This is a genomic window from Lysinibacillus odysseyi 34hs-1 = NBRC 100172, assembly GCF_001591965.1.
In the GTDB taxonomy this organism is placed as follows: Bacteria; Bacillota; Bacilli; order Bacillales_A; family Planococcaceae; genus Lysinibacillus_B; species Lysinibacillus_B odysseyi.
This window is the reverse complement of sequence record NZ_BCVX01000009.1, coordinates 173,015-227,916: the sequence shown is the minus strand read 5'-3', so window position 1 is coordinate 227,916 and position 54,902 is coordinate 173,015. Positions and strand designations below refer to the sequence as shown.

Here is a 54,902-nt window from a genome sequence, read left to right as displayed (position 1 = left end):
TTTAGTATATCATAGATGAGCATAGTTTCAACTTTTTTCACATATGTTGTAATTCTGTCAGCTTTTCAAGGTGATGGAGAAAGTTAATTACCTCACCATTCATCCCCTGTGCCTTACCGAACATTGCCCCCACATATTCAATATAACTTAGGGCCACATCTTCGTCACTATAATCCAGCCATTCGAAAGGATAAGTAGCAATGGCATGCTTTGCGATTAAATGCTGGACAAGTTCAAGCGTTGATGGCTCCTGTTCCAGTTCCTTCATTACCATTCCCGCTACCGCTTGAAAATGCGGAAGTTTTGTCGGCAGTTCGAGCCGTGCGGGATTAACCGAGAGAGCCCGATCAAATTTTTTAATTTCAATTTCCATCGAAACCTCCTGTTCAACTAATAGAAGCAGTATAAGGCTTTTGACGAATGGGTGTGTCTGTTCATGTTCAATGATTTCCTTAAGAGAGAACGCGATCGGCCGTATATTAGTCATCATTAGTTCATGGACAATAATGAGCTGCTCTTCAGCCTTTTTTTCTAGGAATCCTTCAATCGAAAATTCATTTCCGATTGATTCCTGTATCATCTCTTCATCCTCTTGCGCCCGCTTATTTTCTGCAATATCAGCATTTAAGTTTTTCAGACGTGTAAATTTTTCTATTTGATCCTCAGGAATGACTTCCTCTTCCATCAACGATTCAATGATTTTTTCCACTTGTGTAAACTGGCGAAGCTGCATACAGATTGTTAAGTAGAGCTCCATAGCCTCAAAATACATAGAGGGTCCGATCTCAAGCAGTCGTTCACAAATTTCTTTTGCCTTTTCAAATTCACGTGCTTCATATAGAGAATATGCATAGACGCTCAGTGTAACTTCGTCTCCTGCTGTATATTGCAACGCTTCATTAAATTTTTCATTTGCCCGATCATATTGATAATTCTCTGCATAAGCATGTGCCTGATCCAATAACTTTTCTACAGTTCCCGGAAAAACGACAACATTTTCAAACATGGACAGTTTTTTTTTATTTTTCTTCAAAAGCTTTCACTCCGATCCATCTATCATTTCCATTTTACAGTCGAATGCTTTTGTGAACAATCCCGATTACAATAGACGTTTCTTATTTTGTTATGTTTCCCATCCACCAATGCTTCTTACCTAACGAACCGATATTTTTGTGCTATACTATATGCTACGAAATCAGAAGGAGCATGAGTATGAATTACGGATTTATCGGCCTTGGAAATATGGCAACCGCCATCATTAAAGGCATGGCAGCAAGTAAAAAATTTGATACAAATCATTTATACGGCATGAACCGTTCTTATGAAAAAACAGACGAATTAGTGCAGCAATATGGTATTCAGGGCTGTACAACAATTGAGGAATTGATGAAAAAGGTAGATGTAGTCGTACTGGCTGTAAAACCCCAGGTATTGTCATCAATTCTGCCAACTGTAAAAGCATTTTTACGTAAAAACCAAATTGTCATTTCTATAGCAGCAGGAAAAAGCTTAGCCTATTTACAAGAACAGCTGGATGGACACCCCTCGATTTTCCGTGTTATGCCAAACATCAATGCAATTATCGGCGCTTCCACAAGCTGTTATTCGACGCCCGCCTCCACTTCAAACGCTCATAAGCAGCTGATCGAAGAAATGTTTGAGACCATTGGTACAATCGTTGAGCTGCCGGAAAACTTATTTTCCATTTTCACCACAATCGGATGTGCTTCTCCGGCCTTCACATACCTCTATATCGATTCACTTGCCCGTGCGGCCGTACGTGAAGGCATGCCAAAGGAGATGGCCCTTGAAATTGCAGCGAGTTCTGTATTAGGCAGTGCCAAAATGATATTGGAATCTAAAGAACATCCAATGGCACTAGTAGACCAAGTTTGCTCCCCTGGCGGAACGACAATCCAAGGAGTCACTTCACTGCAGGCGAATCGTTTTGAAGGTGTTATTCATGATGCAGTAATGGCTGTAACGAGAAAAGACCACAGCCTTCAATGATGAAAGGGCGCCTGTCCTAATAAGGACGGCGCCCGTATATTCTTTCGATAGAAGGAATATTCTCTTGGATTGTACCAAATCCAGAAATCTTATATATCGTTCCCCTTTTTCAAAACATGTAAACATCTTTTTTAACCATTTTCTGATAAAAGGTTGGAGTTTCTACCTATTTTAATAAATAAACCGGCCTGTACCAGGCCGGTTTATTTATTCGTATAATGTATCATCTATAAAACCAATGTTTTTCTTAAATTTTTCCCTCGATAAAATCCCCGCATAAAGTGCCAGTAATATACCCATACATAAAAGAGAGCCCAGCTCAAAATAGCCAAGAGCATTTTGCTGTGCAAATACAGCAAGATGCCTTTCCATTTCTCCGGCTGTTCCAATCTGTGGCAATGCATTCATGCAGAAATAAGTAAAAACTTGGACTGTCGAGATAGCAATCAAAAACCCGAATGTGGACAATTTAACGATATATTTCCCTTCTGCAATGACGCGGTAAAGGAAATTAACGGCTAGTCCAATCACAATAAAATGAGCCAATAAACTTGTCAACTGTAACGGTAAATATAATGGACTTACTAATTCAGCAAACCCTTGCAGCGATTGCTTCGGAATGATAGCCCCGGTGCTTACGCTGACTAAAATAAAAAATACGATAAAAATTGTGTAGCTTAAGGGATTTAGCATGCGACTTAAAATAAATCCTAACATAAACACTCTACTTGACATCTCCATCACCTTCTTTTTGGATTTTAGGTTGGATACGAAGCGTACTTGTGGTGTTACGTTACAGCGTGTTACATTGTCTCATACATCTACATACCCGATTAATGGAAAATAAATATTTTACTTACCATATTTACTATCCACCTGTAGCAACGGGAGTTTGGGCTGGAAGAGGCGGAAAAACATATCATGTTCCGGTTGTTGATGAATTACACACCATTCGGCCAATTCCCTGCCTTTATATTTCATTTTATTATTCACGATCTCCTCTTAAAAATACATTCGTTTTATTCACAAAAAAACCATTGATAGCAAGGACCGTATTCTGTATAATCAATCTTGTTTTAATACTGATACACTAGGGAGCGTGACAACAAATTGGGTAAAGCATTGATTATTGGAGCTGGCGGTGTTGCCAGCGTAGTCGTACACAAATGTGTGCAAAACTCAGAAGTATTCGAAGAGATTATGATCGCGAGTCGGACAAAATCAAAATGTGATGCTTTAAAAGAAAAATTAGACGGCGGTAAAACGATCATCCATACAGCACAGGTGGATGCAGACAATACGGAAGAGCTAATTGAATTAATCAATGGATTTAAACCAGATGTGGTAATCAACGTAGCTTTACCATATCAAGATTTAACGATTATGGACGCATGTTTAGCGACAAAGACGCATTATGTAGATACAGCAAACTACGAGCCTCTTGATACAGCTAAATTTGAATATAAATGGCAATGGGCCTACAAAGAGAAATTTGAAGAAGCAGGGATTACTGCCCTTCTAGGCTCTGGTTTTGACCCTGGTGTAACAGGCGTATTCACTGCGCATGCACAAAAACACCACTTTGACGAAATCCATTACATTGATATCGTTGATGCAAACGGCGGCGACCACGGCCTGCCATTCGCAACAAACTTCAACCCGGAAATCAACATTCGCGAAATTACAGCAAATGGCCGTTTCTGGAAAGAAGGCGAATGGGTGGAAACAGCTCCACTTGAGCACAAAATGGTATATAACTTACCGGAAATCGGCGAGAAAGACTGCTACCTTCTTTACCATGAAGAATTAGAATCTTTAGCAAAAAACATTAAAGGCCTTAAACAAATCCGTTTCTGGATGACATTTGGCGAAAAGTATTTAACACATTTACGTGTTTTAGAAAATGTTGGCATGACTTCGATCGAGCCAATCGAATTCCAAGGGCAGATGATCCAGCCAATCCAGTTCTTAAAGGCTGTTTTACCGGATCCGGCAACGCTTGGCCCGCTAACAAAAGGTAAAACTAACATCGGCTGTGTAATCCGCGGAATCAAAGATGGCAAAGAAAAAACGTACTACGTGTATAACGTATGTGATCACCAAGAGTGCTATCGTGAAGTAGGTTCACAAGCAATTTCTTACACTACAGGTGTACCAGCCATGATTGGTGCAATGCTTGTTATGAACGGCGAATGGCAAAAACCTGGTGTATGGAATGTAGAAGACTTTAATCCAGATCCATTTATGGACGCATTAAATAAATGGGGTCTTCCATGGCAAGAAACTGAAAACCCTCAATTAATCGATTTAGACTTTACAACAAAAGAGGCTAAATAAGATGAAGCAGATCGATTGGAAACAAGCGCCCTCACCCAGCTTCGTCGTGGATGAGCGCCTATTAAAACGCAACTTAGAATTACTGAAATCTGTCCAGGACCGCACTGGATGCGATATTTTACTTGCACTGAAAGGTTTTTCCATGTGGTCAACATTCCCGATGGCGCGCGATTACTTGAAGGGGATTACTTCTTCCTCTTTGTTTGAAGCACGCCTTGGCTATGAAGAATTTGGAAAAGAAGTGCATGCTTACGCACCGGCATATGCAGATCATGAAATCGATGAATACCTGAAGTATGTCGATCATATCGTTTTCAATTCATTCGATCAACTCGCTCGTCATAAGGAAAAGGTACAAGCGCTTGATAAGCATGTATCAATTGGCTTGCGTGTAAATCCTGGATATTCTGAGGTAGAGACACCCCTTTATGATCCATGCTATACAAACTCACGTCTTGGCATTCCGTTTGAGTCCTTCAAACCGGAAGAACTTGATGGCGTAGAGGGTATACATTTCCATGCAATGTGCGAACAAAACGCTGACGTGCTGGAACGTATTTTAGTTCATTTTGAAGAAAAATACGGCGAGTATCTGCACCAAATGAAATGGATCAATTTCGGCGGTGGTCATCACATTACACGTGAAGATTATGATGTAGAGCTGTTGATCAAATTAATCAACCGTATTCAGGAAACATATGACGTAAAAGTCATCTTGGAGCCTGGAGAAGCAATCGCCTTAAATACCGGCTATTTAGTGGCGACTGTACTGGATACAATTAAAAACGGTATGGATCTAGCTATTCTGGATACTTCAGCTACTTGTCATATGCCAGATACACTTGAAATGCCGTACCGTCCGATGATTATTGGCTCTGGTATGCCAAATGAGAAGAAGTATACGTATCGTCTTGGCGGCATGACGTGTCTAGCTGGGGACGTCATCGGTGATTACTCATTCGATGAACCATTAAAGGCCGGCGATCGTTTAGTATTTACTGACATGGCGCATTATACAATGGTAAAAACGCATATGTTTAATGGTGTAAACCTGCCAAGCATCTGCTTATACAATGAAGAAGAAGGCGTGAAGGTCGTCCGTACTTTCGGCTATGAAGATTACCGGAACCGTTTATCATAAAGAGAAATAACGGTCAAACAAAAACAGCACCGTACAGGGATTTCCCTCCTCGGTGCTGTTTTTGCTTTATAAATAAATGGTTAGGTAGACAGTAACTTCTTCTTCCCCCTTGACAACCATCTTTTTTTCGTTTCAATGTATTCTCCTATTTATTATCCAATACTTTTTTACTGTGTCGTTTATATTCCTAAAGGCAGCAAAAAGAGACATACTGAATGACTTCAATCATGTCTCTTTAGTTATCCCTGATTGTTTCTGTGAATTCTTTACGTGCTGCGCTTAGCTTTTCAATATATACCTCTATTGAGGAAATCGAATTTTCGTCCAGGGGTACCTGCCCTTCTTTTTCGACTTTTTTCCATTCTTTTACGTTTTGTTTATATGCATAATTCGATAAACGGTAAATATCTATGTTTTCGTCCAGCGCCTTCTTATATGTTGCGCGTATTCTTTTCTCTACTTCTTTTTTTATTGATTCCTTTACCTCCACACTTGATATTTCGGCATGGAAATCACTCGCAATGGCATCCAGTTTTACTGTAATATCAAATGTAAAGGCGCCCTTTTCGTATTTTGGTTTTACATCTACATTAATATTTGCCAACGTAACGGTCACCGGTTTTTCTTTTAATAAATAGGTCAATTGTGTCCGCATCGCTTCATTTGTCATAAACAAGGCTCCACGGATCTCTTCTCCCGTTAGAATTCCTTTTAATTCTGTGCGAGAAAGTAACGCCAGACCTTTATACTCCACTTTTTCCTTCTTCCCCTTTTCCGATTCCCATTCTTTATTTAAGCTAATATAGGGAATGCTTATAATATGGTTCGGCTCATTTAATCCGAGAATAAATTGCCGGAAATTTACCGGGGCAATATATGATTCCTGGTCAAATGAATTGAGGGGACTAGCAAGTGAAGAAATGATAATCGACTTATTCAGAACCGGTGTTACGGTCATAATATCAGATATTTTATCACTTGTGCCATACACCCAAATCCTGTACCTTGTTTCCCGGTAACGGTTAAAGGCGTTAACTACTGTATTAGCCCTTCCATCCTCTAAAGCTGATTTTGATAATACAACAAAGGATAGATGGCCCCAAAATAGCCGCATATCTAAGGAATGATACAAATCAAAGAATGCCTCATACATCGTTTCTCCTGTACCTCTTCCTACCTCTGCCTGTACTGCCTCAGGCTGCGGCTGCTCACTTTTCGCTACATTGGTAAAATCAATGATTTGTACATAGACTTCAAACTTTCCATCTACATAATCTACACCAACTCCATGGGCATAGTACATCCTTTCAGGCTCAGTTGTATCCCAGCACCCCGTCAACATTAGAGCAGAAAGTAAAATCAGCAGCCATTTCTTTATCATTTTTTCTCTCTTCTCGTATCATCTTTCGGTTTTAGCATTTTAGGTCGCTTTTCATACCCATCCCCTTTTAGTCTCAACATTGTTTTTAAAATTGAACTGAAGCTCATATCCGCCGCCACGTTCAGATATGGTACACCAAATACTTTCAGATGGCTTAAATAGGCAATCGTAAAATAAATACAGGCAAAAAAACCAAATAAGCCTACAAAGGAAGTCAAGATCACAAAGAGTATGCGAAGGAGCGTCACAGAACCAACAAGCGATTGATTGACGAGTGTAAAGCCGGCAATAGTGGAAATAGCAATGACGACAACCATCGCCGGGCTTGTGATACCGGCACGAATAGCGGCATCCCCAATAATCAGCCCTCCTACCACACTAATCGTCCCCCCGATGACAGTCGGCAGCCGCATCCCAGCCTCTCTGAACAGCTCGAAGAAAAATATCATAATGAGCATTTCAAGCGCGGATGGCAGGGGCAAACCGGTATTTGCCTGTACTACAGTTGCGAGCAGCTGAACAGGAATCTGATCTTGATGAAAGGTCGTTAGCGCCAGCCAAAATGATGGCAGCAATAACGCCAGTAAAAGACCTATAATGCGTAATATCCGTTGAAATGAACTATAAACAACCGGATATTCATTATCTTCCGCCGATTTCAGCAGCAGGAAGAAATTCGTCGGAAATAAGGTTGCATAAGCAGTTCCATCAACTAATAGAGCAAAACGCCCTCTTACTAAGGCCTGAGTGACAAAATCCGGACGTCCGGTATATTCCGTTCTCGGAAATAGAAAAAAGTCTTTGCTCACATCTTCAAGCAGTACTTCTCCTGATAAAATAATATCTCCTTTTGCTTTTCCGAGCTTCATCTTAACCTCTTTCAATATTTCCTTATCAACTATATCTTCGAAATAGAGAAGAGCTACATCGGTTTTTGACCTTTTCCCCAGCTCCATTTTTTCCACAATGAGTGAATTCGTTGGCAGCCGTTTTCTAATAAGGGCAATATTAATGGAGATATCTTCGATAAAATTATCCCTTGGCCCCTTCACAGCCGCCTCAAGATTTGTATCTTCCGGCTTCCGGTTTGGCTTTTTGGCAATATCCGCTACGAGCAGCATGCGATAATTTATAAAGTAGAGCAAGCATTGGCCGGTAAATAACAGCCGCTCACAGTCCTCTACCTTTTTTATTTCCTTAAGCTGAGGTAGCGCTAAAGAGGCTTCTAATTCTCTTTGGGCCTTCTCTATGTCTTCAGCTGATCGATGCTCAGCTGTTCTGTCCTCCAAGGCTTTTTTCACTTCCGGCAGTATCAGCTCGTACAGGAGAGCCTCATCAACCATTCCTTCACACGTAATAATACAGACCGTTTCCTGCTGAAATGTGAATTGTTGAAATTTTACATCACCATTTTGTTGAAAGGTCTGCTCCAGCTTATTTAATGTGATCGCCTCTGTCCGCATGATGTAACTCCTCCTGCCTCTGCCCTTTTTTCCTCCAGACAAGCAAAGCAATAACAATTCCAAGCACTACTAATAAGCAGCAGCTAAAAATTAAAAAAAGATAATTATTCAGAAATAAATATACTTGCTGATCCACGAGCATCAATGAAAGACAGATGATAGCAAACGGAGGTGCTACATAAGTCCACACTTTTTTCGACTGCTGCTCGATCGATAATATTTCTGTAACTAAAAATAAGTAAAATCCAATCCTTACAAATGCCCCTGTCATCCATTGGTAGATGGAAAGGAAATCGAGATGGTTAATGTATTCGCCAATCGCTACCAATGCCCATTCCTCATATGCCGGATAGCGCTGCTTTGAAGCCTCATCAGGGCCAAATTCCACGATTGCCCCAATCAGCGGCCCCATTGTAAGCCCCAGCAGCAGCAATAGCATTAACGCAAAATGCTTAAACTTTATCCTGTTCTTGACATGATGTTGAATAAAAATTAAAAATCCCAGCTCTAGAAAACCTGACATTGGAAAAACCGTAGCAAGCAGAACAGGTTCCATCCCCTTTTCTAGTATAGGGAGCAACAACGTATAGTCTTTCACTCTCAAATTTGCAATTGCGACAAAAAAGCCAAGAATAATCACGACGAATAGTACGAGAACGTTCGCAATCATAATTGCCTGCAATCCATAAATGGCCAACATCATACAAAGAATAAAATAAAGAACAAACAATACCAGCATCGGAGTAAAAGGTAAAAAGGTAGTATTAACCCATTGGAGCATTTCAATCATTGTGAAAGCTCCGAACAGGAAAAACTCTATTACTACAATAAATTTTATAATCCTGGCAATCGTCTTTCCGTTTTTTTCTTCAATTATTTTGATAAGTGGTTGTCCATCTGTACTTTTCGCAATAAAAGCAAGAAGAAACAGCCACGGAAGGACAATGACCGCTCCAAGCAATACACTTAACCAGCCATCCCTGTGTCCCACCTCTAAAATAGGGGGAAGAATGGTCACATGATTTTTCAATCCAATAACTGTCATACATAATAAAATGACATGGAGAACGCTTATTTTCACTGATTTTCCCATTTTTCTACCTGTATAGTTTTCACCTTAGTATGAACAGGAAAATGCAAAAGTATGCGATATCTGGAAAAGCTTCAGAATGTTCCCCCTCCTAAAGCAGCATTTATTCAGCCGCCCCCGAAAGCTGTGAATCCCTCACAATCCATTGTGCAGCATGATATAGATCTGGAAATACAGCATCTGCAAGAGGATCACTTTTACCTAAAAACACACCCTTTGTTCCTGCTCTTTTTCCTGCCTGGATATCTGTGTCAGTATCGCCTACCATATAACAATGTGCTAGGTCGATATTATATTTTTCCGCTAAACCCTCAATTAACTTGCTGCCGGGCTTTCGGCATTCACAACCTGCTTTTGGCTTGTGTGCACAGTAAACCACCTCATGGATGACAGCACCCTTCTTCTTTAGCTCGGCAATCATATAGTCATGAATCTTCACCAGCTGTTTTTCTGTCATGAATTCAAGTCCGACTCCCCCTTGATTTGTGACAACAAATATATAATCAAAGTGCTCATTCAGGTTTTTAATAGCTTCCGGCACTCCGGGTAAAAAATATAAATCTTTTGGCTTGTTCACAAATTTCACCCGCTTTGTCAGCACTTCGTTAATGACTCCATCCCGGTCAAGAAATACCGCTTTCTTCATTTCTAACACTTCCTTTTACTATAATGAATACTCGTTTTGAAGTATCGCTCGCCTCCAGATACTTTTTTTACCCTCTTCTCTATTGAAAGCCTTGATGTATGATAGACCTCGGTTCTTAGCAATGACTACAAAATGAGTAAACAGCTGCTATTTTCATTCAGCCTCATTACTATCTATTGTCCAAAAGAGACCACATGTCTATTCACAAAACAAAAAATTCATGGAAAAAGTATATTTCTGCTTTTTCTGCAAACGATACAAGAAGGAAAGTGAAAGATAAATTCATAAAAGGAGTGCTATTATGGGAATATTAGGAAGAAATCAAAAAGCAGAACCGCTGAATTACGGAGAGGTTTTTACTATCTGGACAAATATCGGAACAAATCATGGCCTCATAGCGGCTTATCAGACTTTCTATAACCATACAGGCGATGCAGATTTACGCAAGCTCATTGAGGAAGCTATCACAATGATGGAAGAGGAAAATAAGCAGCTGATCCCGGTTTTAAAAACAAATGGAATAGGGCTTCCGCCAGCTCCTCCCGAACGCCCTATTGCTCAGTTGGAACACATTCCTGCGGGAGCGCGGTTCAATGATCCGGAAATTAGCGCTGCGCTTTCTATGGATACTGTAAAAGGATTAATGGCCTGCAGTACAGCAATGGGGCTTTGCACACGCGAGGATATTGCCATGATGTACGGACAGTTCCACTACTCCAAAGCTCAGCTAGGAGCAAAATTATTACGTCTGAATAAAAGCAAAGGCTGGCTTGTTCCTCCTCCGCTTCATACACAGATGAATCTTCAATAACAGATGGAGAAAAAGAGCATACCTAATAAAAATGCCGTTGACCACCAAATATATGGAGAATCAACGGCATTTTTACCCCGTCTTAACAGGCATCTCATCTTTCGTGAAAGCTGAACAGACTATTTCTTCGGTTTTTTTGGTGCCAGTACAACATCTGTTAAAAAGTGAACACGGGATAATGCCCCCATATAAAATGCCACCACATAGCCCGTCAGGAAAAGAGCAGCCAGTTCCACAATATGAAGCTTGAAGCTAAAGAACAGCTGATTTAGCTTTAGGAACTGCTCCGTATTCTGAAACACTTGCTGCGGGAGATTAGTATAGCAAAAGAAACTCAGTATTTGAATAATGGCGGCCGCCAAAACAAAGGAAAATGTTTTTTTGCGGATCATTACGTTTTTATATTGTAGATAGTTAAATAGAAAGCGAATCGTCATAACACAAATAACAAGATTCATTATGATCCCCATATAACGGATTATTACATAATACGGTTTTACAAAAACGGCGATATTGTCCATCCAAGAAGAAGGGAAAACTTCTAAAATGACCAAATAAAAAATCACATAATAGCTTAAGAACACAACAAGTCCCCACCTGTTGAAAATGATGAATAATAGGGTTGACAGTTTTTTCATGCGGTTTTCCTTTCTTCCACAATTACTTACAATGCTTAACCATACTATTATAGCTTGAATATACGATGAAAAAAAGTGACTTTGCCTAAGCATAAGACAACTTTCCTTTTGACCAAAAACCCTTTTGTCTGTCCGTTACTCTTTTAAGAATATTAATAACGGTTCGGTAAAATGATGCTCATCTATTTTATTTCATAGTTAGATAGAGTGAATCGGTATTTAAAAAGCTGCAATTCCTTTACTTAGGTTTTGCTGAATTCCCTCCTTCTTCGGGAAAACCGCTTACATTTTATTATATAAATTAATGAATAAATCAGTAAATTATTTTCCTGATTTTAGGTATAACTGCTTTAATACATTATTTTCTCTCTTAATCAAAAAATATTTTTTTCATTCAAAAATCTTGTTTTACCATAGTAGGAGAAAAACTGTTATATACGCATTATAGTACACGTAAACCTTGATACTACTGTATTAGGACTATTTACACCACTCTGTTATATTACAAAAAAACGTCATTTTTTTCTGTATAGACACCCCTTTTTTCTATTTCACGAAACTATTTTGTGCAAAAAAAACTATTGCACTATTATGTTATGTAATGTTATCTTTTTATCTAGAATTATTCGCGAACAAATTCCACCATAACAAAATAAAGGGGTAGAAGAGAATATATGAAGAAAAACAAATGGTTAATTGCACTTTCCGCTATTGCTATCCATTTATCAATCGGTGGGGCATATGCATACAGTGTATACAAAAATCCTATTACAACTCAAATGGGTTGGAGCATGACAAACGTTACAATCGCTTTCACAATCATGATGGGTCTTGCCGGTTTCTCCGCAGCCTTATTTGGAAGCTTTGTAGAAAAGCAAGGCCCTCGTAAATCGGCCATGCTAGCAGCAGTACTTTTCGGTCTTGGACAAGCAGGTGCCGGAGTAGCAATCGCAATGGACTCTGTTGTTCTATATTGGTGCACATACGGTCTTCTAAGTGGTTTAGGGATGGGGATTGGTTATATCGCTCCAGTATCTACACTTGTTAAATGGTTCCCTGATCGTCGCGGTTTAGCAACAGGGATGGCAGTTCTAGGGTTTGGTGCAGGTTCACTTATTACAGCGCCAGTTGCTACAAACTTAATGGAAGCTGTCGGTATCTCAAATACTTATTTCATCCTTGGTCTTAGTTATTTTGTATTAATGTTCTTAGGTGCTTCATATATCGCCCCTCCAAAAGCAGAGGGTGCATTGAATGTATCAAAATACGATACGACAAGCAAAGCGTTGGCACAAATGTCTGCACGTGAAGCAGTAAAAACAAAGAACTTCTGGATGCTTTGGACTATGCACTTAATCAATGTAACTGCAGGTTTAATGATGATTTCCGTTGCATCACCAATGGCACAGGAAATAGTAGGCTTATCTGTAGCAGGTGCTGCAGCAATGGTTGGACTTATGGGATTATTTAATGGTGGCGGACGCCTGATTTGGGCAGCTGCTTCAGATTATATCGGTCGTCAAAATGTTTTCATTATTTTCTTTGTAATTCAGTTAATAGCTTTTGTTACATTACCGTTCACGACAAATATTATATTATTCCAAGCATTCATTTTCCTAGTAGTTAGCTGCTATGGCGGCGGTTTCTCTAACCTCCCTGCCTTTGCAAGTGACCTGTTCGGTACAAAACAGCTTGGTGTTATCCACGGTTATTTACTAACAACTTGGTCACTTGGCGGAATTTTCGGCCCACTGATTGTATCTAATATCTATAATGCTGCAGGCAGCTACATTCCGGTATTCTATACTTTCTCTGTATTGATTTCCATTTCACTTTGTATTTCTCTATGGATGCGCCATGATGTAGTGAAGAAAAAGAAACGCCAGCAAGCACAAGAATTACAAGAAGTTTCTGCTTCTTAAACAACACTCGCCAAGTACGAGTGGTCGATAGAAAAAGAGGATCATACGCTCATATACTGAGTGTATGTCCTCTTTTTTAATTCCAAATGTGTTTGCACGTAACGGCGGAAACTAAGCAGCCTTAGCAGGGAAGCGCCTGCCGCTTACACTTTTTACCCGGACATTATATACAAGGCAGAACGATCCTATTATTAAGCAGTAAAAAGTCTTGGCACCAGCTCCGCCAAGACTTCAATTATTAAATATATAAATATATACTCATGAACATCGCCATACAGCCCGCCAGGACAAACAAATGCCAAATCGCATGATTGTAAGGGATGCGTTTATTTTTGTAGAAATACGTACCAAATGTATAAAGGATACCACCAGTAAGCAATGTAAGGAAACCCTCTGTGCCAATATGTGCAAGTACTGGTTTATAAGCAAATATAACGAGCCAGCCCATACCGATATAAATGAGAAGCGACAGCGCTTTGAATCGGTAAACAAAAAATTGTTTTAAAATAACCCCGAAAAATGTTAATATCCATTCAATCCAGAAAATAGTCCAACCTAATTTGCCGCCAATTGCAATAAGTGCAATCGGTGTATATGTACCGGCAATCAACAGGAAAATTGCACTATGATCGAGCTTTTTAAAAAAACTTTTATACACTGGAACCGTATGATATAACGTAGAACATAAAAACAGCAGCATCATTGAAATACCAAATATGATATAGCTTGTGAGTTCTATCGTTGAGCCATTCTCGTTTGCTTTATGGACTAATAGGACAAGCCCCGGAATAGCCAGCACACAGCCAAGACCATGCGTGACTGCATTCCAAAATTCTTCTTTTTTACTATAGCCTGATTCCATGACGATTGCTTGTGTCATCAAACTTCACCTCTTTCTTCTATTATGCTACAAAATATGGATTGAGAGTACCGCCACATGTCATAATTATGGAATGACAAATATAATACTTTACACATATTTGTTTAACAAATATATGAATGGGAATTGTGGGCTTCCATTAAAGATTGTTACGATTATTTTGCTTACTGCTACTATTTGTATAGCCATTTTTTCCGGAAAAGAAACGGGGATTTTCACCTTTACCCGCCTTGCTTTCTCTATTGATTGGAGACACATTCTGAGTTATTTGCCCTTGAACAAAAATAACATCAACTTTTCCCCAATTAGAAAAGTTGATGTTTCTTGATTTATAGTGTTGAAAATAGAATGCAGGCATATTTCCTGTTACTGTCTTAATTTTATTTACTAGGCAATCGGAAAAGTTATGATAGCTGCCCCCATACCTACGATGGTTCCGTCCTGTTTTTTTGCTGTAAGCTCCAAAGATGCTCTTTGACTGTTTACCTCTTTTACCTGTGCACCGCATGTCACGGTATCACCAGGGAACGTCATAGCACCAAAGCGCATCGAGAACTGTTTTACCAGTGCCTTATCACCAGCAAGCTGCATAACATACTCCCCTAAGAAACCCATAATGAGCATACCGTGTGCAATCACACCGGGCATACCGATCTCCTTAGCAAACGCATCATCCGTATGGAGAGGGTTGAAGTCTCCTGATGCACCTGCGTATTTAACAAGCTGCACCTTTGTAATAGGAGGTTTTTCATACGTTGGCAGCATCTGTCCTTCCGTTACTTCTCCCCATTGTACAAGCCTCATTTGATTTGTCACTGTCATTTCATCGCCCCCTGCAGCGTACGGTAAATAATATTTGTACGACTCACAACCACCAATTCGTCGTTGTCATCCCGGAACTCCGTATCTAATATGATGAACTTCATTTTTCCGCTTTTCCCTTCCCTCTCATATACATCTGCTACTTTCATCTGCGCTGTATAGGATGTTTCTGAACGCAGTGGCTTATAGTAAATGAATTCCTGCTCCCCATGAAGCATACGGCGGACATCCAGCTTAAGAGGAAAGGTAACTTTTTCATCACTTAAGGCAACCGGAAAGGTCAGAGGGGCGATGAGGCCTCCATACGCGCTTTCAGTAGCTGCCTGTTCATCAAGGAAGAGCGGGTTTGTATCACCGATTGCCTGGCAAAATCGGCGGATGTGACCTTTTTCAATATCTACCTTATATCGTTCTGTTGAAAGACCTATATGTTCCTTTGTTACTTCCATTGCGACTCCCCCTCAGTTTGCTTTTGACGCCTCCAGCTTTTGCAGTGCAATACGTGAAATTTTTCCTGCGGCAGTCATTGGCAATTCAGTAAGCTGTTTAATTTCACGGATTTTTGCATAGTGTACGACACGACTGTTCACGAATTCTTGAATTTCCTCCAGAGAGGCTGTTATCCCCGGCTTCAGTACAACAAATGCTTTTGTTCGCTCTCCTACTGCATCATCAGGCACCCCTATGACTACACAGCTTTGAACTGCCTCATGCTCGTACAATAGCTCTTCCAATTGACGCGGATAAATATTGTAGCCGTTGTAAATGAGCATATCCTTTTTCCGATCGACAATAGTAAGGATGCCCCCCTCACTTCTTACAGCAATATCTCCAGTCCGCAGCCAGCCGTTGCTAAATGTTTCATTAGACGCTTCTTTATCATGTAAATATCCCTTCGCAACTTGTGGACCCCTTATCCAAATCTCTCCTTTTTCACCTGGAGGTACCTCTTCCTCTCCGCTGCCATCGACCGGCACCAGCTTCACTTCCGTATTGTAAATCGGCAAACCAATCGACCCGGGTTCACGAATACCCGATTTGAATGCTACTGTTTGAATGCAGGCACCTGTTGCCTCTGTTAACCCGTAGCCTTCTGAAACAAGCGCATTCGGGAAAACTTTCTGCAATTTGCGCTGCATTTCTGCCGACATCGGGGCTGCTCCTGAGCCTACATTTCTGACGGAAGATAAGTCCGTCGTGTGCAATGAAGGCATCACAAGAAGGGTATTATATAGCTGAGGAGCTCCCGCCAGCTGCGTTACTTTGTATTTCTCAATGTTCTCAATAAATGTTATAGGGTGAAACTGATCAATCAACACTAATGTCGCTCCTTGGACCGTCGCAACGCCGACTGATCCCATTAATCCTGAAATATGATAAAGCGGTGCAGGGCTCATAATTACCCCTGTCCCCGGTAAAACCGCATACTCCTTCAGGAACACTTCGTCTGATGTATAGGCTTTAACCGTAACCCCCCCGTGCTCATCCATATCCGGCAGCATACCCATGCTCGCACTGGAGGCAAGGCAGTTGCTGACAAAATTAAAATGTGTACTAAGCACTCCTTTAGCCTTTCCTGTTGTTCCACCTGTATAAGAAATATGCGCTATATCTTCACAAGGAGCAAAATCAATAGATAGCTCTTTCGCCTCAAAGCGTGATTTTAATTCATTTAAGCTATACCAATCAGCGCTATATTGTTCAGCTGCCGTTCGCCCATTTACGCCGTCTATTTCTTCCACACCTGTTACAATTACATCTTTAAGAGAAAGTGTTGCTGCTTGATCCGCTAAATTTTTTGCACAGGACGTATGTGCGATGATTGCAGCCGTATTTGTATCCTGTATTTGATGGAGCACTTCGCTCACTGGCATGAAAGGGTTAATGGCAGAATAGGTTGCTCCGGATAAGAGAATGCCATAATAAGCGATGACATATTGAATGCTGTTTGGTAAATACGTGGAAAGGACATCGCCTTTTCCATATCCCAGATCCTGCAGGGCGTTGGCCAGTTTCAATGACTCTTTATATAAATCCGTATAGGAAATATTGAAATCATGAAAAATGAGTGCATTCCTATCGCCATACTTTCTCGCCGCACCCTTCAATATGTTTCCGACCGGCACATCCGGCAAATCAATAGTCGCCGGAAGAGCATTATTAAAAAAGCGGGGGTCTCTCCCTGTCATATAATCATCCACTCCATTTTCATTAGAATGTCTTCCAAAACGGGTGAGGCAAAAATGTCTCCCTGCAAATCTACCAGCCCATAACGGCTGCTGCCTTCTCACGTATATCATACTGAGATCCCAGATAATTCTCGTAGACACGGGAACGCTTGACGTATAAGTGGCAATCCAGCTCCTCTGTAAAGCCAATCCCTCCATGAATCTGGATACTTTCAGCTGCTATTTTTATATAGCTATCCGCTAAAAAAGCTTTGGCGCTATACACGGTTTCTGCACAATCTTCGCTTTCATTCTCCACAGTCCAAGCAGCATAATGGCTTAATGCCCTTGCTGTTTCAAGTGTTACCTTTAAATCAGCGAGGCGATGCTTGATCGCCTGGAAACGACCAATCGGCTGTCCAAACTGCTCCCTGATTTTTGCATATTCCGTCGACATATCGACAAGACGGTCCATGCCCCCAATCATCATTGAATTCAGCGATGTCAAAAGTGACAAGCATACCTTTTCAACAGCTGACTCTGCCTCTTCAGCTTTGAGGAGGTACTTTTCAGGAATCATAACGTCACTCAGCACAAGCTTGCTGAACGGCTGTGTCTCATCAAAGCTATACTGCTTTTCTATAAAAGACACCTTCTCTTTGGGCAACAGAAACAGGCACAGCTCTTCATTTTGATCCTTCGCCAATAAGAGAAAGTCTGTTACGTGCGACGTATTACGTACTAATGACTTTGTCCCATTCAATACATAACCTTGTGCTGTTTTTAGAGCTGTTGTACTGATAGTATCAAACGTATACTGCCCGTGCGGCTCCAGCCAGGCAATAGACAGCAGGCAGCTCCCTTCAGCAATAGCTTGCAAATACATCACTTTTTGCCAATCAGTCCCGTATTTTATAAGAAGTGGAACAGCAAATGCCAGTGTCTCTGCATAGACATCCGGTGCCACTGCCCTTCCCAATTCTTCCATGACCGGAATTAAATCGACTGACCCAAGTTCTATCCCGCCATACTGTTCGGGTACAGTGATACCCATTACCCCGAGCTCCGTCAATTTATGATGAACCTTTTCCAGTTCGCTTTCATCTCCTGCGGAAATTTTACGCGCCATATGTGTTTCACTTACCTGGCTTAACACTTTGCGCACGTAGCCGCGAAATTGTTCCTGCTGTTCCGTCAATGAAAAGTCCATTTTGCTCCCCCTTACACCATTTGATTATCTGCCCTTTCCCGACTTATATCCTTTGGCAGACCTAAAATACGTTCTCCAATTGTATTACGCTGAATCTCACTTGTACCTCCACCAATTGTCATTCCAAAGGAGGTCAAATAAAAGTCCTGCCAGTACGTATCATATGGAGCATTCTGCTTCCAAAGGATACCTTCCGGACCTTGCACAGACTGGATGAAGCTAAACAATTCCTTCGTCAATTCAGCTACCATTAATTTATCCATCGAACTTTCCGCTCCGGGATAGCCTTGCTTTAGCTGCTTCGTTAAATTTTTATAATAACCAAATAACGATCCCTTTGTTTTGGCATACAATTCAATTAACTTTTGGCGAGTGATTGGATTGCTGAGTATGTCAGAGTTTGTTTTGGCAACATTCACAAAGTCATCGAACTGCTGCTGCAATGTAAACAGCTGACCACCGATACCAGTACGCTCATGTAATAAAAGCGACATAGTTACACTCCACCCCTCATCTAACGTGCCAACAATCTGATGATCGTAGGCTGCGGCATCTGTAAAGAATACTTCGTTGAAATCATGTTCGCCATTCATGGAAACAATTGGCACAACTTCTACTCCAGGCTGATGCATATCTATTAAAAATACAGTAATTCCTTTATGTTTCTTGCCTGGTACATTGCTTGTGCGGGCAAGAAGGAAGCAATAATCCGCTACATGGCCGAAGCTCGTCCAAATTTTTTGTCCGTTGATCAGCCATTTGTCTCCCTGCTTTACGGCACGTGTCTGAATAGCTGAAAGATCAGACCCGGCCCCCGGTTCAGAATAACCTTGGCACCAAATGGTTTCCCCTGTCAGTATTTTTTCTACATACTCCTGCTTCTGCTGCTCTGTACCAAGCTGAATCAATGTAGGACCAACCATATGGGTGCCGATATAACTGATGATTGGCGGGGCCTTTACCCGTGCCATCTCCTGCTGAAAGACGATCTCCTCCATTAAAGTTGCATTACGTCCACCGTATTTTGTAGGCCAGGCGATGGCTGCATATCCTCCCTCATATAGCTTCCGCTGCCAATCCTTTAGAAACTGAATACGTTCTTCATCTGTCTCCGGGTGATTATACGTGCCGTCGAGCCAGCCATGGGGAAGATTCCCCTCTAACCAGCTGCGTATTTCCAGACGAAACGCCTCTTCCTTTTCAGTAAATGCAAAATCCATCTATTTTCCTCCTCACTTCATCAGTGCCCACTGCGGCAATGCCCGATCTTCTGTTATGTCGATCCACGTCATTTTGACCGCTTTACCGATTGCTACTTCTTCGGGTGCTGCATTGATGAGATTTGCCGTAATCCGTACACCCTCCATTTGATCCACTTCCACCTGTGCAATAATTGTCGGCAGATCATGCTGAAAGCCAGGAAGCATCGGTACATAGGTCATGACAAATGAATAGATGGTACCTGTTACATCACTGCCATAATTAATCCACTCTATAGTTGGCGACCCACAGTGCGGGCAGGCGGGACCTGGTGGATGAATGGCTCTCTTACAATCTTCGCAGCTTTGAATTGCCAGCTCATGCTGGTCGGCGGCATCCCAGTACGGCTTATTATCAATCGTTTTTAACGGAATTGGTTTTTCATATTTACTGCTTGTTTTTTCTATGCTCATCATCCATTCCTCCTTAGTTATTTAAAATCATCGCCCCTGCGGCATCCGGCCCAAGCCAGCCTGTACATAATCCAAGTTCGCATCCTTCCACTTGGCGTTCTGTTCCCTTATATTCATGGCGGAGCTGTCTCGTAATTTCCAATACATTATTCATTCCATGTGTATAGCCTTCTGAAAGCATGCCCCCTGCCGTGTTTGATGGCAGCTTGCCGCCCATTTTAAGATTTCCTTGTGCTACAAAATCCCCAAGTCCTTCACGGGAGGCAATCTTATATGCTTCCAGCTGTCGCAAAACGACCCAGCTGTAGCAATCATAAATAGAAGCGACATCCAGATCTTCAGGCTGAATGCCGGCGTTTTCATAAATACGTTCCCCTACATAATCGGCCGCGACCTGTGATAAATCAGACCAGTAATGTGCATGTGGATGCGCTTCCCTGGCGACAATCCCTTTAATAAAGACAGGACGTGATTTACAATCCTTCGCCCGCTCTGCCGAGGTAACAATAATAGCGTTTGCCTCATCTGTTTCTAAACAGAAATCATGCTTTGTGAACGGATAGCTTAAGTGCGATGTCTTTAAATAATGCTCCATTGATAATGGTTTTCCATGAAGCATCGCTTTTGGGTTTCGCTGTGCATGTTCATAGAAGCTGACACATACATGACCAAGATGCTCTTGTGTGAGATTTGCTTCATACATATGACGGGTTGCGAACATGCCAAACCATTGTGAAGGGCTTGCCATCCCGTATGGAATAATGAAGCTGCCGCCTTCAATAGCTGACTGCAGCAAGTCGGTACTCCAGCCGCCACCACCCATTCTCACTCCTGAGCGGCCATTCATCGACCGGAAAATCAGCACTGCCGTAGCCTGCCCCGATTCAATGAGAGAAACGGCATCCGCAATCAGGAGCTCTGTGCTGCTGCCTCCTCCCATAATATCTTTGACATAACGCGGACGAACACCCAAGTAGGTCGCTAATTGATGCGACGTGCAGGAATCGTGCTCCGAGTAGCTCATAAAAGCGTCAATATCCTTTGCGTTGAGCCCTGCGTCCTCGATTGCATTGCGTGCTGCCTGAAGAGCTAAATGCAGCGGTGTCGTTCCGGAATTTTTGGAGCGCTCGCTTTCTCCCACTCCGACAATGGCGTATTTACCAGATAAATCCCACATACTACCCCTCCTAATGTTCACAATTTAGACATACTTTTCTTTCTCTTGTTATTATATTCAGCGAAATCTTGCATATGAAATACGATAATAGAATATCTGTCTATAAATGGACATATCAGCAAAAGTTGTTTAACTACTAACAAAACTTAGACGTTTAGGAGGTATTTGATGTCGAGAAAACTGATGCAGAAAAAAACCGTAACAAAGTCTCTCATTCGTTCAGCATTCATAACACTATTAAGAAAAAAGGATATTGAGGATATTACTGTTCAGGAGATTGTAGAGGAAGCGATGGTCAGCCGATCAGTCTTTTACCTTCATTACAGGGATAAATACGATTTATACGAAACGATTGCTGCTGACTTATTAAACGAACTGTTTACTTTAATGAAACAAGCTGATCTGTTTCCGTTGGATATTCTGCTGCATGATAACTATGATCAAAATAGACCATTGAATATTACACTGCAGTTTTTGGAGTACATCCATGCTAATGCGGACATCTACACTGTTTTCATTCATCAGAAGGATTTTCAAATTCGATTCGCCAAAGCTCTTTCAAATATCTTGTATACCGGTAATGCCTTGCCACGTATCATTACCAACCATATTGCATATGGCTCCATCGGTACTATCATGGAATGGCTCGCGAAAGAGACACCTTATTCTGTCCATTATGTAGCGAAATTATTGAGCAGCCTCACCGTCTGCGAAATTTTACAATATAAAAATTTACGTATCGAATAAATTCCATCATATTTGCAAATGCTTTACGGGCGGGGAATTTAAAAAAGGCATCCCAACTATATAGTTGAAGCGGTGCCCCTTCATGCGAAAAGAAAATACACCCTTTTTCTTTCCGTTAAAAAAAGATGCAGCCAGTGCTTGGCTGCATCTTTTTATTATGGCTGGATAATTTGGTATAGATAAAACATCTCATCTTTATTAAGAATTTTCGGGACCGGATAGAGGGGATTAGCTTCCTGGAGAGCCCGTTCTACCATAACCGGTATATCACGGTTAATAATACCCTCGATTTTATTTGGGATATTCATGTCCTTGTTTAATTGTTTAACAGCTTCAATAAACTGCTTTGCCTTTTGTTCAACGGATTGCCCTTTTTTACCTACTCCGGCCGCTTCTGCTAGTTCTGATAACGATTTATAAATCGTCTCTCCGTAAAAATCCAATACATACGGCAATATGACGGCATTCGCCAGTCCGTGAGGTACCCCGTAAAATCCGCCAAGTGTGTGGGCAATCGCATGGACATTGCCTACATAGGCCCGTGTAAATGCCATACCTGCCAGGTAGGCAGCTTCTTGCATGTTTTTACGGGCCTCTAAATTTTCACCGTCAGTATAAGCTGTATATAAATTGTTAAAAATCAACTCTACCGCTTTCAGGCTGTACGAACGTGTTTCTTCGGTAGTACTTTTACCAATGTATGCCTCAACTGCATGTGTCAGCGCATCCATTCCTGTCGTGGATGTAATATGAGGGGGAAGCTTAACAGTCAATAAAGGATCCAATACAGCATAGTGCGGAATCAGGACTGGATCATTGATCGCATATTTTTCATGTGTTTTGCTATTTGACACAACAGCTGCAACCGTCGCTTCGCTTCCTGTCCCAGCTGTAGTCGGAATAGCAAAAAAAGGAGGTATTTCCTTCCGTACCTTTAATGTTCCTTTCATTTGCGGCAGCTGCAGGTCAGGGCGGGCTATCCGCGCTGCCACACCCTTTGCACAATCCATCGGTGACCCTCCGCCAAAGGCAATGATTCCTTCACAGCCATGTATTTTATATAATCCATATGCCTCCTCTATATTATCAATCGTCGGGTTCGGCACAGTCCGATCATATACAATATGGTCAATCTGCTGCTTCTCTAGCCCTTCCAGCAGAGGGTCGATTAAGCCAAGAGCTGCAATCCCTTGATCGGTAACAACGAGGATACGCCGGAGCCCTTTCTCTCTTACAAGCTGCGGCAGTTTCAGCAGACTATTTTCTCCTTCCAGCAGCTTTGGAGTACGCCATGTTAAAAATCGAGATGCAAATTTAAATGTTTTTTGATAGGCACGACAATACGTTTTGTACATCCTTAAACCCCATTCCATCTAAAATTAGCTTTCTCCCTCTTTATAGAGTACCAGTTTTCTAAAGTCAAATGTTTCCATCCTTCTATTTCCAAAAAAGGCTGTAGATCGCGGCCATTTTCTACCGTACATCTGCAGCCTTTCTGCTCTTTTATACTATTATAGAAAACAATGGTTATGTTCCGCAATATGTGCGGTATGGACCGCATCCGGCATCCGGCGGCTCCGCATAGCGTTGATTTTCCACTGATAACTCATAAGGTGTTGCGAGTACTTTCAGCAGCTTTTGCATAACCGTATAATTGCCGCTTTTTACAACTGCTTCAAGCGCTTCCTCTACCCTATGGTTCCGCGGGATGACAGCCGGGTTGCTGTGCAGCATTAAATCCGAAACGTCCTTAAAAGCCGATCCCTGTCTCTGTAACCGTTTTTGCCACTTCTCCTCCCACTCCGCAAATGCCTTAGAAGAAAAGAAAGCATCAGCCGGCCGTATGTTTTCTGCTAACGAACGGAAAGTATTCGTATAGTCTGCCCCGTACTTCTCCATCCCTTCCAGCAAGGAATGGATTAACTCCGGGTCATCCTTCTCCTCTGTGATAAGTCCCAGCTTTGCACGCATTCCTTTTAGCCATACCGAATGAAAAATAGCAGGGTATTTTTCAAGCTTATCCTGTGCCATTTCTACTGCCTGTTCCGGGTCCTCATGAATGAGTTCCAACAGACTTTCAGCAAATCGTGCCATATTCCAGCCTGTGATTTGCGGCTGATTGCCATAAGCATATCTGCCTTGTGTATCAATGGAACTAAAGACTGTATCCTGTTTATACGTATCCATAAAAGCACACGGACCGTAATCAATTGTCTCACCGCTGATTGTTACATTATCGGTATTCAGTACACCATGAATAAAGCCGACGAGCTGCCACTTGGCTACTAGAGACGCCTGGCGTTCCATCACTTTTTCAAACAGTGCAAGATAAGGATTTTCCGCTTCGGCAAGCTCCGGATAATGACGGTTGATCGTATAATCCGCCAGTGCCTTTAACTGGTCATATCCGCCGTATTTGGCTGCGTACTGGAATGTGGCAACACGAATATGACTTTGTGCGACCCTTGTGAGAATGGCCCCCTCTAATACAGTCTCCCGATAAACCGGCTCACCTGTTTTTATTACAGCAAGACTGCGGGACGTTGGGATACCTAAAGCATGCATTGCTTCACTAATAATATATTCCCTCAGCATCGGCCCTAATGCTGCCCGCCCATCTCCTTGACGTGAATAAGGTGTTCTTCCGGAGCCTTTCAGCTGCAGATCGAAGCGTTCTCCTTCCGGTGTAATCTGCTCACCAATTAAAAGAGCACGGCCGTCCCCCAGCATATTAAAATAGCCAAACTGATGTCCTGCATAGGCTTGAGCAATTTTAGCCCCGTTTTTTGGCATTTCATTTCCCGCTAGAACCTCCAGCGCTTCCCCGCTGCGTAAAACAGTTGTATCAAGCCCGAGCTTCTGCGCCAATGCATCATTCATAATAACGAGCTCCGGTGTTGAAACTGGGTTTAATTCTATTTCAGAATAGAAAAAAGACGGTAACGTTGTATAGCTGTTGTCTAAGTGCCAACCTGCATCTTCTTTATTTTTTCCTTTCGACATGCCAACCTCTTTTCTGCTAATTGTATTAGCGCTTTTTCCAATGCTTTCTCTACTCAAGTTTACCTGAACCTTTAGGGGAAAACGCAAGTATAATGCTTTTTTCTCCTTTTGCCGAAAAGTCTCCAGCCTCTCCAAATAAAAGCGGACTATTGACTGAATCGCTTTGCTAATCCAGTCACCTTTTTATCAAAAAGAAATTATCCGTTAGTATCTCTTCTCTTCCGCTGCTTCATTCCTGATGATACATTGCATTATTTCTACCCTTTTACAAGGAATTTTATCTTCTAAATGGAATGTATTATATGGACTACAATTTTAGGAGGCGTTGAAGATGAGTAAAAAAGTGTTGATTCTTGCCGGTGATGCAGTAGAGGCATTGGAAATTTATTATCCATATTATCGTTGCCTTGAAGCGGGATATGAGGTAACAATTGCTGCACCATCTGCTAAAAAGCTGCAAACTGTTGTGCATGATTTTGTGGAAGGCATGGATACCTATATTGAGCGCCCTGCTTATGGTCTTGAATCGAATGAAGCCTTCGAGAATATTAAACCGGATAAATACGATGGCCTGATTATCCCAGGCGGCCGCGCACCAGAGTATATCCGTCTAAATGAGCACGTACCAGTGATTGTGAAGCACTTCTTCCAGGAAGGAAAACCAATTGCTGCTGTATGCCATGCAGCTCAGATTTTCGCTGCGATTCCCGAGGTGTTAAACGGCAGAGAACTGACAGCCTATATCGCTTGTAAGCCTGAAGTCCAGGCGGCAGGTGGAACGTATATCGAGAAAAATTTACATGTCGACGCTAATCTCATCAGCGGACATGCATGGCCTGATTTACCAGGGTTGATGCGCGAATTTATCTCATTATTGGAAAAGTAAATGCTCTCCCGCCAGCGGGGATATATAAATGACAAAACAGTTGGGCAGCTACGGCACCCAACTGTTTTTGTTTCCTATACGCGACCAAAACCGGATAAATGCTTTTTCCAATAGGAATTGTAAATATTGGCGATCGATACGCCTCCATTGCTTGCATTGATCATTTGGTTATTACCAATATAAATACCGACATGTGTAATACCCGGCTGCGAAGTTGTCCCTTTAAAGAACACAAGATCTCCCGCTTGTGGAGTACTTACCTTTTTCGATGCACTATAAAAGCCTGCCGCTGTTCTGCGCGGTGTAGAATTTCCTACTTCATTATAGACGTATGTTACAAATCCTGAACAATCAAACCCTCTGCTAGGTGATACCCCGCCATATGTATATTTAATACCTAGGTACTTCTTCGCTACGCTGACAACGTTCGTTTTGGATGGTGCAGCAGCTGTAGAGCCTTTCACCTTTAACTTCTGTCCCGCATAAATTTTTGTTGACGGCAGGTTATTCCATTGTTTTAGCTGTTGATAAGTCACACCGTATTTCTTCGCGATACCTGATAATGTATCTCCCGCCTTGACTGTATAAGTTGTAGCCGAAACAGCTGGTGCTGCCGAAGTTCCAGTGTTTAGTTGAAGCTTTTGACCCGGATAGATTGTGCCGGATGATAAATTGTTCCACTGCATTATTTTTTGCGTTGTCACACCTTGTTGTGACGCAATTTTCCATAAAGAATCCCCTGATTTAACTGTATAAGAAGCAGCCGAAGCTGAACCAAATGATGATAGTAATATTGATGAACCTAAAGCAACAGCTGCTACTTTCGCAGCCCATTTATTCTTTCCCATAATTTCTTCTCCTATGTACATGATATATTTATTAGTGATTAATACTTAACTGATAATATAGAATAAATATTACAGTAATATATCAGGAACATAACATTATCGCTACAAATACCCAAAGCTGGCCGTTTTCTTCTTTCTTAGCCCTTTCTCTCCAGGAAAAAAAACAGTTTTAACCATTAAAGTACATGACTCATGCGTATGTTTTCCCTCCAGCCGTTCACCCTACATTCATATATAATCCTTTCGTTGAACTTCATCAGCAATGTAACGAGGCAATGACAACTTAAAGGACAGGCTGCCAAAAGGCATACTTCCTTTTATGATTGAAGGAGAAGAACTACATGAAATTAGACGAAATCGTTTGGAGGCTGCTGAACACTAAGATACCTATATCCTTAGAAATTAAAGGGGTAACGAACAATTCCCGGGATATAAAATCCCACTATGCCTTTGTCGCGATTGAAGGTGCCCAAACAGATGGTCATCATTATATCGATCAAGCAATCAAAAACGGGGCTGTTATTATTTTTGGGGAGAAACAGTCATTCGATTGCGGGGTTCCCTATGTCACTGTTCCCGATAGCCGCCGCTTCTTAGCGGAGCTTTTGGCTCTGCTGAATCCCCAGACAATGGCCCGTAAAAAGCTAATCGGTATTACCGGAACAAATGGGAAAACAACGACCGCTTACTTACTTCACTATCTGCTCAGCAGCTATGGTTATCAGACTGCACTGCTCGGGACTGTGGTAAATATAGTAAACGAACAGGAAATCCCATCAACCAATACGACAATGGACATTGTAAAATTCTACGAGCTCATGAACAGCTCGTCGGATGAATTTGTCGTAATGGAGGTATCTTCCCACGGTATTTATCAACAGCGGGTTTACGGAATTGAATTCGATGTCCTAATATTCACAAATTTGGATTACGATCATCTGGATTATCACGAGACGATGAAACAATATTTCGATGTAAAGGCGAGATTATTTTCCCAGCTTAAGACATCCGGAGCAGCGATCATAAATGGCGATCAAAGATGGGGGCAACAGCTGGCTGCTCAGATCGAGCGTCCGCTAGTCTTTGGCCGACACGCAGCAATTCAGCTAACAACTGATTATTTAAAGCGCTTTACGTTATCCAACGGGGTTGAATCATTTTCCTTTTATCTTCCATTAGCAGGTGTTCATAACCATTACAACGGCAGCGCAGCAGTACTGGCTGCGAATTATCTCCAAATTCCTGCAAGGATGATCCAGCAGCTATTAATTGACTTTACTGGCGTACCAGGCAGGTTTCAAATTTTCAATGGCTTAAACGGCAGCAAAATTGTAGTGGATTACGCCCATACAGCTGATGCGCTCGTACAGTGTTTTCAGACAATTGAACGCTTCCAGCCTGCTGGCATCACGCATATTTTCGGCTTTCGTACAAATCGCTATCAGGCAAAGTATGAAGCCATGATGGATATTTCTAAACACTACAGTTCCCAAACCTTCCTAACATTAGATAAGCTTGAACAGCACGATCCGAGAGCGTTATATGAAAAATATTTAACCTACCTTCCTCCCCATCGGGTCATTATCGACAGGACAGTGGCCATTGAACTGGCAATGCTAAACGCGGAAAAAGAGGAATGGATATTGATTACCGGGATGGGACCAGAATCGTATGATGTGCCTTTTCAGCTAAAAACAAAAAATGACATCGAAACGGTTACATGCATTTTGGATGCTTTTTCTAACCGGTAAATTTATTGTTATACCATTTACCGGCGATTTCTCATATAACAGGCTTTGTACCGATATTACGGCAGCAAAGCCTTTTTTATTGCAGCTGCGAAAATTTCAGATACACATCACCCAAGGTTTCATATCCGAGCTGTACAGCCTCTTCTAAATAAAGACTCCAAAGCAGCGCAGTCATTTTGGCATCCCCTAAGGCATGATGACGGTCCTTCACTTCGATTTGGTGATAGAGACACAAGTCCTCAAGTGCTGCCAAGGGTAGAGATGGATTCACCACCTTGAACAAAAAGGAAGTATCGATAATCCTGTGTTTAAAGGGAGTACGCAAAAGCTTGGCACTTGTGTATTCCATAAACTTCCGTTCATGGACCGAATGATGGGCTACCAGGGTACTATTTGACTTGAATTCGAGAAAATCCATGTAGACGGCAGAAAAAGGGCGGGCCGCTCCTGCTGCCTCGGTTGTGATGCCTGTTAACTCTGTAATCTGAGGAGGCAGTACCTTTTCATACTGTACGAGCGAGTAAAATGTTTTCTCCAGTATAGCAGCCCCCTGCATTTTAACAGCACCGATGGAAAGCACACTATCACCCTTTTCCGGGTGAAAGCCTGTTGTTTCGATATCAAAAATCATAAATGGGACCTCCGTCAACGGTACATTCAGCAGGTCATATTTGCTGGCTTCCCGCTGCATATTGCGCAAGTATGCCAGCTGCTTTGCGTTTTGAATCCTGCCTGGCCCCGCATCCGCTTCCTGTCTTTTCCTCAATCCTCTTAACAATTGCATAAACGGTTCAAATGCCATATACAGCGCCTTTATTTATATGAGACAATACATAGCTGTGAAGCTGTTTTCCATCTTTTAAAATCTGTTTCAAACCCTTGCGCTCCTGCTTCGATAATATTTGCACATGCAAATAGTGCGTATCTGTATAACGACTGATATCTGTTAAAGAAAGGCGGTAGGTCAGCAGGCTTTGAAAGTTTTTCTCACTATGCTGCAGCAGCTGCTCATAATCTTTCATTTTCTTCAGCTTAGCCATCCGGACTAGCGTTGATGTCTCAAACAGCCCTTCTTTCATGGCAAGAAGACGGACGGCATTTACATAAGGGAGGAAGGCGGCATATTTCAAATCGATACACCCTTCATATAAACCGTAGCGCTCCACTAAAATCTGTCCCATGAGACCGATGCTGTTTTTAATATGCTCAATATTCCTTGCGAAACGCTTTAACAGTTGCGGATGATCATGAATATAGGAGTAAACAAAGGACTTTAGTTCTCTAACCAATGCAGCTTCTCCCTCTAAAGCGCGTGCATCAAATAATATTTGAAGCTGGCGAATCGAATCCCAGTTTCCATCCTGCAGCCAACCTTGCAGCTGCCGCTTCCATTCCGCCAGTGATTTGCACCATAAAGGATTGGAGCTCATAATGTTGCCGTGACAATAAGGGTAGCCTACTATATGCAAACCATCCGCCAGTTCATTTCCCAACTGTTTAAAATACCAGTCTGTTTGTTCATTGGAAGGTTCATAAACAAAGCCATGATCCTGATCGCTTACGAGCCCCTGCTCAAATCGTCCTCCGCTCCCGGTAATAAACCATGCATACTGGCACGGAGGTCTTGTCAAATTAATCTTTTTTCTGGTAACTTCCAAAACCCTCCCCATGACCTGGTCATGAAAATAATTCAATGAGTCTGAGTCATAGGAGAAGCGCTGTATTTGCTGCTCTTTCCATAGCTTGATGGATTCATATGTCTCCACCCGCTCACGTCCTTTCACGCAAGTTTTCTCACTATAAAAACAATGCTAAAGGGGCTGTATTAAAAATCAAAATAACTTTTAACACAGCCTTTTTCCATTATAAATATCTGTTATAAACTATTGCTCCTGTAGTGGCCATATCAACAGGTCACTCTCTTCGTCGCAAAGGAGGTGTATCAGAACACCTTCTTGGACATTACCTTTTCCAATCAGTAAATCTGAACTTCCCTTTGCTCAGTGATTGTAGCAGCTAGGACCGTTTCTGCCGTCATTTGCTCTGGATAGCCGTAGCTGCCATGTTCACTAATATCCAAGCCCATGATTTCCTCCTCTTCTGATACCCGGATGCTGCCCATTACTTTTTTCATCACCCATAAAATCGTGAAGGATACAGCAAATGCGAAGAAACCGCATACGATTACACCCATGAATTGTACCCATAACTGGTGAAGACCACCTCCATAAAATAATCCTGCCTGGCCGGTCGTCGCAAGTTCAGGTGTGGCAAATAAACCATTTGATAATGTCCCCCAAATACCCGCTGTACCATGTACAGATAAAGCGAAGATCGGATCGTCAATTTTGCGTTTTTCAAAGAAACGACTGCTGAAGAATACAATTATGCCTGCTACAAATCCTATGACTACAGAAGCCCATACATCAACAAAAGCACAGGATGCCGTTATCGCGACAAGTCCTGCTAAAGCTCCGTTTAGAATTGTTGGAATATCCGGCTTCCCTAAAACAAGCCAGGAGATCAATGTAGCTGCCACCGCTCCGGCACCTGCTGCTAGATTAGTATTCAATGCAACAAATCCGAAGAATGAACCGTCTACTGATACCGTGCTCCCCGCGTTAAAGCCGAACCAGCCAACCCAAAGAATCAATACCGCCAACGCTGTATATACTTGATTGTGCCCTGCCAGATTATTGGCTGAACCGTCTTTATTATATTTGCCGATACGTGGTTTTAAGATAATCGTTGCAGCTAGCGCTGCCATCGCACCTGTCAAATGAACGACTGTTGAGCCCGCAAAATCCTGTTTGCCGTGCTCGGCCAGCCAGCCGCCGCCCCATACCCAATGTGCAATTATAGGATAAACGATGATGCCGAAGAGAATGGTGAAGATCACATAGGCCGAGAATTTTGCACGCTCTGCAAACCCGCCTAATGCGATAGTTACGGAGATACCTGCAAAAGCTAATTGGAAAACGAAGAACACTGTCGTTGCCAACGAACCGTCTGCCGTATTTTCGCCTGAATAGAAGAAATCTGTCATACCTGTAAAGAAATTCGCGTTACCCCCAAAAATGAAAGCATAGCCTACAGCCCAGAAAACAAGGGAGGCCAATCCGAACGTAAACACCGTCTTCCCTGCTACATGTCCTGCATTTTTCATCCTCGTCGATCCTGCTTCCAAAAGGATGAAGCCGCCAATCATCAAAATAACAAGAACGGCTGCTACCAGTGTCCACAAACTGTTCATTAGATACATTACCTCTTCCATTAAAAATCCCCTTCCTTATGTTACTTTTCCTTTTTAATTCATGTTATAAAAAGTAACATTGTTTATATTTATATTTTACATACACCCTTGTTTTTTGCAAGGCATTTTTTAAATTTTTAGACTTTTTAGATTAAAAATTCATTATCTATAAACAGCTAAAGAACTAAAAAAATTCAATGTGGGCTTAAGTTAGATGATTTTTTTCATTCGCCACTGTTCTACTATTATGTTACTTCTTATCACATACCTTTTAATCAATTGGCAGGCTTTTAAAAAGTGAAAAGAAGGTATTTATTTTTTTGAGCTTATAAAATGGTGCTCGCTTTAGAAAATGGATGAAAATACAGGGATGTATATGATAAGGTAGATTATCAATAACTATTATGTAGAAGGTGAAATCCATGCTTGAAGTAAGCGAAAGCAAAGTAACAAAATACGCTGTCCATTATGTAGGAGACGCACTCGTAATGGGAGAAGAGGCTATGTCCCAGCCGGATGTTCTGCTGGAAGCCGCTTTTACCCAATTAGCGTTTGGTAAGCTCGATATGGAGCAGCAATATGAATTCTTCCATGAAACAGATATCGGCTTGAATGAAGTGTATACATATGTAAAGTCCATTTTTGATCAGCCAGACAGCTTTCTTGAGCAGTCGAAGCATATCGCTACTCATTTGCACAGCACTTCTCAGCATCCGAATATTAAGCCCGGCGAATTATTCATCGGCTGCTTTGACAACTGCTACTGGCACTCGGAAGTAAAAAAAGTGTTGGCCATCGTGAAAATTGATGAAAAGGAAATGTTCCTTGATATAAAAAATGTGCAAAACAAAATGACCGTAAGCGGGATTGACGGCATCAATGTAAAGAAAAGTAACAATATGGCCGTTATCGTAGACATGGGGCAGGATGAGCCGCCTGCCGTTTTTATCAAGACAAAGCGGAAGGAAGATGTTGTCTACTGGCAGGAGCGCTTTTTAAAGATCAAGGCTGCTGATGAGCATTATCATAAAACGAACCTTGCTTTGACGGAATGCAAAAAGATCATTTTAAAAGAGGAGAGTTTCTCGAATACCGAAAAGCTTGGTCTTCTCAACAAAACGCTTGATTACTTTAGAAACGAAGAAGAGTTCCAGGTGAACGATTATATTGAATCCGTCTTTGAAAAGGCCGATGCTGTACAGAAAGATATTATTGTTAATACGGTAAAGCCTTATGAAACCGTGATTTCAGAAAGCGCTATTGCCAAGGTTGAAAAAACATACAAGCGGAAAATCAAGCTCGATGATAATATCGAAATTCAGGTAAACGTGCGGGATATCGAGGAAGTGGAAGAACTGATTGAAGTCGGCTATGACGAAGCGACAAACCGAAAATTCTATAAAATTTATTTCCAGGAAGAAGTATAGTGACCAAGCAAATAATTAAAACGCCCACCGAAAAGCTAACTCCTACGGTGGGCGTTACTATTACTTTTTACCCTTTTCTTTCTTCGTTGCTGCCTGATCTGCCCGTTTAAACTCTTTCCGGTAGATCACTTCCTGCATTGACGATAATCCGTTATCCTTTGTCGTCAGCTGCTCATGCGGTGGTCGCTGATCCTTCATCCTCAACACTCCTTTCCCTTTTCCGTAGTTTTTCCGTTGCAGCGGCGGCTATACGGAAGAAACGATACACGGCAGGATATGTCAGCTTTTTGTAATAACAATCGAGAGCTTGTAATTAGCATATCTATTCAACGAGTCCAAAAACTGTGTCAACATTTCATTCGAAGGAAACTTACATTCCAACAAATAGCAGCCTTCTCCACTGATTTTATAATTGTTCAGTACATACTGTTTTTGTGTATGAACAAATGCTATGTACGGCTGATGATCAGCACTCTCCATCCTAATTTCTATAAAGGCATGAATACTTAATCCCAGCTTTGGACCGTTTACACGAATTGTGTACTCCTCAATAATTCCATTGTCTTCTAATTTTGCGACACGGGCTGCAGCTGCTTGTCCTGTCAGATGAACTTTCTCTCCCAGTTCCTTCATTGTGATACGGCTGTTTTTCCGAAGTTCACCCAGAATAAGCCTATCTGTATAATCCAGCATTCGATCAAATCCTTTCATTTATCAAGCCAAACGCAAAAAAGACTTGATTTCTTCTATGGAAAGCATAGTCGTCCATATTATAAACTGAATGTACATTTCAAAAGAAGGAGTTTTACTTATGAAAATTGAACAAATCCGCAATGCGACATTACTTGTAGAATATGCAGACAAGAAATTTTTAGTCGATCCATTTTTAGCAGAAAAAGGAACATACCCACCTTTCCCAAACTCTGTACGTCAGGATCAAAACAACCCATTAGTAGACTTACCAAAATCAATTGAAGAAATTATAGATGTAGATGCAGTCATAGTGACACACCTTCACCTAGACCATTGGGATGAGGCAGCAAAAGAAGCGCTCCCAAAGGATATTAAACTCTTTGTACAAAACGACAAAGATGAAGAAGTTATAAAAGAGGCCGGCTTTACGAATGTAGAGGTATTAACCGAAGAAACTTCCTGGCAAAACATCCGGCTAATCAAAACGAAGGGTGAACACGGCCGAGGAGAAATTTTAAAAATTGCCGGAGACGTATGTGGCGTAGTATTTAAACATGAAGGTGAAAAGACTCTTTACATCGCGGGTGATACAGTATGGTATGAAGGCGTAGAAGAAACACTTCGTCAATTCCACCCTGAAATCATTGTCGTCAATGCCGGCGACAACCAATTTTTGGAGGGAGGCTCTCTCGTGATGGGCGTGGCAGATGTTTACGAAGTGCATAAAGCGGCACCAACCGCGACAATTATTGCCAGCCATATGGAAGCCGTTAACCACTGGACACTATCACGCGAGGAATTACGAAACTTTATTAATGAAAAAGAAATCTCCAGTAAGGTCCTCGTACCAAATGACGGCGACACCTACTCATTTTAACCATGCCCTCTGATCAATTGGAGCTCACCGTATTGTAGTGAGCTCCTCTTTGTTTAAAAAAAACTGAACCTGTAAAATAAAGTTTGTTTATTTTACAGAAAGACTGATAAAATCCTGTGTACCTTCCAGAATTTTTTATTGTACAATCGGCAATGACGCTGGATACATGATGAGCGAACAACGGTATCCCTTTATTTAGCCTTGAACATTTCATTGTTATCTTTATAGTATGAAATAATAAAGTCACGGAAATTTTCTACCGGATCAGATAATAATTTATGCTTGTTCCAAGATAGGCTGACCGGATATGTAGCAGAAGTATCCGTAACTTTTATATAATTTACCCCTAAATTTTCGCAAACCGACACAGGAAGCAAAGCTACCCCCTGGTCAAGCTTTATAATCTCAACCAGTAAATTAGAATCTACTTCAAATGCAATATTCGGAGTAAAGCCGGCCTTTTCACAAAGCATGTTTGTAAAATCACTATACTCCTTATTATTAGCAAGCGTAATAAATGCTTCGTCGGCAACTTGGCTTAATGAAATTTCCGTTTTCCCCGTCAATCTGTGGGTCGACGGTAGGACAAGTACGATATCTTCATTTACAAGCACACAACTCTCTACCTCTTCATCCTGAATAGGATGGCCGGCTATCCCTAAATCAATGTCCCCTTTTTTTAAACTTGCCATTATTTCGCTTTTAGCTCCGATTGCTTGAAGAATTTTTGAGTGAGGAAAGCTGTTAATATATCCGCTGATTAGTCCTGTAAGGAATCTCGGGTTGGAAATGGATATTCTGATCGTGTTAGAAATTTGGTGTTTCTCCGATTGAATCTCCATTTGTGCATTTTCAATCTCCGTAAAAATTCTATTTACGTGCTTCAAAAGGATATTTCCCGCCGAGTTCAATTGAATATTTCTGCCTTTCCTTTCAAATAGAGCTGTCCCCAATTCATCCTCAAGTCTTTTAATCGTCAGACTTAAAGAGGGCTGGGCAATATTCAATTGTTTAGCTGCGTTAGAAATGTGCTCGGTATAGGCAACGGTCTGAAAGTATTTCAGCTGAAGCAATTCCATTTATTCTCCACCCCACTTATTTATTTAGATAAATATATACATACCTTATTATGTATTAGATTAAATGTAAATACAGCTGTAAAATAATCACATAAGACGCAGGGGAAAGGACAGACTAACAAGCGAAGTGATTAGTGCAAATTCTTAAGTAAATAAAGGAAGGTGTTATTCTATGAAAATTGATATAAATAACATAGCAAAAAATTTAACTACCCCATTAACAGCACCTGCTTATCCTATGCCGCCTTATAAATTTATTAACCGTGAATATCTTAACATTATTTACCGAACGGACGAGAAAGCTTTACGGGAGGCAGTGCCGGAACCTCTTGAAATTACTGAACCACTCGTTAAATTCGAGGTGATGTGGATGCCCGATGTTTCCGGGCTTGGTGCTTATACAGAGGCAGGACAAGTAATCCCTGTGCGTTTTAACGGGGAAGAGGGAGACTATGTTCACTCTATGTATGTAGATAACTTCCCGGCAATTGCAAGCGGACGTGAACTTACCGCTTACCCTAAAAAAATGGGTGAGCCTAAGCTATATGTAGATTCCGATGCCCTAGTTGGCACATTGGATTATGGCAGTCTTCGTGTGGCGACTGCAACGATGGGATATAAACATATCGAAATGGACAAGGAAAAAGCGAAAGAAGAAATTTGCCGCCCTACTTTTATGATGAAAATTGCAACTGATTATACAGGTGAATTAAGAATTTGTGATTTAGTCCGAACACAAATAACTAATATTGAAGTAAAAGGGGCATGGACAGGTCCTGCCCGCCTTCAATTGTTCGAGCATGCATTGGCACCTCTAGCAGATCTGCCTGTGCTGGAAGTCGTTTCAGCATCTCATATTCTTACGGATTTGACGTTAAATGCTGCGCACCCTGTATATAACTATTTAGAGGAAAAATAAGGAGGATTTTAACATGAGAATTGCCGTTTTAGGAGCAGGTTCTTTAGGAACTATCGTTGGAGCATATCTTGCTGCCGGTGGAATGAATGTCGAATTGATCGATACTTACGAGGCACATGTTGAGGCTTTAAATCAAACAGGTGCTAAAGTCGTCGGTACAACGGATTTTCAGGCAAAGGTAAAAGCGATTACCCCTGAAAACAAGTCAGGAAAATACGATTTAGTTTTACTTCTAACTAAACAATTATATAACGACTCCATCCTTCAGGAGTTACTTCCATTTTTAACGGACGATAGTGTAGTTTGTTCCTTGCAAAATGGGATTCCCGAAAAAAACGTTGCTTCAATTGTAGGGGCAGAACGGGTTATTGCAGGCTCAGTTGAATTCGGCGCTACGTTTATCGAACCAGGCGTATCCAGCCTTACAACCGAGTATACGCAATTTAAAAAGTATGCTTTTCAAATTGGGGAATTAAACGGGGAAACGACGGAAAGAATCCAGCGCATTAAATCGGTTTTAGACCTTGTAGGAGGAACACATATTTCCGACAATTTAGTAGGAACGAAATGGTCAAAACTGCTTATCAATAATGCGTTCAGTGGTTTATCCGCAGCATTAAACGGAGAATACGGCGACATTCTTGACAGCGAAATCGGTATCCGCAGTGCCGTTTATATCGCCGATGAGACAATCAAGGTCGGACATGCAAATGGTGTCAAATTTGCTGAAATGATCGGATTTGATATCGCCTCCCTTGAGTTAAAAGATCAAAAGGATGTTCCTGAACGGATTCAAACATTACGTGTAATTATGGAGCCTTCACGGCTGCTAAAAGCAAGTATGCTCCAGGATCTTGAAAAAGGCCGTAAAACTGAGATTGACTACATTAATGGAGTTGTCCCTAAAATGGCGGAAGGTACAGGCATTGCAACACCTTTTAATGATCTGGTTGTAAAATTAGTGAAATCCGCCGAGGATTCTCAAACTGTTCCTGATTTCAATGTTAATATAAAAGCCTTTGAAGAGTTATTAAATAGTTAAAAAACAAGAGAAAGGGATTGCTGCGGCAATCCCTTTCATATTAATTAAACAAGGTAGCCTGTGTATAATAACGGGTTCGATTGATGGGGAGAAATATATTTAAAGTAATGTAAATAACAAACCAATTAGCATACAATTCAACATTAAGTTAGCATTGTAAATGGCAACCAAAAATGCTCAGTATTTTAAACTGAGCGTTTTTTCGCCTAATTTGTGCTTAATTTTCTAGATGTTCGATTTGTATTAATCCATCTTCGCCTTTTTCAACGACTAACCATACTACAATTTCACCATTCTGCCATTGGGATAAATCAATAGTCATTTCTTTGTTATTTATGGCTTGCACCTTTTGAATTTCACTTAAGGACAAATCCCCTTGTGTAATTTTAATCCACACTTCCCCTTTATCAAATTTTCCATTTATTCTCAAAATATCGGCTGTTTCAATAGTAAATTCCTGTACACCAGTACCGTTCATGTAATCAAACTCAGTTGTCCAAACGTTTTCATTTAAACTACTTTCGTAATTTCTAGCTTCACCGCATGTCCCGTTATTGTCTTCACCAGTTACGTATCCATCCACCCCTGTATATTCAGCACCGATCTTCTCTTTATCAACTTCAATCATGTTGATGATACGTGAACAACCTGCAAGTGACATAACTAAAAGTAACAAACATACAAGAAAAATTGTTTTTTTCATTTCCGCTCCCCCTTTCAACAATGCATACTTTCGTTAAATTGCCCCGTTAGTTTAAAAATAAGATGTTACATCTATAATTTTTAACAACATAAATTTACAAGTAATCTTTCGTAAAAAAAACAATTGAGGATTAAGTGAACAATTCACAACAGTTTTAGCATTAAATTAGCAAGACCTCATAAATTTATGTGGTCTTGCTAATTATGTTGCAAATTGATTTGTTAAAGACACTCCTTAAAGGATATAAACATTGATGCAACAGCAAAAAATGAAGGGCGAATTAGTTTGCTAATTGCACTTCCAAAACCATTATTATTTGCGATTTTCTCCATTTGTTCCGAACCTGTTATGTGTATAACCCTTATTCCTTTTTCGTCGCTTTAATAATAAAAGTTGCGGGTACCAGCTCTGCCTTCTGTGTCGAATACCACTTCAACGGGTCTACAGACGTCTCATCCGGCAGCACGACATCATCTATCACTTTTTCAATGATAAAGCCGGCATTAATTAACGCATTTATATATGTACTCAGCTTTCGATGATAGGTCACAACCTCACTGTGCCATGCTTCATTTAATTCCGGTCCCTCTTTGACATAAGATTTGTTTAAAATGAAAGATTCATTTTGATAGGTTAACCGATCATGAATTGGATGTTCCCAGCTGAAAATGAATGTGCCGCCCGGCTTCAGATAGTTTTGGATATTCGATAGCGTCTGGTCTAGCTCAATCGTCCATCCAAGCGCATAAATGGAATATACAATGTCAAAATAATTATCCGGCAATCCAGGATTCTCTTCCATAGGCGATTCAATGAGTTTGACTAAACCCGCCTGATTGCCTAGCACGTTAGTCGCCGTGTCAATCTGCTTTTTGGACAGGTCAATACCCCACAGCTCAGCAGCTCCGTTATCTCCCATATATTGCAATGAATGCCCGCTGCCGCATCCTATATCAAGCACTCGTTTTCCGGCAATCTCACCGAATAGGCAAAGCTCATCTTCCTTCTTAGAAAACGGGCCATACTCCGGAAGCGCCGTTCGGCCGAAAAAGCGCTCTGCTGCTTTTTCCCATCCTTTCTTATTGATCGTTAACATTTGATTCGTATCCATCATCCCATCCCCTTTTTATTAGTTAAAATTGCTGCTCTTCCCCTAATAGTGTTCCTACTAATCTATCGAATTTGTTTGGGCTCATTATTTCATGCGTGATAAATTTTCCGTTATAAAATACCCCAAACGTTGTCCATATTAAAGGTGAATTTTGCGCCTGTTCTCTCGTCGTTATTTTACAGGCTTTGAAAGGAATCTTTTTATTCGCCGCTACTTCTTTTAGTTCTTCTACTATTCCGACAGCATACGGACATTGCGCTGTATAATAAATACAAATTCCTTGATCAATCGGATAAACAGCTGCCTGTTGCTTAAAAGAAGGTTGCGGAGCATGTTTATTCCATTTTAAAGCAACCAGCTGAAAATAAGGGCCTGCTTCGTCTACTACATCAAAACCCATATATTCAAAGAAGCGTCTATCACTTAGATACGGGTAATTTTTCTTTCCTACAATATGTACGATTCCATCCATCCCAAGTTTGACTGCCTCATCTTTACAATGTTCCAGCAATTGCTTCGCATATCCCTTATTTTTGTATTTACCTGAAACCCATAAACAATTAATATACATATAATTCGAAGCATGGATTGACACCCATGCCAAATCAGCAGGTATATATTCTATAAACACTTTCGCCCGCTCATTTAAACGATAAAAGACCAATCCTTCTTCCATTCTTTCTGTCAGCCATTGTTTTTTCTCTCTTACGGCACTCTCATACTGTTTTGTTCCTAGCGCACAGCATATATGCTCAGTTCCGATATTGCTTTTTGTAATTTGAACAAAGCTCATTTCTTCCCCTCCCTACTAGGTAATTTATTGCCTTTCCAAAAATCGGAGAAATACCCTTTTCCTATTTATAACATCATTAATCATCTCTAAGTTCCCTTAAATGGAAATACATAGATAAATATATGTTACCATTTAATGTACGCTCACTAGTCTATTAAATTGCTTATAGTAAATTATATTGAAAATTGCTGGGACAGCTCTGGTCTTATGACTTCTTTCTTGGCCGTCTGCTCATGTTTAAAGTGAGTTAGGCGATTAACCACTTCCCGATAAAACTACTACATATTCTGGGCTAATAATGGTCATTCATTTTGTGAGGAGGAAGCAATTATTACTTCGAATCCCGATTACACTTCACCGGCCGCCCAGTTTACATTTGATGTTAACAAAAGCCCTTTTTTACAAAAGGATCCGCAAAACAAAATCAATGTTTTAGGTGTTGAACAGCTCAATACTTTAGAAAATATTTCTCTACTCGATATTTATTTAAGCAAAAATAATGTAATAGAACCTCATTATCACCAAAATGCCGCTGAATTAGTTTACTGTATTTCTGGTGCTGCTACTGTATCCATTCTCAATCCGTTTACCAAAAATATTCAAAGCTATTGCATTACACCCGGCCAGGTCGCCAATGTACCAAAAGGCTGGTGGCATTACGAGGTTGCTGCTATGGACAACACGCATTTACTGGCTATTTTTGATGCCTCCACCCCTGAGGTGATTCTAGGATCAGACATTTTAAAGTTCACCCCAGCCCATATTATAGCTCACACTTACGGCATAAACGAAAACCTATGGAAAAAAGCGACAGCACCTATCACACCATCATTATTTATCGGTCCGCCTGTACACGATAGAACCCAGCATCACTATCATCCTTTTATTCATCCATATCAAAACTCTATGCCCCTTTACACGTATCCTTCCTATTATTGAATAATTGATATAAGACTATATAGAACAAAGTAATTTATATAAAGACGATAGAAATCGCAATACAGGCATCACGCCCGATTGCGATTTTTTCTACACGCAGAGTTATTTTCCGCCAGGCTGTTCATTCCGTTCGAGATTGATCATACCCGGGAAGCGGTTAAGATGAGATTTGCTGCTTTCTGTGACGACTTTTTGATTCAGCTCGTCCATTGGTATATCATCAACCGTTTGCATATCTTCGTGTAAATCGTAAATGCTAATTTCAGCCGTTTCTAAAAGACTCAGCCGCTCCTGATAGGACATCTCTTTATACGGCCGCCGTTTTTTTTCCTCCATCCATTATCCCTCCTTTTATAGGAATAGCATGTGGAATAAAGGAAAGGTTATAACTAAAAAAGACGATTACTAAACGATGTGACTCGTTCAATAATCGTTTTCCTCAGGAGAACCGTTTAGCACTATTTCAAACGGCTCAAGAATAAACACTTGCACACGTTCCAGCTGCTGGCTCATAGAAACAATGGTCTTTGAATTGGCCGGTAAACGGCTGTCCGTACCATGTTGGAGGACATGGGGCATATGGATTAAAGTACCAGAGGGCATACCTTGCTGGATGTTGTCTCCAATAATCCAACACTTGTTTTGCTAATCGCTTTTCTGTAGGTCTTGCCCTTTCATAGAACAAATTACCCTTTTGAACCGCTTCAAAGGAGTAATTTCCCCCTTGTACTTGATAAATAACTTGCTGTATCGTCCTAACATCTTTAAAATCCAAACAATCTGCTACAGCTCGGTTCACAATGACATTGCCGACATACAACATCCCTTGCTGCCCTTCTCCTTCTGCTTCTGCCCGCATCATCCTCGCCACTAAAGCTATATCTGAATCCCGGTATTTGACTCTTGCCATTTTTTCACCTCAAAATATAATATGAAAAAAGCCGCCATTGGTGTCTGGAGGAAATTCACGTGAAGGTAGAAAAAGTGTCAACGATATGTACAGATGGAAATAGGGATGAATCTCTTGGAAAAACACTATTAACAAAGAAGGTAAAAATAGTAGAGAATCGTTACTATTCTCAAGAGATTCAATCGATAAAAATTTGACGCGGAGCGAAATAGGAAAGCTATATATTAAGTGTTTTTTTAATTTTTTTAACTTCCTTTGTTAAATAATTCAGCTGCTGGTTAATTCCCTGCAAATCAATATTGCCTCCACCGTTAACCGGCTGCTGGGCTTCCTGCTGAGCTTCCTGTAAAGCTAGAACAGCCGCCACTGTCGTAATTCCATCACCAAGCGTGGCGATTAAACTGCCTATTACCGCAAGCGCAGCTGCCTGGCTCACCGGGTTACTGTCCTGAGCTGCCTCATTACTTCTCTTTCGGTTGTTATTTTGCATTGCCATAGCCTCCAAAATATCGATACTATCATTATATGAAGAGTTAAGAAAGGATAAATAGGAGAACACCTAGCAAGAAACATTTTTATTTCATTTAACTCACTGTTACTGGACGTTGCTTTTTATTATTAGTTATCAATTATTACAAATGCTCAGCCTTTGTTCCTCCTCTTCCTTTTTATATATCCTCTTTAAAATTTCATGAGAAAGCCAATTTCCTTAGCAACAAAATATAATGTTCCAGTTGGTTAAATATTATCCTTAATAACTTATCCTTATTTTCTATCCAATTAACGCTTCTTTATAAATTTATATAATAAAAATTACTTTAAAAATCCGCACTTGTCTCTTTTTACTTGAGATAAAGTTCATAAGATAGTGTTAGAAAGGCGGTGAATTTTTATGTCTAACTATGGTGGCGGAAGCTATGGTAATAGCGGCAGCGGATTTGCTTTAATCGTTGTACTATTTATCCTTCTAATTATTGTTGGCGCAGTATTCGTAAATGGTTCTTCCTACTAATTTCAACATTTCCAGCCTATTTTGACCCTTCACCTCAAAATAGCCCATATTTAACACCTTGCCTTCCAAAATACCAGATACCGAGCTACATTAGCAGAAATCTTAATGAAAACACTTCAACAATTCCCGAAAAGGAATTTGAAGTGTTTTTCGTTATTAGCCTCCAATTAAAATCTTGCTAGATGTAGCTCTCAAAATGGAAAAAGCATTCAACATTTTCAGAGGGGAGTAAACAGCTACCTGCTGGCTATGATATGGCATTAGTTCCGTCCCTCATCTCAACAACACACGATAATAAAAAAGCCATCTATCCGAAAAAGTCGATGATAGATGGCTTTCTGAATGGAGAATCTATTTGTTAATAACTGGTTATATATATGCTTGAATATCTATGAAGAAATTATATAAGAAATAACAACCGAATCCGAATAATAAAGCACCTGCAATGATGGATGTCCATTTAATCATTTGACGGTTCATCATCTTTCTTGTAATGGAGACAATTGTTAAAAGCCCAACATCATGCAGTAAAATCCCCGTTAAAATACCTAAAGATACAATAATAAAATGAGCTGATCCATCTGCTGAATAAGAATCCGCTAATACTGCACCAAAAACTGAAACCCAAAACACTAAATTTCCTGGAGAAACAGCTACCAATACACCATTTCGATAGGTCTTGCCAAGTGATTTATTTACTTTGTTGCCTGCTAATGTGATATCTTTGTCCGCATTCTTAATGGAATCATAAGCAAGTAGAAATAAAAAAATCGCACCGATCACCCATAAAGGCATCTGGATATAAGGGAGTGCTAAAAATTGGGCCAGCCCCAAATACAGTGCTAATATTAACAACACATCAATCGTCATACCGCCAATTCCTACTGCCCAGCCATGCATAAAACCATTTTTCAACCCTTGTTTTGTCATTTCCACTGTAATTGCTCCAACTGGCATAGCGATAGCTAACCCTACCAGTATATATGCAAAATACAAACTCATAACAACACTTCTTTCAATGCATATCCTTTCGTCTTTCCTCCGTTTATAGGAATTATTATACATTAATAGGAATAAAAATTCTATCATCCAAGTTATTTTTAAGCATTATGATAACAGTAAAATGGCAGCTGCAAGTAAGCAGCTGCCTATTTTTCTGTAAGGTTATATCATCAAAATTTCCCGAATATCCTCTTCTGTTAAAGTACTTGGCACTCTATCTTCAAATTCGAGAATATCTGTAATAAGGTCTCTCTTTTTCTCCTGAAGCTCATTCATTTTTTCTTCTATCGTACCATGTGCAATAAGCTTAATAATTTGGACTGTATTTTTTTGGCCCATCCGGTGGGCCCTGCCCGCGGCTTGTTCCTCTACCGCTGGATTCCACCAGAGATCATATAAAATGACCGTGTCGGCCCCCGTTAAATTGAGTCCTGTCCCGCCAGCTTTTAATGAAATCAAAAATACATCCCGCTCGCCCTCATTGAATCGAGTACATAGTTCTACCCGTTCTTCAGAAGGTGTGCTGCCATCAAGATAAAAATAGGTATGGCCCTGCCTCGTCATCTCCCGTCCAATGAGCTCAAGCATCTTCGTAAACTGGGAGAAAATGAGGACTCTCCTTCCGGAAATCCTGGATTCCTCCAGAATTTGCAACAGCTGCTCAAATTTTGCCGAGCTTCCCGTATAGCCGTCCACAAACAGACCCGGATGACAGCAGATTTGGCGCAATCTCGTAAGACCCGCTAAAATACGAATACGGTTTTTCCGAAAGCTTTCTTTATCAAGATGCTTTAATGTATCATATTGAAGTTTTGCCAGGAATGCTGCATATAGCTCCTTTTGCTCCGGAAGCAGCTCTGAAAATACAATCGCTTCACTTTTTCTTGGCAGCTCCATCAGTACGTCTTCCTTTAATCGGCGAAGCAAAAATGGACGAACCCTTCGTGAAATAGCTTTTCTTGTTAAGTGACTGTACTCCTCCAGCCCCCTGAATAGCTGCGGGAATACAACATGATAAATGGACCAGAGTTCTTCCTGGCTGTTTTCTACCGGGGTACCCGTCAAACCAAAGCGGTTGGCGGCTTTTATCTTTTTTACCGCTCGTGCTGTTTGGGTCATCGGATTTTTAAATGCCTGTGCTTCATCAAAAAACACCGTGTGGAACGTTTGCTTTTCGTACCACGAAAGATCCTGGCGAAGCAATGGATACGATGTGATAATAACATCAATTCCCATAAGGTCCCGCTGGATTTCCTTTCGCACCGCCTGACTTCCATCGATAACAAGTGCCTGTATTTCCGGGGCAAAGGACATTATTTCCTGCAGCCAATTGTATGTCAGTGAAGATGGACATACAATGAGTGCAGGCTGCCTAGAAGCCCGAATAGCTGCTAATTCCGAAACGATAAATGCAATGCTCTGTACCGTTTTCCCAAGTCCCATATCATCAGCTAATACCCCGCCAAAGCCATAGCTTGCCAGTGTCTTCATCCATTTAAATCCTTGTGTTTGGTAATCTCTTAATACCTCTTTTAAACTTTCGGGGACTTCAAAATCCTGGTTCTCTGGATGGCGTAATTGATCGAGAAACTGGCGGAATGATTCCTCCGGGTCAAACACGTCACTTTCCTCCAGCAGTTCGAGGAATTTCAGGCTTTCTATTATCGGCATATCCAAAGTGGTCATATAATGATCCTCCTGTACCGGTCCCGCCTGCAAAAAGCGCTGAATTTCTTCCATTTCTCTCGTTTCAAGTGACAACAGGGAGTCATTCGGCAGACGATAATATTTTTGCTTTATCTCAAGCGCCTGTAAAATCTCCTTTATTTGGTCATCTGAAATACCATCCATTTTAAATGTGAATTCCAGCCAATTTGTTCGTTCCTTCTTTACTTTTACAACAATTTTAGGAAAGGTGCTTTTTTTGATAAGCCGGTGACGAACAGCCGTTGTCGCATAAATTTGCACAAGTGGCTGCAGTTCCTGAATGACATGATACAAAAAGTTATATTCCAGCTCTTCATTCTGCATAAAATAACCGCCGTCTGTTTTCGTAAAGCCGCTCTGCTCCATGATCTCCAAGATTTCCCGTTCTTTTTGATAGTCTCTTATGATCATCGGCCCGGCTTGATATTCCACATTTTCAAGCGGCTGAATGATAACATGCTCATATTGAAATTCCAGCCCTGCCAAAAGCCTATTCCTCAGACGGTCCAGGTACAGCTTTGCTACAAGCGGGGTTTTTACCATTTTCCCTGTCATCTGCTTTGACAGCTCAACCCGCCCAATCTTTCTCAACTCTGGCACTACCTTGTTCAGGAATAGCTGCAGCTGAGCATGAGGGATTGGCACATAATTCATATCAGGTGGTGCAAGCATTTCTAGCAGCTCCATAAGCCGCTCGCAGTCCTCTTCATTCAGCTGAAACACATTGCCATCATCTACTAAAACATTGTAAGCAGGAAGAATGAGCATCCGCTCTAAGCCTTTAACCGTTAACCGGGACTCTCCATCCACTTCTTCCACATAAAAATGTAATGGCGGTATACCCACCATAAACTGTAATCGCTGTGCTGCTTGGCCGTTCTGTTCTATCCATATGTTTGGCAATCCGGCAAGTAACGGAGCAAGCACTCCCCATGCAGATGGAGGAAGAAGCAGCATATCTGTTTGGACTGCAGCTTTTATATCGTTCGGAATTGCTTCTAACAAAGCCATCTCATCCTGGGCAATCCGGCTCAGCTCGTATAGTACCGCGTCCACTTCATTAACAAAACAGTGCTCGGCAGGGTCAAAGGTGAAAGCGGAAAATAAGGTGCATGGCCTTCCCAGCTTTACATGCTGAAGAAACATATGAATAGGTGAAATTTTTGTTTGGCCGATGGAAATTTCCATACCAAACAGGCGCTGCCCTTTTTCAGAGAGATAAGGTTTAAGTGAAAACTTGACGTCAAGTACTTGTCTCTTTTCGAAATGGAGCTGATGCCGGCTTTTTCGTCCTCGCCGTTCCTGAAAAAGTGACAGAATTCCTGCTGGCATTTCTTCCTCACCCAATTGCCTGGACGATTTAGCAGTTGAATGATTTCTTTGCTGTTTTTGTTCCTGGATGGCGAGTAAAACCGCCGCGACATGCTGACAGCTTTTATTGAAATCTCCCAGAGCCGGACAGCTGCAGGATGTCTGTATACGGCCGGATATTTCTTTTTCGATAGTGACCTGAAAATCCTCTGCCCCTTTCACAGTAGCAGTACATCGATTCCTACTGTAGCCGGTAATGGTTACTTTGTTCGCCCGGTAATAAGCTTCCCCTCTTTTGAAGGAGGCGGTACCGCACATTTCTTTTATAATTTTCTGCGTGATTTTCATGTCCATGTATGCGCTCCTTCTTTGTACTTTTCTTTTTTCATCCTGCATTAACAGGTGATATCATACAAAATAAAATTTATTAATTCTAGTCAAAAAATCCCCTCTAAGTAGAGTGTATCATCATTCGCAAAGGAATGGTTTTTACACTGCCTACATAAAGGGGACTTCTTTATATTAGTTTGACTTCTGTCTTTTACGCTAATCGCAGTGCTTGACGGTAAATAATAATACTGCTCAGCATCAGCAGCGCAATGACAGCATACATCCAATCCATCGCAGCAATCAGCAGCCAGCCGCCTAAAACAGGACCGATGAAGCCGCCTATATTTTTCAGCTGAGAAGCGCCTAAATAAATCCCTTTTTGGTCGCTTGGGGCGATTTCCTCTATGACTGCATTCATTGTTGGGAAGCAAAAAATCTCGCCGACCGAGAAGATAATCATACTCACGATAAACATCCACCCATTTTCCGATATACCAAACAACAATAGCCCCGCCGCAAATATGGTAATACCGATCTTAAGAGACGTATAGATATTCGCCTTTTCAATCATGATCGTAAGTGGAAGCTGCAGGGTGAGGACAGTGATCGAATTCGCTACAATAGCATATGAAAATAACTTTACGCCATTCTCTACTTTTATATCAATCAGCTGCGGCAGTGTAGAATCAAACTGTGAATAGCCGATTGAAATTAAAATCCCAGCCATAATAAAGTAAAACAGCTTGCGGTCATGGGCAACCGCACTAAAAATAGCCATCACTTTATGTCCCCCGCTTAATTGCTGCTGCTTCGATCCATAACGGTTTAGAACAATTAGTAAAAACAATCCGTACATCGCATACATCGTTGCTGTAATAATGAACGGGACGGAAGCACTGGACATACTGGCAATCCAAACACCAAGTAGTGGCCCAATGACTGCTGCAATATTGATTGCCGTGTAGCGGACAGAAAACAGTCTTCGTTTTTTGCTGTCCTCGGTAAAATCAATCATTAATGCCTGTGTGCCCGGCTCAAAAAATGAGCGGCACAAGCCGTTTAACGCATTCAGCACGACAAAAAAGGCAGCACTCGGTGCAAACGCAAAGCCCAAAAATGTGAAACTCCAAACAAAAACAGTTGTAATGATTACATATTTTCTTTCGAAGCGGTCCGTCAAATAACCGCCAATCAGCCCGCCGAATGTCGAAAATAACGGGGCTACTCCTAACGTCATCCCGATTAGGAGCGGAGAAGCATGCAGTTCATTATGTAAATACAGCGCTAAAAACGGCATCGCCATAAAGCTTGCTGTTCTAGCAAAAATAGTACCGCATAAAATAATCCAAACAAGCGGATGAAAATATAGAAATATCGATCTCATAATCTGCCTTTCCTACAAAGTGATACGAAATATTATATAGTAATAACAACCAATTGGAAATATTCGTTATATTAAAAAAGAATGATGATCTTGCCTTCTCAGCCAGCTTGTACGGGAGCTGCGGACAATTGACATAATAGGAACGAGGCCTTCCCGTGTTAAGAGGGGATTTTTTTTGATGAAAGAGGAGCATATCGATGAGCTGGTAGCATGCCATGAATGAAAAGATAATAAATGAGGGACTACTATATGTTAACGGAATGTCGGGGCATATATTTCAGGCATTGTTCGCAGTACTGAAAAATACAGCCGATCTTATGAGGCTGCTGAACAAATCAGGAAAATATGCAATCGATCGCTGTTGTTATACCCGAAAGACCACTTTGTAAAATGTATATAATAACTATCATAGTAAAGGTAATGTATCTATTTACTACATTACCTCTCAAAGTCCGAAAATTATACTGCTGCCCTCGACCGGCTAACCCGGTTGATTTTGCATGATTTCATAGATTTTACGGGCGGTGTTAACATTTCTGACCGTCACTTGTTTGTATAACTTCGTTCCAATTATCTTTGTCATCCCGCTTTTTGTAACATTTTTCTTATCAATGGACCATAAAATTGCGCCTGGCACATATTTCACCGTATCAATAGCCGGTTTGATGACTAAATGCTCAAGTACAGATTCCTCATCAATTTCATCCCATAAAAACATGACATCACTTTTCATGTCCTGGTCATTCTTCCATGTATCGGGAATGGCATGAATGACTCCCCTGATATCCTCTATACTTCGAACCATTACTTTAATATGCAGCTCGAAATCTTGACATATCGCCTCTTCCAACATATGCGACAGTTCAGTTTTCGTCAGTCCATTGCAGGAAAAAATAATGTTGCCTGTATTGATATATGTCACTACATTATGCAGTCCGGCCCGTTCAAATGTTTGTTTAAGCAGCTTCATATCCATTTTATTTTTTCCGCCTACATTAATTCCCCGAAGAAGAGCGATATACACCATAGCTATCTTCCTTTCGTCTTTTTACTCATTAACTTTAAGACATTATAATCACTGGTTGACAGTGAAGGTTTCCAGCCAAACAATTTATTTAGCCCAGTTGTTCTTTCCCTGTCTTTTCATTTCGAGATGCCATGAAATAAATCCTTTTTTCACAAACTGATAATATAGGAGACCAATAGACAAAAAAGCCCGCTACTATTATAAGTAACGGACCTCGGCCTCTTAACGCCTACACTTCAAAATACAGATGCTTATGCAGGCTGCAGCCTGCATTGAATGCGCTTTTGCAGGATGGGCACGATGCGTTGCAAGCCAGATATTCATTAATCGTAAGCTCGTACCCGCATGCTCCGCATAAAATGGCTTTTTGGTGAAACTCATTCTTCGGCCACACCTGTGGATGACTGCACCCTTTTTCTTCATGGCAAGAGTGGCAGGGATAATATGTATCACAGCAGTAAAATTTAATGGCAATCCGGTCAATTTCTGTGTGATAGTGCGAACAGCGTGTTTCTTGATCGATATTGCTACCTTTTATTTCATGACCATGAAGAAGCATTTTACTCTCCCCTTGTTTCCTGCAGCGATGCACCATATCATTTTCCATACTTTTGTACAATCGGCTTAAGACGATAGCCGAAAACGCCGGCAAAAACAGCCAGAATAATATCCTTCGGCATCGGCACAACCATCCATGCCCAAGCCATTTTATAAGTAAAGCCTGACGGTGCTGCGAACCATAGCTTATAGGCTGCGTACATCCAATTCGTTCCGATTACATAGTTGAGTGCAGTTCCGACCAGCGCAGCGATCACAAAGCCTTTTGTCGTCGGGAATTTCCGAGCGATCTCTCCAACAACGTAGGCAACGATAGGATACGAAAGGATAAAGCCGAAAGTAGGCATAGCAAGTGAATCAATTCCACCTGAAAATTGCGAGAATACCGGCAGACCAACCAACCCGATAAAAGCATAAAATAGCATAGCTACTGCTCCTGTACGGCTGCCTAATACGATTCCCGCCAGTATGGCAAAGAAAGTTTGCAGCGTGATTGGTACTCCACCAATCACCAAGAAAGAGGAAATATTAGCACCGATCATCATCAGTACAGCGAACATCGCAATTTGAACCATTTGTAAGGTTCTTGAATGATTTGTTGTTCTGGCAGCTGTTGTGGACATCCTATACCTCCTGTAAATCAATATTAGAGATAGTATAGTTAATCTCTTTTTATGTGTCAACCTACTATTCATCTAAGTTAACAAAAATCTTTTAATGTTAGGTTAACAATAAAAAATAATTTTCGGCAGATTTTCACCAAAAAAGGACCCGCCCAGAAAGTAACCACTTTCCAGAAAAGCCCCGGACACTTTGCATTATTCCTCGTCTAAAATGGCAATAGGGTTAAATGCTTCATAATGGATATGATCCTTTGGTACACGCCATTCGGTTAACATATTATTGACCGTCTCCATAAATGGTATCGGCCCGCAAAAGTAAAATTGTGCTTCTTCTTTAGCTGATACAGCCCCTTGTAAAAAGGCTAGATCAATCCGTCCCTCTTTATCATAATTCTGTGCGTGCCGGTCTGCCTCTGTTGGACTGTCATAAACAATCAATGATTTAACATGATTGTTGGCAGCGTCCAATTGTTTTACATGCTCCCTAAACGCATGCTCATTGCTATTAGCTGCAGCATGGATAAACGTAACTTGACGATCTGGACCATTTTCCACGATAGCATTCAGCATACTTATTAACGGTGTTACACCGATTCCCCCGCTGATCAGTACAACAGGCGCATTTGACTTATCGAGCGTAAAATCTCCGGCAGGAGCAGAGAAATCCAGCTTATCCCCAACGTTCAGGTCCGACGCTAAATAATTTGATACTATGCCGTTTGGTGCTGCTCCCCGCCCTTCTTCACGCTTGACACTGACCCGGTAATACCCTTTGCCGGGAGCTTCCGACAAGCTGTAGTGCCGTATATGCTTATACTGCTCGCCAGGAACTTCTGCCCATAATGTTATATATTGCCCTGGCTCATAGGAGGCAATAGGCCCTCCATCTGTCGGCTTTAAATAATAGGAAGTTACGCTATTTGTTTCCTTTTGCTTCTTCTCAACTGTAAAGCTCCTGAAACCTTCCCAGCCGCCGGGAGCATTTTTTGCTTCTTCATACAATTCCTTTTCAATACTAATAAAAGCATCGGCGATATACCCGTAGGCTTTTCCCCAAGCCTCTAATATTTCATCTGTAGCGGAATCACCTAAAACGTCCTTTACTGCTTCCAGTAACGTTTCACCTACTACCGGATACTGCTCGGCAACAACACCAATCGCACGATGTTTCTCGGTAATTCTTCTAATCACAGGCGCCAATGCATCTAAATTCGTAATATGCTCACCTGCTGCATAAACCGAATAAGCCAATGCCTCTTGCTGGATACCTCTCTTTTGGTTCGTTTGGTTGAATAAATTGTACAAATCAGGAGCTTTTGAAAATAAGAGACTGTAAAAACGTTTACCAATCTCAGCACTGTGCTCCTTTAATACCGGGGCTGTAGATTGAACAAGCTGGATGGTTTTTTCATCTAACAATATGTCGTCCTCCTCAAATTTTCATCATTACATCCCTAATTTGCCCAAGGACTGGAAAATTAAACTTGTACATTGGAGGTACACTTTTAAATAGCCCTACGATTAAATGCTTTGTTGTGGATCGGCAGCCTAGAAAGAAAGGAGAACGAAAGATTCTCAAAAATTCAAAAGGGAATCGCAATAAATATTAGTAAAATTAACCTTTCAAATTAGATTGTTATGTATAATCATGTAATAAATGCGCATTTCCGTTCAATACTGATGCACTCTCTTAAGAGTTTTTTATACAATAAATTGTTACACCGGAGGGATCGGATTGCTTAACAGAAAAAAATGGAGCATAATTTTATGTTTTTTGGCCGTCCTAGTCGCCGTGATTATATGTTTAGCAAAAACAACAAATGACCATTTACCTGCACCAAACGAGACAACAGAAACAACTGTAAATGAACAAGATAAAAAAAGAGGTCCGCAAGAGAAAATTACGGTGCCTTTGCCAAACGCTGTACAATTAAATGTGGAAGCTGATGGGTTATTTTTGCATGAAACTAAAAGTTCGGCTGAAATGCATATCCGCTCTACAGATCAAACAACGATCTATGAATTATTAGAAGACAAGAAAAGCATGGGTTTTGTAAAAGTCACAGTTCGGGAAATCGACAACGGGGATTTTTTCATTTTCACTCAATTAGAAAACAAAAGCGATAAAAACTACAGCGTTTCGATATCCTATCGTATCGATGGAAATGTGCATTATGATTTAACGGATTTCGAACGGGAGAAAATTAATCATGAGCATGATCATGTATTTGGTGTAGACCCAACTACACATCCTATAGGTCTTCTAAAAGTAACAGAGCATGAAAACTTTGTTACGAATATGATGTTGAGCCGAAATTATGTATCTAAAGAATTACGTTATGAATATGAGGACGGTGACAAGAGTATAGTGCGCGAGTTAACGAGTGAAAATAAAAACCTGGAACTAAACCGAGACAAAAAAGCCCTCACTATAACTCTACCTCTTTCTTCATCAGGAAAAGACTTATCAGAAAATTGGATGTTAGTGTCACAGAAGCCTTTATTTAAAAACAAAGAAACGCTCGATGAATGGATTGAACAAAGTATCAAGCAATATAAAGCGACAAATAAATGGTATACAGCTGAAGGCCCCTACACAAAACTCCCATGGTCTATTGAACCTGAAACAAAAATGGGGTATGGCCGAAACCTCGTAAGAGTTCAAGATCAAGAGGCGTTAACCCATTACGAAGCTACAAAAGAGCGTTATTTTTACGACTTGATGATAAATTCCGTTGCCAATTTATTTATTTTTCAAGGGGATAGAAATGGTTTATGGGAAACAGAGTATACAAGTACATGGTTGAAAAAGAATTATGGCATTAAAGCTCCATACGTCGACACGAGACATAATGAAAAAATTGCATTATTCCTAAAACAAACAGGGGACCTGCTTGATATCAAAGAGCTTAAACATGCGAATATTATGTATGCGGACTTTTTAGTTGATCAAGTAAAAAACGGGAATATCATTGAAGTGTCAGGAGGCGGCTATCTCATAACCGACTATTACTCCCCTCACCAGATAAAGAAGACACATGTGTCCTTAAATCATGCATTAGGGGAAATGAACCTTTTATTAGAAACTTACAAGCAAACAAAAGAGGCATCTTATTTAGAAACAGCAAAGAATATGAAGCGAGGCATTGAAAACATCGGAGAAAAATGGCTAAGGGACAATGGGGATGTATGGTATCAAGTAAACGGTGACTTCTCTTTTGAAGGCACAGATTATCCTATTTTAACATTAGAAGATTTAATGAACTCCCAGCAGGCTTTGGAAGCTGTTGGAGAAAAAAGAAGCGAGCTATTTGACAAGCTGATTCGCTCAAAGGCTGCCTATCTTACAGAAAGCAAACAGGAGATCCCTCGGTCAGTAGCTAATAACCTCATTAAACAAGGGTTTGGGGAGATTATAGAAGGCTACAGCACTGGATACTAATCAATTCAACACTACCATTGATTATCAAGGATATTTCAGTAAAACTAAATAAAAAAGAGAGATTCCCCTATTAAAAGATATGATACAACCTTTTATTTAAACGGAATCTCTCTGAAACGAAAAGGTCACGCTGCATGATCACGCTTCTTCTTCCTG

The 54,902-nt window shown here is 41.0% G+C and carries 53 protein-coding genes; 16 read left to right on the top strand and 37 right to left on the bottom strand.

Going from position 1 to position 54,902, the window contains the following annotated elements:
• Positions 1-37: 37 nt before the first annotated feature.
• Positions 38-1,033 carry a tetratricopeptide repeat protein gene (locus BOD01S_RS15865; RefSeq protein WP_036156533.1) on the bottom strand — a complete coding sequence of 332 codons (996 nt, stop codon included), beginning with the start codon at positions 1,031-1,033 and terminating at the stop codon, positions 38-40.
• 179 nt (positions 1,034-1,212) lie between these two features.
• Between BOD01S_RS15865 and proC the strand changes: the two genes are divergently transcribed.
• Positions 1,213-2,010: a pyrroline-5-carboxylate reductase gene (gene proC / locus BOD01S_RS15860; protein WP_036156531.1), complete on the top strand. Its 798-nt coding sequence runs from the start codon at positions 1,213-1,215 to the stop codon at positions 2,008-2,010.
• A 207-nt stretch (positions 2,011-2,217) separates the two neighbouring features.
• Here proC and BOD01S_RS15855 read toward each other — a convergent pair whose 3' ends face one another.
• Complete coding sequence (locus BOD01S_RS15855) at positions 2,218-2,727, bottom strand: hypothetical protein (protein WP_156117047.1); 510 nt, start codon at positions 2,725-2,727, stop codon at positions 2,218-2,220.
• Positions 2,728-3,120: 393 nt separating this feature from the next.
• On the opposite strand from BOD01S_RS15855, the gene BOD01S_RS15850 reads away from it, so the two are divergent.
• Both BOD01S_RS15850 and nspC read left to right on the top strand, forming a co-directional pair.
• Positions 3,121-4,347: a saccharopine dehydrogenase family protein gene (locus tag BOD01S_RS15850; protein WP_036156527.1), complete on the top strand. Its 1,227-nt coding sequence runs from the start codon at positions 3,121-3,123 to the stop codon at positions 4,345-4,347.
• Position 4,348: 1 nt separating this feature from the next.
• Positions 4,349-5,488, top strand: coding sequence for a carboxynorspermidine decarboxylase (nspC, locus tag BOD01S_RS15845; protein WP_036156525.1), 1,140 nt, complete (start codon positions 4,349-4,351; stop codon positions 5,486-5,488).
• 235 nt (positions 5,489-5,723) lie between these two features.
• Here the strand turns inward: nspC and BOD01S_RS15840 are convergent, their stop codons facing one another.
• The 4 genes from BOD01S_RS15840 to BOD01S_RS15825 form a co-directional block, all read right to left on the bottom strand.
• The gene (locus BOD01S_RS15840) at positions 5,724-6,869 is read right to left on the bottom strand and encodes a Ger(x)C family spore germination protein (RefSeq protein ID WP_036156523.1); all 1,146 of its coding nucleotides are present in this window, start codon (positions 6,867-6,869) and stop codon (positions 5,724-5,726) included.
• The gene (locus tag BOD01S_RS15835) at positions 6,866-8,332 is read right to left on the bottom strand and encodes a spore germination protein (protein ID WP_036156522.1); all 1,467 of its coding nucleotides are present in this window, start codon (positions 8,330-8,332) and stop codon (positions 6,866-6,868) included. Before BOD01S_RS15835 ends, BOD01S_RS15840 begins: the two co-directional genes overlap by 4 nt.
• Entirely contained in the window at positions 8,304-9,413 is a 1,110-nt protein-coding gene (locus BOD01S_RS15830) for a GerAB/ArcD/ProY family transporter (protein ID WP_218016442.1), read from the bottom strand. The genes BOD01S_RS15835 and BOD01S_RS15830 overlap by 29 nt, the downstream gene beginning before the upstream one ends.
• Positions 9,414-9,525: 112 nt before the next feature.
• Complete coding sequence (locus tag BOD01S_RS15825) at positions 9,526-10,068, bottom strand: D-glycero-alpha-D-manno-heptose-1,7-bisphosphate 7-phosphatase (protein WP_036156518.1); 543 nt, start codon at positions 10,066-10,068, stop codon at positions 9,526-9,528.
• 301 nt (positions 10,069-10,369) lie between these two features.
• On the opposite strand from BOD01S_RS15825, the gene BOD01S_RS15820 reads away from it, so the two are divergent.
• Positions 10,370-10,879, top strand: coding sequence for a DUF3231 family protein (locus BOD01S_RS15820; RefSeq protein WP_036156516.1), 510 nt, complete (start codon positions 10,370-10,372; stop codon positions 10,877-10,879).
• 119 nt (positions 10,880-10,998) lie between these two features.
• Here the strand turns inward: BOD01S_RS15820 and BOD01S_RS15815 are convergent, their stop codons facing one another.
• Positions 10,999-11,517, bottom strand: coding sequence for a hypothetical protein (locus BOD01S_RS15815; protein ID WP_143815042.1), 519 nt, complete (start codon positions 11,515-11,517; stop codon positions 10,999-11,001).
• Between the two features lie 674 nt (positions 11,518-12,191).
• Between BOD01S_RS15815 and BOD01S_RS15810 the strand changes: the two genes are divergently transcribed.
• Positions 12,192-13,439, top strand: coding sequence for an L-lactate MFS transporter (locus tag BOD01S_RS15810; protein ID WP_036156511.1), 1,248 nt, complete (start codon positions 12,192-12,194; stop codon positions 13,437-13,439).
• 238 nt (positions 13,440-13,677) lie between these two features.
• On the opposite strand, the gene trhA is transcribed toward BOD01S_RS15810, so the two are convergent.
• The 8 genes from trhA to BOD01S_RS15770 form a co-directional block, all read right to left on the bottom strand.
• Positions 13,678-14,319 carry a PAQR family membrane homeostasis protein TrhA gene (trhA, locus tag BOD01S_RS15805; protein WP_036156510.1) on the bottom strand — a complete coding sequence of 214 codons (642 nt, stop codon included), beginning with the start codon at positions 14,317-14,319 and terminating at the stop codon, positions 13,678-13,680.
• 387 nt (positions 14,320-14,706) lie between these two features.
• A complete protein-coding gene (locus BOD01S_RS15800; RefSeq protein WP_052124922.1) occupies positions 14,707-15,141 on the bottom strand; it encodes a MaoC/PaaZ C-terminal domain-containing protein in 435 nt (144 codons plus the stop codon).
• Complete coding sequence (locus BOD01S_RS15795; RefSeq protein WP_036156507.1) at positions 15,138-15,590, bottom strand: FAS1-like dehydratase domain-containing protein; 453 nt, start codon at positions 15,588-15,590, stop codon at positions 15,138-15,140. The genes BOD01S_RS15800 and BOD01S_RS15795 overlap by 4 nt, the downstream gene beginning before the upstream one ends.
• Positions 15,591-15,602: 12 nt before the next feature.
• Positions 15,603-17,330: a class I adenylate-forming enzyme family protein gene (locus BOD01S_RS15790; RefSeq protein ID WP_052124921.1), complete on the bottom strand. Its 1,728-nt coding sequence runs from the start codon at positions 17,328-17,330 to the stop codon at positions 15,603-15,605.
• A gap of 70 nt (positions 17,331-17,400) precedes the next feature.
• A complete protein-coding gene (locus BOD01S_RS15785; protein WP_036156505.1) occupies positions 17,401-18,519 on the bottom strand; it encodes an acyl-CoA dehydrogenase family protein in 1,119 nt (372 codons plus the stop codon).
• A gap of 11 nt (positions 18,520-18,530) precedes the next feature.
• The gene (locus BOD01S_RS15780; protein ID WP_036156503.1) at positions 18,531-19,739 is read right to left on the bottom strand and encodes an acyl-CoA dehydrogenase family protein; all 1,209 of its coding nucleotides are present in this window, start codon (positions 19,737-19,739) and stop codon (positions 18,531-18,533) included.
• Positions 19,740-19,751: 12 nt separating this feature from the next.
• Positions 19,752-20,192 carry a Zn-ribbon domain-containing OB-fold protein gene (locus tag BOD01S_RS15775; RefSeq protein ID WP_036156501.1) on the bottom strand — a complete coding sequence of 147 codons (441 nt, stop codon included), beginning with the start codon at positions 20,190-20,192 and terminating at the stop codon, positions 19,752-19,754.
• Positions 20,193-20,205: 13 nt separating this feature from the next.
• The gene (locus tag BOD01S_RS15770; protein WP_036156499.1) at positions 20,206-21,369 is read right to left on the bottom strand and encodes a thiolase C-terminal domain-containing protein; all 1,164 of its coding nucleotides are present in this window, start codon (positions 21,367-21,369) and stop codon (positions 20,206-20,208) included.
• Positions 21,370-21,537: 168 nt separating this feature from the next.
• On the opposite strand from BOD01S_RS15770, the gene BOD01S_RS15765 reads away from it, so the two are divergent.
• Positions 21,538-22,116 carry a TetR/AcrR family transcriptional regulator gene (locus tag BOD01S_RS15765; RefSeq protein WP_052124920.1) on the top strand — a complete coding sequence of 193 codons (579 nt, stop codon included), beginning with the start codon at positions 21,538-21,540 and terminating at the stop codon, positions 22,114-22,116.
• Positions 22,117-22,271: 155 nt separating this feature from the next.
• Here the strand turns inward: BOD01S_RS15765 and BOD01S_RS15760 are convergent, their stop codons facing one another.
• Positions 22,272-23,471, bottom strand: a complete 1,200-nt coding sequence (locus BOD01S_RS15760) for an iron-containing alcohol dehydrogenase (RefSeq protein WP_036156497.1) — start codon at positions 23,469-23,471, stop codon at positions 22,272-22,274.
• A 172-nt stretch (positions 23,472-23,643) separates the two neighbouring features.
• Positions 23,644-25,119, bottom strand: coding sequence for a protein adenylyltransferase SelO (locus BOD01S_RS15755; protein WP_036156495.1), 1,476 nt, complete (start codon positions 25,117-25,119; stop codon positions 23,644-23,646).
• A 331-nt stretch (positions 25,120-25,450) separates the two neighbouring features.
• Between BOD01S_RS15755 and BOD01S_RS15750 the strand changes: the two genes are divergently transcribed.
• Complete coding sequence (locus tag BOD01S_RS15750; RefSeq protein ID WP_036156493.1) at positions 25,451-26,005, top strand: DJ-1/PfpI family protein; 555 nt, start codon at positions 25,451-25,453, stop codon at positions 26,003-26,005.
• A gap of 74 nt (positions 26,006-26,079) precedes the next feature.
• Here BOD01S_RS15750 and BOD01S_RS15745 read toward each other — a convergent pair whose 3' ends face one another.
• Positions 26,080-26,853: a C40 family peptidase gene (locus BOD01S_RS15745; RefSeq protein ID WP_052124919.1), complete on the bottom strand. Its 774-nt coding sequence runs from the start codon at positions 26,851-26,853 to the stop codon at positions 26,080-26,082.
• A gap of 341 nt (positions 26,854-27,194) precedes the next feature.
• Here BOD01S_RS15745 and BOD01S_RS15740 point away from each other — a divergent pair, with 341 nt between their 5' ends.
• Positions 27,195-28,604 carry a Mur ligase family protein gene (locus BOD01S_RS15740; protein ID WP_036156491.1) on the top strand — a complete coding sequence of 470 codons (1,410 nt, stop codon included), beginning with the start codon at positions 27,195-27,197 and terminating at the stop codon, positions 28,602-28,604.
• Positions 28,605-28,680: 76 nt separating this feature from the next.
• Here BOD01S_RS15740 and BOD01S_RS15735 read toward each other — a convergent pair whose 3' ends face one another.
• From BOD01S_RS15735 to BOD01S_RS15725, 3 genes are all read right to left on the bottom strand, one after another.
• Positions 28,681-29,388: an exonuclease domain-containing protein gene (locus BOD01S_RS15735; protein WP_244887323.1), complete on the bottom strand. Its 708-nt coding sequence runs from the start codon at positions 29,386-29,388 to the stop codon at positions 28,681-28,683.
• A gap of 7 nt (positions 29,389-29,395) precedes the next feature.
• Positions 29,396-30,370 (bottom strand): DUF294 nucleotidyltransferase-like domain-containing protein, encoded by a 975-nt coding sequence (locus tag BOD01S_RS15730; RefSeq protein WP_036156793.1) that lies wholly within the window; start codon positions 30,368-30,370, stop codon positions 29,396-29,398.
• Between the two features lie 209 nt (positions 30,371-30,579).
• On the bottom strand, positions 30,580-31,878 hold the full coding sequence (locus BOD01S_RS15725; protein WP_036156487.1) for an ammonium transporter: 1,299 nt from the start codon (positions 31,876-31,878) through the stop codon (positions 30,580-30,582).
• 401 nt (positions 31,879-32,279) lie between these two features.
• Here BOD01S_RS15725 and BOD01S_RS15720 point away from each other — a divergent pair, with 401 nt between their 5' ends.
• Positions 32,280-33,284 carry a nucleoid-associated protein gene (locus BOD01S_RS15720; RefSeq protein WP_036156485.1) on the top strand — a complete coding sequence of 335 codons (1,005 nt, stop codon included), beginning with the start codon at positions 32,280-32,282 and terminating at the stop codon, positions 33,282-33,284.
• 60 nt (positions 33,285-33,344) lie between these two features.
• Here BOD01S_RS15720 and BOD01S_RS22665 read toward each other — a convergent pair whose 3' ends face one another.
• Both BOD01S_RS22665 and BOD01S_RS15715 read right to left on the bottom strand, forming a co-directional pair.
• On the bottom strand, positions 33,345-33,482 hold the full coding sequence (locus tag BOD01S_RS22665) for a YfhE family protein (RefSeq protein WP_081978018.1): 138 nt from the start codon (positions 33,480-33,482) through the stop codon (positions 33,345-33,347).
• Between the two features lie 81 nt (positions 33,483-33,563).
• On the bottom strand, positions 33,564-33,977 hold the full coding sequence (locus tag BOD01S_RS15715) for an Lrp/AsnC family transcriptional regulator (RefSeq protein WP_036156483.1): 414 nt from the start codon (positions 33,975-33,977) through the stop codon (positions 33,564-33,566).
• 118 nt (positions 33,978-34,095) lie between these two features.
• On the opposite strand from BOD01S_RS15715, the gene BOD01S_RS15710 reads away from it, so the two are divergent.
• Positions 34,096-34,854, top strand: a complete 759-nt coding sequence (locus tag BOD01S_RS15710) for an MBL fold metallo-hydrolase (protein ID WP_036156481.1) — start codon at positions 34,096-34,098, stop codon at positions 34,852-34,854.
• 191 nt (positions 34,855-35,045) lie between these two features.
• Here the strand turns inward: BOD01S_RS15710 and BOD01S_RS15705 are convergent, their stop codons facing one another.
• On the bottom strand, positions 35,046-35,933 hold the full coding sequence (locus BOD01S_RS15705; RefSeq protein WP_036156479.1) for a LysR family transcriptional regulator: 888 nt from the start codon (positions 35,931-35,933) through the stop codon (positions 35,046-35,048).
• Between the two features lie 172 nt (positions 35,934-36,105).
• Between BOD01S_RS15705 and BOD01S_RS15700 the strand changes: the two genes are divergently transcribed.
• Together BOD01S_RS15700 and BOD01S_RS15695 are read left to right on the top strand one after the other, a co-directional pair.
• A complete protein-coding gene (locus BOD01S_RS15700) occupies positions 36,106-36,852 on the top strand; it encodes an acetoacetate decarboxylase (protein ID WP_036156477.1) in 747 nt (248 codons plus the stop codon).
• Between the two features lie 13 nt (positions 36,853-36,865).
• Complete coding sequence (locus BOD01S_RS15695; protein ID WP_036156475.1) at positions 36,866-37,894, top strand: ketopantoate reductase family protein; 1,029 nt, start codon at positions 36,866-36,868, stop codon at positions 37,892-37,894.
• A 217-nt stretch (positions 37,895-38,111) separates the two neighbouring features.
• On the opposite strand, the gene BOD01S_RS15690 is transcribed toward BOD01S_RS15695, so the two are convergent.
• The 3 genes from BOD01S_RS15690 to BOD01S_RS15680 form a co-directional block, all read right to left on the bottom strand.
• Positions 38,112-38,597, bottom strand: coding sequence for a hypothetical protein (locus BOD01S_RS15690; protein WP_036156473.1), 486 nt, complete (start codon positions 38,595-38,597; stop codon positions 38,112-38,114).
• Positions 38,598-38,958: 361 nt separating this feature from the next.
• A complete protein-coding gene (locus tag BOD01S_RS15685) occupies positions 38,959-39,708 on the bottom strand; it encodes a class I SAM-dependent methyltransferase (protein ID WP_036156471.1) in 750 nt (249 codons plus the stop codon).
• Positions 39,709-39,730: 22 nt separating this feature from the next.
• Positions 39,731-40,501, bottom strand: coding sequence for a GNAT family N-acetyltransferase (locus BOD01S_RS15680; protein ID WP_036156469.1), 771 nt, complete (start codon positions 40,499-40,501; stop codon positions 39,731-39,733).
• A gap of 330 nt (positions 40,502-40,831) precedes the next feature.
• Between BOD01S_RS15680 and BOD01S_RS15675 the strand changes: the two genes are divergently transcribed.
• Positions 40,832-41,440, top strand: a complete 609-nt coding sequence (locus BOD01S_RS15675) for a cupin domain-containing protein (protein WP_036156467.1) — start codon at positions 40,832-40,834, stop codon at positions 41,438-41,440.
• Positions 41,441-41,542: 102 nt separating this feature from the next.
• On the opposite strand, the gene BOD01S_RS15670 is transcribed toward BOD01S_RS15675, so the two are convergent.
• From BOD01S_RS15670 to BOD01S_RS15660, 3 genes are all read right to left on the bottom strand, one after another.
• On the bottom strand, positions 41,543-41,776 hold the full coding sequence (locus tag BOD01S_RS15670) for a hypothetical protein (protein WP_036156465.1): 234 nt from the start codon (positions 41,774-41,776) through the stop codon (positions 41,543-41,545).
• 136 nt (positions 41,777-41,912) lie between these two features.
• The gene (locus tag BOD01S_RS15665; protein WP_036156462.1) at positions 41,913-42,350 is read right to left on the bottom strand and encodes a cell wall hydrolase; all 438 of its coding nucleotides are present in this window, start codon (positions 42,348-42,350) and stop codon (positions 41,913-41,915) included.
• Positions 42,351-42,567: 217 nt separating this feature from the next.
• Entirely contained in the window at positions 42,568-42,840 is a 273-nt protein-coding gene (locus tag BOD01S_RS15660) for a hypothetical protein (RefSeq protein ID WP_036156460.1), read from the bottom strand.
• A gap of 402 nt (positions 42,841-43,242) precedes the next feature.
• Here BOD01S_RS15660 and BOD01S_RS22660 point away from each other — a divergent pair, with 402 nt between their 5' ends.
• Entirely contained in the window at positions 43,243-43,362 is a 120-nt protein-coding gene (locus tag BOD01S_RS22660; protein WP_081978017.1) for a YjcZ family sporulation protein, read from the top strand.
• A gap of 369 nt (positions 43,363-43,731) precedes the next feature.
• Here the strand turns inward: BOD01S_RS22660 and BOD01S_RS15655 are convergent, their stop codons facing one another.
• From BOD01S_RS15655 to BOD01S_RS15645, 3 genes are all read right to left on the bottom strand, one after another.
• Entirely contained in the window at positions 43,732-44,364 is a 633-nt protein-coding gene (locus BOD01S_RS15655; protein ID WP_036156458.1) for a LysE family transporter, read from the bottom strand.
• A 162-nt stretch (positions 44,365-44,526) separates the two neighbouring features.
• Complete coding sequence (locus BOD01S_RS15650; RefSeq protein WP_036156456.1) at positions 44,527-47,736, bottom strand: DEAD/DEAH box helicase; 3,210 nt, start codon at positions 47,734-47,736, stop codon at positions 44,527-44,529.
• 187 nt (positions 47,737-47,923) lie between these two features.
• On the bottom strand, positions 47,924-49,096 hold the full coding sequence (locus tag BOD01S_RS15645; RefSeq protein WP_036156454.1) for an MDR family MFS transporter: 1,173 nt from the start codon (positions 49,094-49,096) through the stop codon (positions 47,924-47,926).
• Positions 49,097-49,311: 215 nt separating this feature from the next.
• Here BOD01S_RS15645 and BOD01S_RS23565 point away from each other — a divergent pair, with 215 nt between their 5' ends.
• Entirely contained in the window at positions 49,312-49,485 is a 174-nt protein-coding gene (locus tag BOD01S_RS23565; protein WP_218016441.1) for a hypothetical protein, read from the top strand.
• 92 nt (positions 49,486-49,577) lie between these two features.
• Here BOD01S_RS23565 and BOD01S_RS15640 read toward each other — a convergent pair whose 3' ends face one another.
• From BOD01S_RS15640 to hmpA, 4 genes are all read right to left on the bottom strand, one after another.
• The gene (locus BOD01S_RS15640) at positions 49,578-50,123 is read right to left on the bottom strand and encodes a DUF1697 domain-containing protein (RefSeq protein ID WP_036156451.1); all 546 of its coding nucleotides are present in this window, start codon (positions 50,121-50,123) and stop codon (positions 49,578-49,580) included.
• A gap of 229 nt (positions 50,124-50,352) precedes the next feature.
• Positions 50,353-50,682: a CHY zinc finger protein gene (locus tag BOD01S_RS15635; protein ID WP_036156449.1), complete on the bottom strand. Its 330-nt coding sequence runs from the start codon at positions 50,680-50,682 to the stop codon at positions 50,353-50,355.
• Positions 50,683-50,719: 37 nt separating this feature from the next.
• Positions 50,720-51,304, bottom strand: a complete 585-nt coding sequence (locus tag BOD01S_RS15630) for a biotin transporter BioY (protein ID WP_036156448.1) — start codon at positions 51,302-51,304, stop codon at positions 50,720-50,722.
• Positions 51,305-51,499: 195 nt separating this feature from the next.
• Positions 51,500-52,723: an NO-inducible flavohemoprotein gene (gene hmpA / locus BOD01S_RS15625; RefSeq protein ID WP_036156446.1), complete on the bottom strand. Its 1,224-nt coding sequence runs from the start codon at positions 52,721-52,723 to the stop codon at positions 51,500-51,502.
• 316 nt (positions 52,724-53,039) lie between these two features.
• On the opposite strand from hmpA, the gene BOD01S_RS15620 reads away from it, so the two are divergent.
• Positions 53,040-54,746 carry a hypothetical protein gene (locus BOD01S_RS15620; RefSeq protein ID WP_036156444.1) on the top strand — a complete coding sequence of 569 codons (1,707 nt, stop codon included), beginning with the start codon at positions 53,040-53,042 and terminating at the stop codon, positions 54,744-54,746.
• Positions 54,747-54,902 lie beyond the last annotated feature (156 nt).

Excerpts from the sequence above, each read along its gene's own strand:
- BOD01S_RS15725 (WP_036156487.1), bottom strand. The coding sequence starts at position 31,878 with ATGGAAGAGGTAATGTATCTAATGAACAGTTTGTGGACACTGGTAGCA.
- BOD01S_RS15815 (WP_143815042.1), bottom strand. The coding sequence starts at position 11,517 with ATGAAAAAACTGTCAACCCTATTATTCATCATTTTCAACAGGTGGGGA.
- BOD01S_RS23565 (WP_218016441.1), top strand. The coding sequence starts at position 49,312 with ATGAATGAAAAGATAATAAATGAGGGACTACTATATGTTAACGGAATG.
- BOD01S_RS15855 (WP_156117047.1), bottom strand. The coding sequence starts at position 2,727 with ATGTTAGGATTTATTTTAAGTCGCATGCTAAATCCCTTAAGCTACACA.
- trhA (WP_036156510.1), bottom strand. The coding sequence starts at position 14,319 with ATGACACAAGCAATCGTCATGGAATCAGGCTATAGTAAAAAAGAAGAA.
- BOD01S_RS15795 (WP_036156507.1), bottom strand. The coding sequence starts at position 15,590 with ATGGAAGTAACAAAGGAACATATAGGTCTTTCAACAGAACGATATAAG.
- BOD01S_RS15765 (WP_052124920.1), top strand. The coding sequence starts at position 21,538 with ATGTCGAGAAAACTGATGCAGAAAAAAACCGTAACAAAGTCTCTCATT.
- BOD01S_RS15745 (WP_052124919.1), bottom strand. The coding sequence starts at position 26,853 with ATGGGAAAGAATAAATGGGCTGCGAAAGTAGCAGCTGTTGCTTTAGGT.
- BOD01S_RS15700 (WP_036156477.1), top strand. The coding sequence starts at position 36,106 with ATGAAAATTGATATAAATAACATAGCAAAAAATTTAACTACCCCATTA.
- BOD01S_RS15790 (WP_052124921.1), bottom strand. The coding sequence starts at position 17,330 with ATGACAGGGAGAGACCCCCGCTTTTTTAATAATGCTCTTCCGGCGACT.
- BOD01S_RS15680 (WP_036156469.1), bottom strand. The coding sequence starts at position 40,501 with ATGAGCTTTGTTCAAATTACAAAAAGCAATATCGGAACTGAGCATATA.
- BOD01S_RS15770 (WP_036156499.1), bottom strand. The coding sequence starts at position 21,369 with ATGTGGGATTTATCTGGTAAATACGCCATTGTCGGAGTGGGAGAAAGC.
- BOD01S_RS15720 (WP_036156485.1), top strand. The coding sequence starts at position 32,280 with ATGCTTGAAGTAAGCGAAAGCAAAGTAACAAAATACGCTGTCCATTAT.
- BOD01S_RS15690 (WP_036156473.1), bottom strand. The coding sequence starts at position 38,597 with ATGAAAAAAACAATTTTTCTTGTATGTTTGTTACTTTTAGTTATGTCA.
- BOD01S_RS15705 (WP_036156479.1), bottom strand. The coding sequence starts at position 35,933 with ATGGAATTGCTTCAGCTGAAATACTTTCAGACCGTTGCCTATACCGAG.
- BOD01S_RS15750 (WP_036156493.1), top strand. The coding sequence starts at position 25,451 with ATGAGTAAAAAAGTGTTGATTCTTGCCGGTGATGCAGTAGAGGCATTG.
- BOD01S_RS15835 (WP_036156522.1), bottom strand. The coding sequence starts at position 8,332 with ATGCGGACAGAGGCGATCACATTAAATAAGCTGGAGCAGACCTTTCAA.
- BOD01S_RS15840 (WP_036156523.1), bottom strand. The coding sequence starts at position 6,869 with ATGATAAAGAAATGGCTGCTGATTTTACTTTCTGCTCTAATGTTGACG.
- BOD01S_RS22660 (WP_081978017.1), top strand. The coding sequence starts at position 43,243 with ATGTCTAACTATGGTGGCGGAAGCTATGGTAATAGCGGCAGCGGATTT.
- BOD01S_RS15820 (WP_036156516.1), top strand. The coding sequence starts at position 10,370 with ATGGGAATATTAGGAAGAAATCAAAAAGCAGAACCGCTGAATTACGGA.
- BOD01S_RS15825 (WP_036156518.1), bottom strand. The coding sequence starts at position 10,068 with ATGAAGAAAGCGGTATTTCTTGACCGGGATGGAGTCATTAACGAAGTG.
- BOD01S_RS15695 (WP_036156475.1), top strand. The coding sequence starts at position 36,866 with ATGAGAATTGCCGTTTTAGGAGCAGGTTCTTTAGGAACTATCGTTGGA.
- BOD01S_RS15740 (WP_036156491.1), top strand. The coding sequence starts at position 27,195 with ATGAAATTAGACGAAATCGTTTGGAGGCTGCTGAACACTAAGATACCT.
- BOD01S_RS22665 (WP_081978018.1), bottom strand. The coding sequence starts at position 33,482 with ATGAAGGATCAGCGACCACCGCATGAGCAGCTGACGACAAAGGATAAC.
- BOD01S_RS15775 (WP_036156501.1), bottom strand. The coding sequence starts at position 20,192 with ATGAGCATAGAAAAAACAAGCAGTAAATATGAAAAACCAATTCCGTTA.
- BOD01S_RS15665 (WP_036156462.1), bottom strand. The coding sequence starts at position 42,350 with ATGGCAAGAGTCAAATACCGGGATTCAGATATAGCTTTAGTGGCGAGG.
- BOD01S_RS15655 (WP_036156458.1), bottom strand. The coding sequence starts at position 44,364 with ATGAGTTTGTATTTTGCATATATACTGGTAGGGTTAGCTATCGCTATG.
- BOD01S_RS15630 (WP_036156448.1), bottom strand. The coding sequence starts at position 51,304 with ATGTCCACAACAGCTGCCAGAACAACAAATCATTCAAGAACCTTACAA.
- BOD01S_RS15685 (WP_036156471.1), bottom strand. The coding sequence starts at position 39,708 with ATGGATACGAATCAAATGTTAACGATCAATAAGAAAGGATGGGAAAAA.
- BOD01S_RS15735 (WP_244887323.1), bottom strand. The coding sequence starts at position 29,388 with ATGCAATTGTTAAGAGGATTGAGGAAAAGACAGGAAGCGGATGCGGGG.
- nspC (WP_036156525.1), top strand. The coding sequence starts at position 4,349 with ATGAAGCAGATCGATTGGAAACAAGCGCCCTCACCCAGCTTCGTCGTG.
- BOD01S_RS15810 (WP_036156511.1), top strand. The coding sequence starts at position 12,192 with ATGAAGAAAAACAAATGGTTAATTGCACTTTCCGCTATTGCTATCCAT.
- BOD01S_RS15660 (WP_036156460.1), bottom strand. The coding sequence starts at position 42,840 with ATGCAAAATAACAACCGAAAGAGAAGTAATGAGGCAGCTCAGGACAGT.
- BOD01S_RS15645 (WP_036156454.1), bottom strand. The coding sequence starts at position 49,096 with ATGAGATCGATATTTCTATATTTTCATCCGCTTGTTTGGATTATTTTA.
- BOD01S_RS15755 (WP_036156495.1), bottom strand. The coding sequence starts at position 25,119 with ATGTCGAAAGGAAAAAATAAAGAAGATGCAGGTTGGCACTTAGACAAC.
- BOD01S_RS15785 (WP_036156505.1), bottom strand. The coding sequence starts at position 18,519 with ATGGACTTTTCATTGACGGAACAGCAGGAACAATTTCGCGGCTACGTG.
- BOD01S_RS15800 (WP_052124922.1), bottom strand. The coding sequence starts at position 15,141 with ATGACAGTGACAAATCAAATGAGGCTTGTACAATGGGGAGAAGTAACG.
- BOD01S_RS15650 (WP_036156456.1), bottom strand. The coding sequence starts at position 47,736 with ATGGACATGAAAATCACGCAGAAAATTATAAAAGAAATGTGCGGTACC.
- BOD01S_RS15670 (WP_036156465.1), bottom strand. The coding sequence starts at position 41,776 with ATGGAGGAAAAAAAACGGCGGCCGTATAAAGAGATGTCCTATCAGGAG.
- BOD01S_RS15780 (WP_036156503.1), bottom strand. The coding sequence starts at position 19,739 with ATGGATTTTGCATTTACTGAAAAGGAAGAGGCGTTTCGTCTGGAAATA.
- BOD01S_RS15715 (WP_036156483.1), bottom strand. The coding sequence starts at position 33,977 with ATGCTGGATTATACAGATAGGCTTATTCTGGGTGAACTTCGGAAAAAC.
- BOD01S_RS15710 (WP_036156481.1), top strand. The coding sequence starts at position 34,096 with ATGAAAATTGAACAAATCCGCAATGCGACATTACTTGTAGAATATGCA.
- proC (WP_036156531.1), top strand. The coding sequence starts at position 1,213 with ATGAATTACGGATTTATCGGCCTTGGAAATATGGCAACCGCCATCATT.
- BOD01S_RS15640 (WP_036156451.1), bottom strand. The coding sequence starts at position 50,123 with ATGGTGTATATCGCTCTTCTTCGGGGAATTAATGTAGGCGGAAAAAAT.
- BOD01S_RS15760 (WP_036156497.1), bottom strand. The coding sequence starts at position 23,471 with ATGTACAAAACGTATTGTCGTGCCTATCAAAAAACATTTAAATTTGCA.
- BOD01S_RS15635 (WP_036156449.1), bottom strand. The coding sequence starts at position 50,682 with ATGCTTCTTCATGGTCATGAAATAAAAGGTAGCAATATCGATCAAGAA.